Genomic DNA, 57,671 nt, shown 5'->3' with positions numbered 1-57,671 from the left:
CGAGCTTGATTGTACTGCGGTGGTGAAGCTGTTTCTTTTTTAAGTGTAAGATGCATTCGTTCATGGCGGCCATTTTCTTCAGGATGGCCTTTGCGTATACGCTCAGGAACAATGCCTAATTTGATTAACCAAACAGACAACTCCGATAATCCCGCTACAGCATGACTTGCAAACGGAACGCCATTATCACTTCTAAGAGCCAAAGGTAACCCATACTCAACGAATAAATTAGTAAGCGTTTGTTTTACTTCTGCGCCAGAAATAAAACAGTTCTCACTCATTGAATGGCCGGATATACGTATGCATATACTTCTCTTTTCACTCAATGATTACTTGCGAAAACGGATGAGTCCATATACGTTGCCTAATTGATCACTCGCCTAAATCCGCTCGCAATATACTGAAATCCTTTTAGAGGAGAAGTGTGTTTAAGATGCGAATGTCTGCTTTTAAAAACACCCAAAAAATATACTAAGTGGAAATTTATTTTACAGAATTTGCGATATATGTTAAATTATAACGCATATTTAGTGGAGATTTAATATTAATTATGCCTCACATGCACAACAATACCTTTAATAAACCATATTTTAGTCAACACGACCAGAGCATAAAAGCTTGGGCGGTAAATTTTTCGAATGTTTTTAAACAACTTGAGAAAGATAACCCTTCTGGATTTAATCGGAGTGAGTTTCTAAACGATTATTTTAAAAAACTCGCGGAACATACCCCTGGACATATCCAGAAAGATGATATGATGCAGCAGCTTGTAACAATAGCTCCAAAGCCTTCGGCTCAAGATCAAATTAAAGTGGTGGATTGCTTATTATATGCAAGTAAATTAGGCTCGCTCGCTTTAATGATGTACTACATCTATGAATTTGATGCAAAAATTGAGGAGGCAGATGACCAAGGCGATACCGTACTCCATGTTGCCGCCAATTATGGAAAGTTTAATCTTATAAAATCTCTTTTGTCACAAGCTAAATGTCCTCCAGTTAGTGCTAAAAACAAGCAACAACAAACCCCTCTCCAACTTGCGATACGCTATATAGAATCCTTGGATCACAGCTCGAAGCAAAGGCTACAAGATATATATGGCTTTGACTATAAAGCTCCTGAGCGCTTGATTAGCGAAGAATCTGCCCGAAAACTGCTGCGTGAGGCTTCTAAAGCAATGCAAAATATGATGTCTCCTGTTAGACAGCATTTACCACACGCGACCCCTGGGGTTCAGCCGATTCAACTGGTTCCGCCACATCCTCAACTTATCGCAACCAACCAGGGTTTCAATCCTCCCCATGGTGCCTTTTTTCATCCACAGATCAGATTGGATCAAATAATCGAGCCCCTGTATTCTTCTGCGTTACAGGTCGATTTCACTTTGGAGCAATGTGATTGGCTTTTCGATACTTTATTTCTGCGCGCTAATCAATCGATCCCAGCTAACCAGGGTTTCAATCCTCCCCTGGGTGGTTTTTTGCATCCACTAAATGGAGCCGATCAAACAATCGAGACCCTATTTTCTGCTGCATTCCAAGATAATTACACTGTGGAGCAATGGGGTTGGCTTATCGATGCTTTAGCTCTGCGAGCTGATCACTCGATCCAAACTAACCAGGCTTTCAATTACCACGTTCAGAATGGATTACCGCCAATAGCTTTAGTAGCGCCATTTGCAGCCCACCCTTCAGAGCCAGCACCCAACTCAAAAATGCATACTGATTCATTGTTCGACCCTACAAAAGTGAAAGGTGGCCTAGGGTATAAATATTCAGGGAAGGACAAGCCATTAAAGCAACCCATGCTTAAGTCAGCCCGGCCACGACCAGGCCAAAAACCCATTAAGTTTGAGTTAACCGCACTAAATGAGATAGCTTTGGCAGATCCCGACCAATCAGTTCAAACTACAATAAATACCGATTGGTTTAAAGGACAGTATTATTCACATAGCTCCAGTGGCTTGCCTACAAATGCAGATAAAGTCACTTTTGTGATGGCAGGTCGAGGCATGGAGGCATTAATACCTAGGAGGGTCAATCAACAACCAACTGTGCTGGTTATGGCAAGCACACAATTTCAAGAGCTAAAAGACGACTTATTAAGCAGGCTGACTGATAAAATTGCCTATTTGGTTATCGATAAACTAACCCAACCCTGGATGAATAATGCTCCAATCGAATCTGATGATTTGGGCTTAATAACCTCTCGTCGTATTGCAACCTTCTTATTCGCTTATCATTGTCAACTCGACTACTTTATGATGATTGATGACAACATCGTAACTATCAATTTTGCAGTGGATAAAAGATATAATAACTCATGGAATTCTTTATATGACAGACTAAAAACCAAATCAGACGAAACGCCAATTACCAGTGTGTCAACAGATTGGAAATCATTGAACACATTTAAAAAAGATGAATTAGGCAGTAAATGTTTTATGATCCATTTAAAACAATTAAGAGAACACCGATTGGATCCTAAGGCTATTTTTTCTCTTTTCCCAGAATCAATGCGTCACTGGGGAGAGGACTATTATTTTCAGACTGCAGTCCAGATGCTATTACAAAAAAAAGGGTTTCAAATTCTTTCACCTGAAGACATTACACTGACTCGCTCAAAATCTCAAAAAAATTTCGCAAAAAACTCGGTTGATCAAGCGTGCATCTTTGAAGTATCTGCCCATTACCAAACCTATTTGCAGCAGATGGGATATACCTGGGTAAATAAGGCCATTGTAGCTTTGAATGAAAATACTGAAAGAAACATAAAAATTCAACAAGCCGCATATGACAAAAGTCTTGCTTATGATTGCATCAATGAACATGCCAAGGCAAACAATATCGAAAGCATATCACCCATCACCCAAGACCAAGTTGGCATTCCTCAACCCCTTGATATAGAGCAGGTATCCAGACTATTAAATACCCTTATCCACTATGAACCAGAGCCACAACCAGAAGGCACGCCCCTACTCCGAGCTCATCAACAACAAGCCATTGAATTTTTTAGAGCCAATTTACCTACGCTCATGGGTGTAGAACCAGGAGTGAAACAGCTTCAATTTGACATTGCAACCGGTTGTGGGAAAACCTTGATCCAGCTTGCCTTGGCGATGGCGATTTATTCAGCGCCTGGAGCGAATAAGGTTGTTATCATAACCCCACAGCAGCCTCTGGTAGAGCAGATGTATTCTGCATTCCAAGAGGCGATAGATAAATTCCCTCAGTTCAGCGCATTAAATGTTCCATTTCGTAACATATTAAAAGTAGCTAGTATGCAAGGCTCCTTAGAAGCCCAAACGGTTGCAAAAAGCAGCTTTTTAGCTGATAAAAAAGCCATCCTTATTTGCTGTGAGCGCAGTTTTAATCGTTTAAACGAATATAACCCTAATTTTTACTCTCAAATAACCTGTGTTTTTGCTGATGAGTCTCACTGTTATAAAAAATACCCCATAGAAAAGCGCGTTGATGCACCCGTTGTGAAATTCAGTGCAACGCCCCCTGTTCAACAAAGGATTCCTACTTTTAGCTATCAAATCCAGCAAGCCATCCATGACCGAGTTTTAGCTCCTTTTGTAATTGATAAAATACAGCTGTCTGATGAGAATACACCCAACCCAGTTGAAGCATTATTACCCTATCTAGCAAGCCTCATCGAGCACCAAATACATCCCTTAGCAGCAATTGAAGGTGATACACCAGAAAGACTTTGCCAGCTAAAGGGCATTATTTTCTTTGATACACAGGAGCAGGCAAAACAAGCGCAACAACTTCTTCAAAATCGTTTTAAGGTCTATTTAGTCATGACCGACAATATCCAGTTTAAAAAAGACCTAGAGGCTTTTAAAGCCTCGGAAGAAGCTGGTATTGTGCTTGCAGTCGGTATGCTTAAGCTAGGATTCGACCTCCCGGAATTGCATTGGTTTATAAACCTCAAAACCAAGCAGTCGGCGGAAGATAAGGCGCAAATTCTTGGGCGTGTAACAAGGCCATATGGGAATAAAACAGCTTATGGGCTGGTTCTAGATTATGAAGGCTACACAAGCTTTTTTATATATCCGGGCAATCAATGGCCAATATCCCTTGATTATCTTGCGCAAGACATTGTTCATGTGAGGGAGAAGGAAATTAATGAGGTAGAAGACATCATGCCCTCCAATTACGTATGCCGTGACATACACGACTTACCTACTCCCCCCCACTCCTTCCATATTCGTGTAGTTAAAGCAGACCTTCGTGTAGTCAAAGCAGACCTACCCCAACTTGCCTATTCTCACGATTTTGAAGAAGGGGGTTTTTCTGAAGAAGAGGATTCTTTTGATGACGATATGAGTATATCCGATGAGAACCTATCTCTGCTAGCCTACTCTCAGGATTCTGAAGAAGAGGATCCTTTTGATGACGATATGAGTATATCCGATGAGAACCTATCTCTGCTAGCCTACTCTCAGGATTCTGAAGAAGAGGATCCTTTTGATGACGATATGAGTATATCCAATGAAAACCTATCTCTACTAGCCTACTCTCACGATTCTGAAGAAGAGGATTCTTTTGATGACGATATGACTATATCCGATGATGATACCGATAGAGTTGAAAGATTCGAAAGCTTTGGCGGCAGGAATGGGTTCTTTGAAAACGGAAGAAAGCGGTCTGCGGCAGAGGAAGAAGAAGCGCAATTAATCAATCCAAAACGGATGAGAAAAATTTAACTCTTATTCCTTATTCAAGCCATTTTGACTGCTATTTGATTGGGATGATCGTGTTGAGGGGATTAGGCAGATTTTGTTGGATCACGCATTTTGAATGATCACGAGTATATTACCAAACAAAGTGGGCCGAAAAAAGCGTAGCAGATTATGAGCAACGCTGGATTATGGGCCTTGTTCAACCCCAAAGCCCTATAATCCGCCGATACTTGTGGCATTTAATGAAACAGCTGAAGATTTAAACTCAATGGATTGAGGAGAAATCACCATTGAGGAAACACCACCTACAAACATTAGTTTACGACGCGCCGTAATCTTAATTCGTCCTGACTGTGCATGCCAGAATTGCGAACCCTTGGGCGTTTGTAAAATGAACTGTTGCACAGCCAAACCTGTGAGGGCTTGAGTTGATTTAAGTTTAATTTTCTCACTAGCTCGACAGATAAACTTATTAGAGTGTGCTGTTAAATCAGCATGACTTCGCAGAGTAAAGAGCGTTTCACTAATAAACAATGCCGTACCATCTTTGCTTTCAAACTGTATGGATTCATTCGCCCAAATCCTTAGATTTTCTAAGGCATAATACGTGAGATCCTGTGCTTGAATCTTGATATTATTTAACGCATTGAATTCCATGCTTCCAGTGCTTGACTGCAATAAAAATTGCGCTGAATGTCTGAATTGAGTCAAGTTAAACTCATTTAAACGATTAGCACTCCTAAGTGCTAGAATACTGTGCTCATGGGACTCATTAAACAAAAACTGGCTTCCAGAAAAAGATTGCATGAGGCTGTCGGATGAGTTTTGGTTGCTCACTAATGATGGATGTTTAAAGGTGGGTAGTGCACCTAGAATAATGGGCTGCTGTTGATTCCCGTTTTGATAGCCTATCAAGACTTCCGTATCTCCTTGGAAGGGAAAACTAAACCCGTAATAATTTCCTGAACAGTAAAGCGCGTTTCTAACCTTATTGCTCTGAAAGGATGACATCACATCGGAGGTTTGATCATGAAGAAATCGAACACAGTATTCTCCTTGGGTTAACACATTAGGATAAGCGCTTTGATGCTGTTCTATTTGTCCAGAATGAAACAGCGAATAAGGCTGATGTTTAATCGAATTGATTAAAGGAGATCCTGAGCAGACTTTTGAAAGCATCACCTCACAAGAAAGTTGTTCGCGTTTGACTAACGCATGATCCGTAAATCCAGTAAGCCTCATCTCAATGACGGTGTAAGGGAATGATGTCACCGACGTATTAATTTGTACTCTTTGCCCTGGATGTACAGTTATCGCTTGCAACGTGACCCATAAACTATCCGCGCTTTCATCGATGACTTGTTGACCATCATCAACACCAGATCGAACTTGTTTGCCTTGCGCATAAGCATGTATGGATGAATCTTGATGCGTTTTGAGTTTAAAGGCCTCTGGTTCGTACTGATATCTTTCAGTCAACTGAGTACATACCTGGTTTTGCCGCAAAAACTGACTTAATTCATCAATACCATTTAGTCCAGAGATAGGATTTAAACTAAGCTCTATGGGGTTAGGGTTCACGACGTCTGTGAGCGAATCTGTGATCAAGCATTTAACCCCTTCGTTTGTTTGATGGTAGTGGTAAACTAAGCCGTACCTTGCCAAGAGCTTATAAAAAAAATCGAGCGAATTTTCTTGAATTTGTTGTAACCAAAGTGGTTTTGAAAAAGATTTAAGCGCTATTTCATAATCTATTTTATTCTGCAACCCTGCCTCTGTCAGGATTGTATTAAGTACTTCTAATAACGTTAAATCCGAATAGATGCGCGTTCCGGTATGGTTTAAATAATAGGCTAAAGGTGAATTGACTACAATATTTATCTCATGGCGCTGATCAGAGTATATTTCTTCCACAAACAGCACAAATCCATGAAAGATAAAGTCATTAATTAAAAAACGTACCGCTTCGCCAAGTTGAATTTTGAAGGCTGGGTTAGTAACGGTTAAGTCGATTTGATATTCACGAGAAATTCCCCAACCGTTAAGAAAAAATTTAGTAACTTCTACATCACCAGAAGAAGTCCCTAAAATATAAGCTGGACTTGTGCTAACACGCATAGGATTTCCATATCATTTCCTTTATGCACGCAAGCGTAATAAAAATACGTCTGAAATACAAGGGCTCGAGACAATCCCTCTCAAGCGCTTAAAGCTCGATTAATTTTGCCTGTTTAAAACTTAAGAGATTCCTGAACAAGTCAGGCCAGGTAGGTGGGGTCAATTTTCCCAGCAATTCTCACTTTTCTGCAAGAATTACTGGGCAAGGTAGTATCAAGTCATCGGGCTCACATTAAGCTGTCGACCACATACCCACGCTTTATTCAAAACATTAAGAATGTCTTTTGTCATTCCTTTGGGTAAGCACACGGTTGAGTAATGATCATGGATCTTTAAGCCCGTTATATGACGACTTTGCAAACCCGCCTCATTCGCGATAGCTCCTACAATATTTCCAGGTTTCACCCCGTGGATACGGCCAACATCAAGACGATAAATATCTTGCTGCGCGTCGGCTTGGAAAATTCGATTGGGTCGCTCAGATCCTTTGTTCAATCGTTTTTCTTTACGGTTGTTCAGTTTATTAGATTCTCGTTCTGGCTTAACGGAGGAGGCAAATGAGAACTTCGCTTGCCAGGGTTGATCATGATTTAACTGCAAGGCTAATGCTGCCGCCAAGTCCTTAGCGCTTATATTTTCTCTAGCCATATACTCCGTAATCATATCTTTATAGGCTGGCAGATGCTCATGCTGGAGTCGCTCAGAAATTCCTGCTAGAAAGCGCTGCTTTTTGGCTGCCTGAATCATAGCATCCGTTGGAATGTTTATTTTTTCAATGCGCTGGCGAGTATGACGCTCAATTACATTGAGCATTCTTGAATCTTTAGGGGAAACGAACAAGATGGTTACGCCGCTTCGTCCGGCTCTACCAGTTCGGCCAATACGGTGAACATAAGTTTCAGAATCCTGAGCGATATCATAATTGATAACATGCGTGACTCGATCCACATCTAGCCCCCTCGCTGCGACATCTGTCGCAACCAGAATATTCAATGTGCCCTGCTTAAATTGCGAGATAATTCGTTCGCGAAGCGATTGCGTAAGATCGCCATGAATGGCCATTGCTTGATGCCCGTGAGCCTGTAGAAGCGTAGCGACTTCATCTGCGCCGCTTTTTGTTCGGGTAAAGACAATAACGCCTTGAAAATCTTCAACAGCAAGAATGCGTAACAGCGCTTCAGGCTTTTGACCTTGAGAAGCAAATAAAAACCGCTGTTCAATACTTTTAACCGTTGCAGTGGCCATCTTAATTTCAATGGATACGGGATCGGTGATATATTGTTTCGCAATTTGACGGATTCGTGGCGGCATGGTTGCTGAAAACAATGCCATTTGTTTTTGCTCGGGTAATTGAGCCAATATGGTTTCAACGTCTTCAATAAAGCCCATGCGAAGCATCTCATCGGCTTCATCTAAAACAAAGGTGCGCAGGTGATTTAGTTGTAACGATCCTCGCTCGATATGATCCAACACGCGGCCAGGTGTTCCAACCACAATCTGAGCGCCTTCACGCAGTTGCTTTAGTTGCGGCCGATAATCTTGTCCGCCACATAAAACAGTAATTCGAATATTCGAAAGATGCGTTGCTAAGGACTCAATATGTTCGGCAACCTGAATGGCTAACTCACGTGTAGGTGCAATAATCAGTGCCTGGGTATGATTGTCTTGTGTTAACCCTTGTAAAATAGGCAACGAAAACGCAGCCGTTTTACCCGTACCAGTCTGAGCAAGACCAATTAAATCCCGGCCTTTTAGTAACCAGGGAATGGTTTGCTGCTGTATATCGGAAGGTTTTTCAAATTTTAAATCGGCTAAGGCTTTTAATAATGCGTTCGACAGCCCTAATGAAGAAAACGCAAGAGATTCTTGAGACATATTATTCCTATGGGATAAAGGGGACGTATTTAATCTTGACACGGGGTTTTTCTCCTCGTGAACATTTAAAGACGTACCTTAAACAAAGAGCAAGCGTTCACTCTGCTCAATATTCACAGCCATTTAGTGGCCTAAAATAACGTTATCCCGAAACGATGACATCACGAACCAAAGCGAAGCTGTTACTTCATGCGGATGAAACAGGAAAAACTATTCAGAGTAGTTGCTTTATCTTAAGTTAAAAACAAAACACAACCAAGATGATAGCAGATTTTTCAACATTGTGCACGAAATTTATCGTAAAAAATAAAATTCGCGCCTTAAATCTGCATCTATATAAGTGCCGCTAAGCGACAGGCTTGATCAATGGCATGGCGCGCGTCTAACTCCAAGGCCTTATAAGCCCCTCCTACCAAGTGCACGGAAATACCCGCTTCTTTTAAGGGTAGAAAGAGTGACTTTAGCTCAATTTGTCCGGCACAAATAATGACTGAATCAACCTCTAACAGTTTATCGTGTCCTTTTATGCAGATATGTAACCCTTCATCATCAATGCGATTGTATGTGACGCCAGGAAGCATATGAACTTTTTTATGTTTCAAGCTTAAGCGATGAATCCAGCCTGTGGTTTTACCCAGTCGTTTACCTATTTTTTCTTCTTTGCGCTGCATCAGAAAAACTTCCCTTGGGCTAGGATTTACTTCTGGAGGTTTTAATCCCCCTCTCCTCGACACATCGATATCAATGCCCCATTCATTATAGAAAGGCGTTAAGGCATTTCCATGTCGCTGATGAGTAAGCCACTCGGAAACATCGAAGCCAATGCCACCGGCACCAATAACCGCCACTCGTTCCCCTGGTATTTTTTTTCCCTGCAAAACTTCGATATAGGTCATTGTTTTTTCATGATCAACGCCTTCGATTTCTGGAACGCGAGGGATCACACCTGTTGCAAGAATTACTTCATCAAATTCTTGCAAATCTTTTATTCCAGCCTCACTGCCAAGTCGTACATCGACGTCATAACGCTTGAGTTGATGATTAAAATAATCAATGCTGTGCTGAAAAATTTCTTTACCTGGAATCACTTTGGCTAGATTAAATTGGCCACCTAGTTCAGCCGATTTTTCAAATAGCGCAACACGGTGCCCTCTCTCAGCAGCAACAGCTGCAAACGCCATACCAGCTGGACCTCCACCGACGACGGCAATACGTTTGGGATAATGGGTTTGTTCATAAATCAATTCCGTTTCATTGCCAGCTCGGGGGTTTACAAGACATGAAGCTTCTTTGTTTTCAAAGACCCGATCTAGACAAGCTTGGTTACAAGCAATACAGACATTAATCGCTTGGCTATCTCCTAACCGTGCTTTTTCTGCAAACGCTGGGTCCGCTAAAAACGGTCGTGCCATAGAAATCATATCCGCCGTGCCATTATTAAGAATGGCATCGGCTAGCTCAGGCGTATTGATTCGATTCGATGTAATCACTGGGATTGAAATTTCAGGCTTTAATTGTTTAGTAACATTCGTAAAAGCGCCTTCTGGAACTAAGGTCGCAATAGTAGGAATTCGAGCTTCATGCCAACCAATTCCAGTATTAATAAGCGTAGCTCCCGCTTGCTCTATGGCTTGGGCAAGACGCACCACCTCTTCCCAATTGCTGCCCTCTGGAATCAAGTCCAACATAGATAAACGATAAATAATAATAAAATCCTCACCAACGGCTTCACGCACTGCTCTAACTACCGCGATGGGAAACCGGATCCGATTTTCAAAGACGCCTCCCCATTCATCATTACGATGGTTCGTATGACGAACGATAAATTGATTTAACAAGTACCCCTCGCTTCCCATAATTTCCACACCATCATACCCGGCTGCCTTTGCAAGCGTCGCACAGCGGGCAAAATGCTGAATGGTTTTTTTGATGCGATGTTTGCTCATTGCCCAAGGTTTAAAGGGACTAATCGGAGACTTGATGGCGCTAGGGGCCACAGCAAAAGGGTGATATCCATAGCGTCCTGAATGAAGAATTTGTAGCGCAATTTTTCCACCCGATTCATGAACAGTATGCGTGACGAGCTCATGGCGTTCTTGCTCGTTGCGATTGGTCAATTTCGCAGCAAAGGGAGCTAGACGTCCGGCACGGTTTGGAGCAAACCCCCCTGTGACAATCAATCCAACCCCGCCCAAAGCTCGCTCACGATAAAACTCCGCCAAGCGTTTTAAGCTAGCTTTATCTTCTTCAAGGCCTGTGTGCATTGAACCCATTAACAATCGATTTTTAATTTGCGTGAAACCCAAATCCAGTGGAGTAAAAATAGCTTTATATGGGGTATTATCGACACTTAATTCCATGTTTTTTTTCACATTATTCGGCTTTAAAAAAATCAGTATAATGCAAATGAAGTCATGAATAAATTAGGCAGTTTGAAAATGTGGCAGACCATTGCTACCATGTTTTGATTATTACTGATGAAACTTTGGGATGCGATTCAAAAAAAATCCTACGTTGATTGGCTACAGCGCGCTGATTTTCTGGGCTCTAGCCGCGCCTTTGGTTGTTCAAATTAAATCATTACCCGTCTTTGAAACGTTAAGTATTGTGTTTTCAGTTAGTTTCTTAATTTCCGCAGTCAAATTAACATTATACCGCGAATGGTCGAAGCTAAAACAACCTTGGTTTCTCTGGGTAATTGGTTTTATTGGAATCTATGGTAATGATTTGCTTTACATCGCTGCCTTTAAGCACGCACCTGCAACCCATGCGGATTTAATTAATTACCTTTGGCCAATCATCGTTATTTTGTTTGCGGGATTTCTTCCCAATGAAAAACTAAGTTTCAAACATCTTATCGCAGCGTCTATGGGATTTGCCGGCATTTACATCTTAATTAGTCAAAACGATCATGGCTTTGATAGTCGTTATTTGTTTGGATATGTATTAGCCTTACTCGATGCGGTGGTATGGTCTCTTTATACCCTAATGGCTAGACATTACGGAAAATCCCCTGTAGAAATCATTGGGATTTATTGCGGGATAGGGGCTATATCCTCGCTTCTTATTCATGTTCACATGGAGCCATTTATTCTGCCTACTGGATTAGAATGGAGCATTCTTTTTATGATGGGTATCACAACCCAATGTCTTGCTTATTTCTTTTGGGACTATGGGATTAAACGCGGTAATTTTAAATTACTCACCATTCTTTCCTATGGAAATCCAATTTTATCCGTCTTTTTTTTAATTCTGTTTGGAATGGCCAAATTCTCAATCGAGCTAGGTATTGCCTGTCTACTGGTTACACTTGGAGGAGTGATAGGGATTATCCCTTGGCGGACGCTGTCTCAACAATTAGGGCCAAAATCATTACCTTCGTCTCACGAAAAATTGACACCAATAAAGCCCCAATAAGTGCACTTAGCCTGCCAGACAAAGAAAACAATGAAATGTCGAGCATCATGTGAGCGTCTGTTATTGCAAATCGATTCCACTTATTCTATAAACTCTTAGACGACATGCTTGCTATGATAAGGACATTTTATGAAAAAATTAGCCTCTGCTTTACTGTTCACTTTATTCAGCGCCTCTTGCTTAGCTGCTGAGGTCACAACGACCGTCCATTCCACAAAAGCCGATAACAAAGTATTAGGGAAAGTAATTTTTCAAGATACTCCTTATGGCTTACTCATTACTCCAAAGCTCAACGAATTACCTTCAGGATTGCATGGTTTTCATTTACATGAATACCCTGATTGCCAAGATCAAGGGCAGGCAGCAGGAGGGCATTTTGATCCTAAGTCGACGAAAACCCATCAAGGGCCTTATGGTGAAGGCCATTTAGGAGACTTGCCTGTACTCTATGTTGATCAGCAGGGTAATGCGAACACTCCAACGCTGGCTCCCCGTTTAACAACTAGCGATCTGAATCAACTCGCAATTATTATTCATGAAGGTGGCGACACATACAGCGATACTCCAAAGTTAGGCGGAGGTGGTGCAAGAATTGCCTGTGGAGTGATTAAAGGTAGTGAGCGTGAGAACGGAAAAGCTTCTAATTGACCTTCTGAAGCTTTCTAAGGAAGAAACTTCGAACCCTAGATACTCTGGCAATGCTAAAGTATCTAGGGTTCATTATTTAGGACTTATGCCGCAAAGGGGTTTCTTAGTATAATGGTTGAATCACGCTCAGGCCCCGTAGACAGCATATCAACAGGAACTTCCAGTAATTCTTCAAGGCGCTTGATGTAGGCCAGTGCATTGGCAGGAAGTTGCGATTTAGACGTTAAGTCTGCGGTTGACTCACCCCACCCCGGGAGCTCTTCATAAATAGGCTCAAGACCTTCATAATCTTCAGCTGCTTGTGATGGACGTGTAAGGACGTTGCCGTTCGCATCGCGGTAGGCGACCGCAACCTTAATGGTTTCTAACCCATCTAAAACATCCAATTTGGTTAAGCAAAGACCTGTAAGGCTATTTAGCTCGATTGAGCGACGCAATAATACCGCATCAAACCATCCGCAGCGACGAGGACGGCCAGTTACTGCACCAAATTCATTACCGCGCTCAGCTAAACGCTTGCCAACGTCATCAAATAACTCGGTTGGAAAAGGACCACCGCCAACGCGAGTGGTATAGGCTTTTGTGATTCCTAAAATGTAATCAAGATAACGAGGACCAAAACCAGCGCCGTTAACCACGCTACCGACACATGTATTTGAAGACGTCACAAAAGGGTACGTGCCATGATCAATGTCTAGATAAACGCCTTGGGCGCCTTCAAATAAAATAGAATCGCCCTCGCGTCGATGCTCATGAAGCGCCGTCGTAATATCAGTAACCAAATCTTTCAATTCATCAGCCCAGATCTTAGCATCAGCGAGAATGGGAGCAACCTCAACGGCTGATTGTTCGTAGTAATGGGTGAGTAAGAAATTATGATACTGCAATAACTCGGTTAGCTTCTTCGAAAATTGCTCCGGCTTTAACAAATCACCAATTTTAAGCGCTCGGCGAGCAATTTTATCCTCATAAGCAGGGCCAATTCCTCTTCCTGTTGTTCCAATAGCGGCATGTCCTTTTTTAGCTTCACGAGCTTTATCAAGCGCAATGTGAGACGGCAAAATCAAAGGGCAAGCCTGACTGATGCGCAATCGAGTACGCACATCAATTCCTCGGCTTTCCAGCTCGTTAATTTCTTCCAGCAACGCGTCGGGAGAGACAACAACTCCATTACCGATATAGCATTGGACATGTGGTCGCAATACCCCAGATGGTATCAGACGAAGCACCGTTTTTACGCCATTAATTTTTAATGTATGGCCGGCATTATGGCCACCTTGGTAGCGAACAACCACGGCTGCCTCTTGGGTCAATAAGTCCACTATTTTACCTTTACCCTCATCACCCCATTGTGTGCCGACAACAACTACATTCTTACCCATGATAAAAACTCTTACTCTGCAAATTGATGGATAATAGTAAGCAATATCACACCTACCATCATGCTAAAAAAACCTGAAATGCGTACCAACCGATTTTCAGTTGTGACGACTTTGACAATTAATTTCTTCCACGTTGAAGGCGATGCAAACGGCATAATCCCTTCAAGGACAAGCACCAAAGCTAAGGCTGAAAGAAAATTAACTAGCACAAACATCATCTCCAATAAAAAAGGGTTAAGACCGCTTAACCCTTAAAAACTACTATATTGTTAACCTTAAAGAGGGGTCTATTATAATTAATTCCCAGCGGCAATTCCATTCTCTTTTGCTAAACCTAGGATAAAAATCATAACTTGAACAAAATAATGCGCCTGTGTCATTACTGGACGAGTGAAAACCTATTTCAAATCGCGTCTCAGTGTTTTACCTAAAATAGATTCCCGCTGGCGCGGGAATGACAAAAATTGAACCGTTATTTACACTATTAATTCTGCTTAGCGTTACGATCTTGTCCTGTTGCTAAACCGTGCTTGAAATAGTCGAAAAACGAGCTACTTTGATCAAGAACTAGAATATCCTGCTTGCTATCAAAACTATTTTCATAGGCTTTTAAACTGCGATAGAACGCAAAAAAATCTTTATTCTTCGCAAAAGCCTGCTCGTAAATAGAAGCAGCTTCGGCTTGACCTTTAGCTTTAATGATACGCCCCTCATTTAAAGCTTCGGCAAGAATCACCGTCACTTTTGCATCTGAATTGGCTCGTATTGCCTCAGCGGCTGCATTTCCATCGGCACGATGGCGATTAGCGATTTTTTGCATATCAGCGCGCATCCGTTGATAGATTGCATTACTAGTACTGGGTGGAAGCTCTATCCCTTTAATGCGTACATCAACCACATACATCCCAAGTTGACTCGCCTGTTCTTCGGCCTTTTGCTGTAACACATCCATCACATCATCGCGTCCAGAAACCAGATCGGGAATAGTACGTTTACCAAACTGAGCCCGCAAAGAAGTATTCAGTTGTTGCTCAAGTAATGTTTCAGCTTTAAGTTTATTACCACCCGTTGCCTTGAAGTAATGGGCCAAGTCATTAATTCGCCATTTAACATAATAGTCGACCAGAACATCTTTCTTCTCTTTAGTCACAATCCGAGAAGATTTAATATCAAGCGTTTGAATCCTCGTATCAAAGATGCGAACACTTTCAATAAAAGGAATTTTAGCATGCAAACCTGGATTAAGAATTTTTGCTTGATCTCCTTGTCCAGTTGTTACTAACTTACCAAGGCGCAATAAGATGCCATGGTGCCCTTGCATTATGGTAAAGAGGCTAGTCAAGACTAACAATATTATAACAAAGACTAAAACCCCTAAAAACGTTTTAGTTGCGTTCATTAGCTTATCCTCCCCGGGCGTTCGGTAGAGCGAAGCAACGGACGTCCATCAAATACGGACGCTGCTGCGGCTTGAGGGTCTGTTCCTTCCTCCAAATCCACTTTTGGTACTACACTTGTTTTCGGGCCATTATTATTGCCAATTAATTTTTCAAGTGGCAAATAAAGCAGGTTTCCTGACTTGCCATCCACGATTATTTTACTGCTCTGACTCAATACTTTTTGCATCGCGTCTAAATACATCCGCTCAGCAGTAACATAGGGAGATTGTAAATAAACCGGCAATAATTTTAGAAATTCAGCGGTCTCCCCTTTTGCATTCAATACGACTTGCTGAGCATAAGCCTGAGCTTCAGATAAAATACGTTTTGCGTTCCCATGAGCAATTGGAACGACACGAGCCTCATAGGCTCGAGCTTGCTCAATAAAACGCTTCTCATCTTCTTGGGCTTTGATTGCGTCATCAAACGCATCTTGCACCATTTCAGGCGCGCGCGCCGGTTGTGGTGAAACATTAACCACTAAAATTCCAGTTTTATAGCGCTTTAAAATCTCAATTAGGTTTTCTTGAACCTTGCCCCCCCACACATCACGTCCTTCGGTGATGATTGCATCTAATGAGGTGTGACCTATCACTTGCCGCAGAGCGCTAGAAGTGGCTTGTTGTAAGCTTTCAATAGGATCCGCTACATTGAATAAATAATCTTCCAAATCGCCGATGCGATATTGAACGACTACCGACACAGAGACTAGATTTTCATCTTGCGTCAGCATGTTCGCTGAATAGGAGTAATCGGAAACTCGCTCAACATTGACCAGAATTTTTGAGGAAATTAAGCGAGGGATCCAGTGAGGTCCTGGACCAACCGTTTCAACGTATTTTCCAAAGCGCAGTATTGCAGCCTGCTCTGCTGGATCAACAATAAAAATTCCTGATAATACCCAGAGTATAAAAGCGACTAAAAAGATGATGCCAGCCAAGATTCCAGCACCACCAGCGCCAGAATCGGGACGTCCGCCATCCGACTTGCCCCCTCCTTTCATGAATGTTCGTTTCAATCGCTCTTGGAGTCGCTTTAATGCTTCATCTAAATCCGGTGGCTGATTATTACCCCCACTCCATGGATCTTTGTCCTTACCCTTGTCCTTATCTTTATCCGGCTCATTCCACCCCATGCACTATTACTCCAGGCGTTACAAAGAAAATAGAATTTTATGGGGTATATTGTCATTAAGCAAGTCTATTTCTGATTGCTTTAGATGATTTTGGTAGCAGGCGCTATGGACTGGAAGGCTCCAGAGTACTAGCGGGGATATGAGGACTAGGATTCTCAGGCTCGGAATGGCCAGTTCGTGGCGCTGCTGAAAATAAACCATAACGCGACCCCATTTGAGCAAGACTTGGTCTTTCTTGAGTTGCATTCTTTAAATTTTTAAAGCGATGTTGATAACTTGGTGTGTAAAGTCCTAATAATTTAAGCAAATTAGCGACCAACTGTTTGAGTCCTTCATACGTAAAAGCGTTAAAATTATGATACTTGAGCATAGTCGTCTGAAAGGTAGGAATTTTGACAAACTCTTTAATTTTCGCAAGGCGGTCTTTGACTGATAATTTAAGTTCGAAGGCGAGGTCTTTTTCATCTTGCTGATTGCATGCAATATCTTTTAATTGATGAAGCAAGGCATTTTTATCATCAAGTGTGCGTTTGCTTTCAAATAAAGGAGTGAGAGACCATTTCTTACTTTTTATCGCTTCATTAGCTTCACCAATATAACTCCTGAACTGTTCTATGGCTGCTTTAATATTGTTAAGTTGCTTATAGTCTTCATAATGCTCCTGCTCAAATTGCCTTATTTTTTCAGACAATAATGCGACAAGATTTTTTCGAATATCAAGGCTGTCGCGCTCTTCAATAATTCGGGAGACAATTTCACTCTCAAAGGATTTTAAGTATTTATACAATTCTTCCCGATATTCGACTTCACTGTGAATAAGACCAAAATGTTTTGAGCTTAACAATTTGGCCTGTTCGTTAAAAAGCTTAGTCGCGTAATCAGTAATATATTGCTTATCTTGAGTTTCTTTGCATTTTTTCACATCCTGTAAAAAATGAATTTTTTCGTCGATCGTATCAATAGCCAATTGATGAGATGCATGCAGTTCATGATAATGACTCACACAGGCGGATAATATTTCTTCAACAGAAGCCAGAAGTTTATCTTGAGTGACAACATCACTTACAGGCAGCTCATGAAAGGACAACTCCTCTAAGGTGAACGGCAAACACACTTTTTGTGCTACCGGAACAATGAAGTGATTAAAATCATCGACTAATGCTTCAGCAAGGTTTAGGCAGGTAGCTTCTTTTTCGCCAGGATCATGTATAGTGTCTTTAAACACTTGGACTTGTTTTGAAAAGCGTTGTAAAACGACTTCTTTATCTTTTACAAGCTTCAGTTCACGTCCAATGGAGGTTTTATGATTTGATGCATCCTTCATTTCCAACTCTATGGGGATCATGCTTTGCACTAGACTCAAGTGCTGCTGTGTTGGAAGTTCTAAGGATTCAATCATTCCGATGAAAAAGGCATCAAGAATATCACGCAAGGGTTGTGAAACGGTACCCGGCAATAGAGCAAACTTATCTTCCCAATGATTCGCTTCCAACAGTATTTGTAGCATCAATTCATTTCTAATGCTCTTCAGATTATCCATAACTGCATCATGGGTAGATGTGGTTACTATCTCAAGTTTCACACGCAAATCCTTGAACAACTTATACATTGTTGAAGTTTCAAAGAATAATTTCAAGTAACTGCTTGAGTGTTTAATAATTCGTTGAATATCTTGCGCAATTTTATAAGCGTTTTCATGAGATGACTGAATGTCCGAGCGTTCTAAAACTTCGCCCTGCCTACCCGCTTTAATATGTTCTGGCAACACCATCATAGCATTCAATACATGCAAAATTGTCTGATTAACTTCGGGGGCGGGAGTCGATTCAGAAGATGAATTCATCGTGGAACGATCTGCTTCTTCTTGATCAGTCATACCAGGTAAATAAGGCCGCAGCAATGACTTCATATTATTCTGAGCAAATTTAAGCTTCTGCACAATATCCCCGGCCATCTGAACGGTATAAGGATCAGAACAGAGCGCATTTGTTAATAATACTAAGTTGTATACATGAACACTGGCGCGGCCGATTCTCATCACGTATACCGATTTTATGCTTTTATCATGCAGCGTTTCTAAGTGTATAAACAATTGCTCCAGATGATAAGCTGCGTTAATTAAACGCTTTAGCATTAACACTTGGCTACTTTGAGAGTAAATACCGGTACTGACTCCCAATTCAGGAAAAGGAATGCCTTCTTTCGCAGGTTTTAATTCTCTTCGTACCGCAGCATTAAAAATACTAGTGAATTTTTCTAAGCTCTCTTTAAATGCTCTAAATGCCTTGGAATATTCAGTATGGCTAATCACATGATTGGCTCGCTCATCGCGTTTGATAGCATCTAAAGGTTTTGTAGCTTGTTCTATAACTAATGCCTCTCTATTTAGTCGCGAACATTGGATTTTCTTTTCATTCGCAAGATCAATGAATCCTCTAATTTTACGAATAAATTCTGGCTTATAAGAAAAAAAGTCTTGTGCTGTGATGTCTGAGTGTTGACTGTTAGAATTTATGGATAACGCCATCACCATAGAGTCATCAAGAGGAAAACTATTATGCTCTTGTGCAAACAAATGAACCCAGTAAGGCTGAAAAATGGCATATAAATTACGAAGTTCTTGTTTTGGCTGAACGGGTAAATCGTTAATGATTTGTGTCGCTGGATACCGTTCTAATACCTTAGAAAATGCCTCATAGGCATTCATTGCATCGGCAAGTTTGGCTTGGTACAGGCTGTAAAAACGATACAATGCCAAAGTTTGTTTTGAACTCAGTTCTTCTAGATTCTGAACCAAATTATGGCCATCTTGTAATTCAAAGTGCAAGGCTTCATCGGTTTCATCGGCTTTAATCCCCAATACTGTTGCTTCATCAATTAAATTAAAGCCATCTTGAATTTCACATGGCAAAAGCGTCAAAGAAGCATTGGTTTGGATTGCTTGAATCAGCTCTTGATTTAAGGTGAATTGGAAAAGATTGGTACTGACTTCTTTTCCAACCAAAGCCAATAAATGTTGCTCACTCCTAAGGATGAAGCTAATACTGTCATTGTATTCGACTACCCAAGAAATTAAGCGACGAGGATTAAATGAGTAAGAAGCCTGAGAGGTCAAGCTGGCCACTAGATCAGAATCGACTAGATTTGTTTGATGAATATAAGGCTGAATGAGGTGATAATGGCTGGCTAGTTCTTGTTTAACCAACTCAGGTAAATCTTTAAGCCGCATCCCTCTAACATGAGGCTGCTTTAACAAAGAAAAAAATTTGTTTAAGGAGAATTTAATTTGTTCTAAACACAACAATTCCACTTTAATCTTGCTCATTCGCTGATGCGCTCGTTCAAGCCGAGCTGCGTGGAATATTGTATCCTCCAAAGTTAAAAGATGAGGCTGCCTTTTTGAAAAATCAACGTATTTATTCGTGTAATGAACTATAGTATCGTAAAAATTTTGAAGATGCTGTTTTAAATGACTGGATAAAAACCCTGGCCTTAACATCGTCGCTTCTTCAAGTTTATCCATAGCAGCCAGAAGATCGGTGGATAGTAAATATTTTAAGGCCTCCATCTTAGAACATACCGAAGCCTGAGCCGTTTCGTTAAGATGATTAGCTTCCTCGATGATGCTTAAGGAAAGAGTAAAGAGCTGATGAAAGATTCTGAGGTAATTAAATACTTTTACAGAAAAGAAAAAGCTTCCATCTTGCAAGTTCTCAATGGCATGCAATAAGAGCAAAGCATGATTACGAAGGGTTTCAAGCTGATGGGGATCAAGATGAGAACGCTCGCCTGCGGAAGCTAATTCTGAGTAAGCTTGTATTTTCTTAGACCATTCATCTAAGTATCGTGGAATCTCTGCTGTAAATTGCGTCAAAAACTGATAATCAGCGCCTTCCTTCGGATTTAATTGTTCAATTCCAAATCCTGAGTAAACACCCATTAGATAAGCGACTTGCTTTTGATCATAGCTCTTAAGTTTTGTATGTCCGCGATGCGATGTAAGTTCGAGTATTTTGGAGAAACATAAATTGAGTTGTTCAAACGTTACTGGATGACTAAAATCTGGGTTCAATTCAGATAGCGTTAGCTCATCCGTAATAATGGTTCCAAGTGGGCTAATCACTCGGTAAAGCATACACTCGCCTTGAACTTTGACTTGTATATTACCAGGTTCTATTCGAGTGGTATTTTCAATCCAGGGGGATAAAGAGTACCCATAAGCGTACCCCATCGCGTTTTGAGTCTTGGTCCTGACAAACTGATCCACTAACTGGAACAAAGGGGAAAGCAGCGACAATTCATGACTAAACACCCCACGAAGTTCAACATCAACGTGAGTGATTAAATAAGCGGCATAATACGCCTTCTCCATTGTTTGGTTATACAAGGTATTTACATCACTTGCCTGGCTAAACACATGAGAAAAAGAAAGATCCCCATCTAATGCTAAACCCTCAATATCCAATAGGATCATTTCACCAAAGTAAAGTGCATTAAGTATTTTTTTTACTTGTGATACTTGGGCAGGTTCTAAGTCAAACTCAGCAAAAGGTAGCCGTTGTGATCTGAGAACATTAAGATGCCTAGTTCGCTCATCAAGGGGAAGATCGGCGCGCATTAGCTCAACATAGAGCGGTTTTAATGTCTCAAGCTTCTCTACCTGCAAATCAAGTGTTGGAAAAAAATCTTTTAATTTAGGGCTAAAATAATCTTGCTGTAGCGCCTTTAAAATTCTATAACGAACAATGTTGACTATTCGAGAAAACTTTTTATTTTTTAACGATTGTAAGAGTGAGTAATGATCGTACATGGTTCACACAACTAGGATCAGTTTCCTGAGAATCAAAATCATATTACAAATCCAATGATAAGTCAATTTTTGAACAAATTGTTGGTTAACAAATGGATATTTACAAGGGTAGTTCTTGTTGCAGGTTCTGTTGGTGTGTTTCCAAACCTAAAGCATCGAAAAATTGAACCAAGGTTGCTGTACCCAAGGTCAAGGATGGCGAGATTCTGGCCTTGATGTTCTTAATTGAACCATAATTACTTTCAAGGAATGGTTACAAAATACGTTGATCTATTTCTTTAAAAAAATTAAATCCCAAACGCCATGTCCTAATCGTTGCCCACGCCGCTCAAATTTCGTAAGTGGTCGCGACTCAGGTCTAAGTGAATAACCACCTTCTAATTGGGCATTGCTAAGTTGTGGTTCCGTGCTAAGTACCGCTAGCATTTGTTCAGCATAATCTTGCCAGTCTGTGGCGCAATGAATAAATCCGCCAGATTTCAATTTTGTGATCAGCAAGGCAATGAAATCAGGCTGTATTAATCGACGTTTATGATGACGTTTTTTAGGCCACGGATCTGGAAAAAAGATCTGAACCCCATGCAGGGCATGGTCTGGCAAATTATTGTTAATGACCTCCACAGCATCAAACGAGGCAATTCGAACATTATTTATGCCATGCTCATATAAATCAGCCACCAAACTTCCTACGCCAGCACGATGCACTTCAATACCAATAAAATTGGTTTGCGGTTGCGCCTTAGCCATAGCGAATAAGGAAGACCCCATTCCAAATCCAATTTCAACAATGGTATTGGCTTCACGACCAAATAGTTCATTGAAATTCCAAACACCTGGTTGAGGTGGCAATTCATAAGACTGAGCCCAGGAATCTAAGGCGAGTTGCTGACGGTTACTGACACGCCCAGCTCGAAGAACATAACTTTTGATTTTACGTTGCATAACTTTGCTCAGATAAAAGTATCTTATTATACGCTACTTGTGCATTTTTCAACACTATTTTCAACCCTCCCAGCAGCCTAAAATCACAGAAGCAAATTGTTATTTTTAGACCAGGGTCATCCTTTAAATAAATTATAAGGTCCCATAAGATACCGTTATGGATTCTTCCCTACAACTATGAATAAAGGATAAAGTGTTTTCATCCGCACAATGAATAGGACTTTGACTCCGGCTATCAAGAATATCGATAGAGGCCCCTGCGTCAAGTAACAATTGAACTCCTTTCCTATCTTTTTTTATCACTGCATGATGCAAAGGCGTTCTATCATCTTTATCCTGAAGATCCAATAAAGCACCTGCTTTGATGAGTATCTGAACGCAGTCATATTGACCATAGTGAATGGCCCAATGCAAAGCTCCGCGCTTATAGGTCGGATCGAATGCATTGAGTTCCTCTGGAGCCATTGAACGAACTAGTATTTTTAGTTCAAACAAACGTCCCCATGAAGCAGCCCGTCTTAAACCTTGACCTTGCGTAATCGTCGTCTCTGCTTGTTTTCGCAATGAACGCAAGGCATAGGCCGCCTGATCCTCTAGACGACTAGCCTTAGGGGCACCAATAAAGCTTAATAATCTTGGCGCTAACGTTCCATTGGCTTTCGTAATAAGCGTTTGATTCGCATCGGCTAATCGTTCTCTGACCGGTGTCATTTCTAACAATGTTCGCGCCCTATCTAAGTCGGCTGGCTTCAAAGGTTTAGACTCAAAGAGAAGAGCCGATAATTCAACCATGAACTTCGGCATTAGGCCAACTAGGGAGGTGTCGCTATACACAAGAGATTTCAATGCCATCAGGTATGAGATAACAAAACTAACGTTGTTGGATATATCTTGATAATACGTTAATTTTCTATCTTGCATTGCCTCTAATGTACTCATAACGCCCGTTGCTAACACCAAATGGGTTGAGTTCATCATCATATGACGCATTACGCCATACTCTAATGACTGGTGAAACTTAACATTGCAAGAGGTTGTGCGGGAATAAGGAAATCTCCTACTCGCTGTTAAGACTTGATTTACATCAGTAAAATTCCCAACCAAAATATACTCTTCCACGGGATCAGTTAAATTCATATACTGTGCAATTAGGGCTGGATCTCTAGAGTCAATATTTGCACTTAAATACATAAACCCATAATTTACAGTTGGAACGAGCGTGCGTTGTCCAGCAGTTAATTCAGATAATTCACTCGTTTGGGCAATGTGTGGCAATCCCAGAGCCTCTGGGGCTAGCCCAGAAGCATTTATCAATACATCAGCTGGTTCAAAAAACTCATAAAGACTAGGTTGCGTAGAACTATAAAGGATTTTCTGCATTATTTTTTGGATATCATTGTTAACCGTCTCACCATTAGGTGCCATAATGGTTAACAGTTTACTATCAGCCGAAAGTACACGTTTAATAACCTCCGCTGGAGCATATTTACAGCGATTTGCTTCTATAAAGGCAATCACATTCTGCGTTAGCGAATCAAACCGCTCTAAAGAGCACAGCCCAACTTCAACGCCTTCGATATCAACGCGATCTCTACCTACAGATTTATATAGGCTTTCAAAGCGGCTCATGCCATCTAAGGTACTGGTCAATATGACATCAATATCTTGACCTGAACGTTTAATTTCACGCATTAGATCACGGGCCATGGTACCGGCTAAAACGAAATCACCGCGTGCCGTAGAATTGTGACAGTTCGCATACACTAGAATTATATTTGACATAAAGAATCACTCGTACGATAGACTAGAGGCTACGCGCGATTCTACGTTAAAAAAATTAAGAAAATATTAACAACAAGGGCTTATTGGGAGCAAAATCATTAATAATTTGCCATTTTCTGGGCGGCTAATGTACAATTAGATAACAGATGTTTTTGCCATTTATAGAGAAAACGAACCAGACACATTGCATCTTGGACCAAATTTTGCTATAAAACGCCACCTGTTAATAATTTCCGTTCTTGATTAAGACAAAATAAGACACTTTGGAGCAAGCTATGTCAAGAGTATGCCAAGTAACTGGCAAGCGACCCATCACTGGAAACAACGTATCGCATGCCAATAACAAAACCAGAAGACGTTTTCTGCCTAACATTAAAACACACCGTTTTTGGGTAGAAGAAGAAAATCGCTATGTAACCTTGAAAGTAAGCACCAAAGGCATGCGAATTATTGATAAATTGGGCATTAAAAAAGTTCTCGACCAGATGAGAGAAAAAGGCGAGAAAATCTAATTTTAAAGGGGAAAAACTGTGGCAGCCGTTACAACTAAAGTTAAATTGGAATCCACTGCGGGAACTGGTTACTTCGTAACCACCACCAAGAATCCACGCAACCATCCTGAAAAGATGGAGCTGATGAAATACGATCCTGTTGTTCGTAAACACGTGCTCTTTAAAGAGAAAAAATTAAAATAATTGTAACTATTCACCTACCTCACTTCGTCCGACTTCCTGCGGCTTGACCGCGGGATCCAGGAATCTTTCTACATCGCTGGATCCTGCGGCCAAGCCGCAGGAAGTAGGCAATGGTAAGATCAATTACAAATAATATTGATTATTCTAAAAAAAACCTCTGATTCTATAGTGAGCACGTTATGCGTGCGGCGTAGTGATGCTTAACTGCTTTTTCTAGGATTATAAGCTTGTTTTGAACCTGATCAGCATTTATTAACAAGCGATTCAGGTTTAAACAAGCTTTTTTATTTCTTTCATTTTTCCTCTTCATTGCCCTACAATTATTCTAAATCGCTTAACCCATTGATTTAATTAACTCAGGCCTCTTCTTCCTAGGCTTATCTCCATTGCGCTGTTCTTGAAAACTGGATAAACGCTCCAAATTGATTAAACTGATAGTAAGAGAAGTTTAGTTTTGAAGGATTGTTATGAAGCCATCATTACAGCTGAATTTATCAAACCAGCTTACGCTTACCCCGCAATTACAACATGCTATTCGTTTACTCCAACTATCAACCATCGACTTACGCCAAGAAATTCAGCAAGTAATGGAGTCAAATCCACTACTCGAAACTAATGTTACTGAGTCTTATGAAGCGGCTATTGAAGACGAGAGGTTGGAGAAAGAAGACGAGTTTAGCGATGTAGAATGGTCCACTCTGTACACCATTTCAAAGGCCAGTAATCAGCGTTTTAATGAAAGTGAATACATTTTCGAAAATCTTCATTGCACCAAAGAAAGTTTACATGAGCACCTATTATGGCAAATTAATTTAACATCAATGAGCGATGTGGATCGAGCTATTGCCACCACTTTGATAGATGCCATTGATGACAACGGCTTCTTAACCTTAGACCTTAAAGACATTCATAAAAGCTTAAATTCTGAAACGCTACCCATCGATCTTAAAGAAATTGAAGCGGTATTGCATTTGATTCAGCAGCTTGATCCCATAGGTTGCGGCGCCCAAAGCTTAGCAGAAACATTAATTCTTCAACTGCGGCAGATGCAAGGCCCTATTACCCATCGAGAATTAACCGAGAAAATAATTCTTGAACACCTAGATCTCTTAGGTCAACACAATTATCAAAAAATTAAAAAAATCTTTAACATTGACGATGCTACTCTAGAACAAGTGCTTCATACTATCATGCATTTGAACCCCAGGCCGGGCAGTTTGATCGCTCAAATAGAAACAGGCTATGTTATTCCTGATTTGATTGTTAAAAAGAATGGAACCCACTGGCAGGTTACTTTAAATCCTGATACCCTGCCTCAATTAAGCATTAATAAAACCTATGCCTCTATGATTAAACGGGCGAATAATAGCGTTGAAAATCAGTTTTTAAAAACTAATTTGCAAGAAGCTCGCTGGCTTCTCAAAGGAATTCAAAATCGTCAAGAGACTTTACTAAACGTCGCGCAATTTATCGTTGAAGTTCAGAAAGATTTTTTTGAGTTAGGTGATGAGGCAATGAAGCCTTTAATATTAAATGATGTAGCGCACGCTTTAGATATGCACGAGTCAACCATTTCTCGAGTTACGACTCAAAAATACATGCATACTCCTCGCGGCGTTTTTGAGTTGAAATTCTTTTTTTCGAGTCATGTGTCCTCCTGTAACGGCGGCGAATGTTCCTCAACCGCAATCCGCGCTTTGATTAAAAAAATAATTGCTGCTGAAAATCCACAAAAACCGCTGAGTGATAGCAAGCTGGTTAAATTCCTTGCGGAGCAAGGTGTGGATATTGCTCGCCGCACCGTTACAAAATATCGCGAAGAACTAGGGATCCCTTCTTCTTTCGAACGCAAACAAATTCGTAGTTCGTTTTAACCTTCAGTAAAGGAGAGCGTTATGCAAATCAATTTAACCGGTCATCGAATGGAAGTTACGCCAGCGCTTAGGAATTTCACAGAAGAAAAACTTGATAAATTAGAAAAGCATTTTGACAAAATTATGGCCATTAACGTCGTGTTTGATGTTGAAAAATTAAGACAAATTGCTGAAGCAACCGTTTTGGTGGCGAAAGGCGAATTGCATGCCAGTTCCGAATCTACGGACATGTATACAGCAATTGATAACTTGGTTGAAAAATTAGATAGGCAATTAATCAAACATAAAGAAAAATTACGCAATCATCGCGAATAATCTTTTAATGTATTCCCTAAAACGCCAAGAATATCTTGGCGTTTTTTCTGCTTGTTAACTCATTGAAAAGGTAACCAAAATTTCATGGGCGGTCACTTTTTGCCCACCCTAGCCTAGCTTAGCTTAGCTTAGTTTTCTCTTGTTTTTCATATACATAAAATCGAAACACAGGTACAATCAAATATTAGAATAACCAAGTTCTCTATCAATTAAACAGGAGGTTGCCGTGTTAAATAAAGTCATCGCTTCAAGTTCTCTTCTCATACTTTTTTTTGGTTCAGTACTGCACGCCAAAGATAGCAATACTGTATTGCAGAACTCAGCGTTAGATATTGGCCTGACTGCCTTATATTTAAAGACATACTCTGAGTCTTTGCCCACGAATTCTGTTAATTCCCATTCAAGCGAGTTTGAACGGGTTAATACATCGTTTGAAGGCCCTTGGGATTGGGCGGGGATTTTAGAAGGGAGCTATCATTTTATGGATAGAGCGGATCTAATTTTAAACTGGATGTATTATTCTGTTGATTACAATGGAACAGATCTAATAAATCATATTGGGGGGGATAATCCGCGACAGGATATTTCAAGAAACTCAGGAAAACTTAAGATTAATTCTGTTAATGCCGAAGCAGGCCAATCGTTTGATGTATCAGCAAAAGGAACCGCTCGACTTTCTGGTGGTGTTCAATATTTGAACATAAAAGATAAACTAAGCAACTCAGAGGTTAACAGCGTTGGGGAGTTGCCTACTCTCATTAACGACTCATATCAAGGACTGGGTCCCCGTGTTGGGCTTGATGCAAATTATAAACTTAAGGGAAATTTTGCCGTTTTTGCCAATAGTGCGGCTACTATTTTATTAGCTAGACATAAACAGAGCACATCTTCACGTCAATCTTCATCGCCTTCAAGTCCTAGCACTTTTCGCTCTTCACATAGAGATATAACAATACCAGAGCTAGAAGTAAAGCTAGGTATATCGGTTAACAAACCAATACAGCATGGCGTTGTTTCACTGGCTGCCGGGTGGACGGCAATCAATTATTTCAATCTACTAGCTCAACAACTAAATACCAGTGATAAAAATAACCTCACCTTAAGCGGTCCTTTCTTACAGGGTAAATGGGTAGGTTAACTGATAATTAATTTTTATAGAAAGCCACCACCTGGTGGCTTTGATACTTATGGTTAGACAAAATTTCTTCTCTTTTATCGTTTATTTGTTTTACGCATTATTTGTACTTTCTTTTTTTCATTCTGATTTCGAAGACTTGCGAATTCTATTGCTTAGTTATTCGATAATGGTGTTTTCTCTTTTAACACTGAGTTTAAAATTTCTCTATGAAAAAAAACCGTTATCTATCAATATAATCAAAATTTTGCTTTTACTTTGGTTAACTAACGCCACCCTCCCTGTCGTATTTAATATTGTTCAGCCTACGGCGCAATTTGGATTGTTTCAATGTTGTGTATGGGTTTTCTCTTTTTTTATTATTGCTAGCAGCGAAAATAGCGCAAAAAATTGGAATCAGTTTAAAAAATTGATTTTTGTTTTAGGAGTTATATTTTCATCCTGGGCACTAGCGCAACACTATATTTATCATCACATGGCTTCAGGCCCTTTTGGTACTCGTAACAGCAACGGTGCTTTTCTGATGCTAACCGCGCTAATTATATGTTCTGAACTTTTGCGATACAGCACTGGCCAAGAAAAGATAAATATAATATTTTTTTCACGTCGAAGAATCTTATATACCGTTGCATTTTTTATTGTTAATTTGGGTTTGCTACTAAGTTTTAGTCGCGGCATCTATTTAAGTTATGGATTTTCATTATTATTTCTGTTTATTATTAACGCCAATCGTTCGACACTCAAAATTATCTTAGGGTTAAGCACGATCCTCCTGCTTTCGCTCATTTTTCTTTATTTAACTGCTTCAGAATCTATCCAGCACCGGTTTGATATGCTGGAACATGAAAAATCACGAATGATCATTTGGAAAGGCGCATGGCATTTGTGGCGAGAATCTGCCTGGTACGGTATAGGAATTGAAAATTTCAAATATTTTTATCAGGCATTTAGTCTTCCTGGTGACGGCTCTTCCCTAGAAAATGCCCACAATGACTATTTACAGCTTCTTATTGAAACAGGTATTCCTGGAATCACTATAATAGCTGCTTTAATTCTTATATTTTTTTATTATTTCATACGATACTTAAGAAGCTCAAACCCTGTTTCATCGAGTCGTGCGACAATTACAACTCAATTTGCTATGGTATCCTCCTTAGCAATGTATAGTGTTGTAGATTTTGTTTTTTATATCTTTTCGTTTAATATTCTCTTGGGTGTACTCTTGGGATTTTTTTACCAACATCTTAAGGATCAAGGCTGTGTTCACCCCATCATCAATATAACATTTAGTTATAAAAAAAACTTTATTGTCCTTTTGGCAGGAGTATTTTTATTTATAACCAATTTATTTACGCATTTGTTTCTTTATAGTTTTTATACCGCTCAGGCTAATGATTATATCAAACATGAAAGATTGCCTGAGGCCACGAAGTCGTATCATCAGGCCAAGCAACACTTTAATACTCCTTATGCATATAATAATTTAGTCTCGCTCTATTTAGAACAAGCAAAAATGGCATCAGATCCATCTGGAAAACTTAACTTAATAGATAAGGCTGAGCGTATCATAGCAGAAACAATAGCGCTTCATCCGTATAACGCTGAGCCGTATTTCCAACAAGGTATCATATACGCTCTATACTATAATGAGATTGTAAAAGCCCAAACTGCTTTTGAAACCTTTTTACAATTGAAACCACATGCTAATTTCGAACGCCTAACTTTTTGCTACTTTTTATTGGAACAAGATCAGACCCATTATGCTCAATCTATCTTAGAAAAAGGATTACTGTATCCAATCGATCGCTATTATGCGCCAAAGTATCTTGAATTACTTGCCAACCTGCGCTTAGAAAACGGTGATATCGTTGGTTCGCAGAAAATTGTCGAAGCACTATCGGATTTAGATAACTATCGATTAGACTACAGTGCTTTTGCTAATTAATTAATAAGTTCATGAATTCAGTACCTAAGACGCATTACGAAATTTCAATGAAACCGCTGGTCAAATTTTATGTGATTTTATTGATATTGCTGGGTATATCACTCACGCTGTACGTCGCTAACTAAAGATATTTGCGATTGCCCGATTCCCAACCCGTCTCACCTTGTTTCTTTGTCTTCACATCAAGTAAAATAAACTCACTTTTATTGATATTTATTATTATGCAATTTCGAAAATTTCTTGATCCGAATCGGATTTGTATCGATTCTACAGCGCAAAGCAAAACTGCGGTATTATTGAAAATAAGCCAACTATTAAATCAAAATCACCCTGAATTGGAAGTCGAATCATTGTTTGATGCGTTCTGGCGGCGAGATAGTCTAGGAAGTACCGCTATAGGGCATGGCATAATACTTCCTCATATCAGAAGCACTCTGATTAATCACACATTGGGATGCTTTATCAAACTAAAGCACCCTGTTGATTTTGGCGCAGAAGATAAACAACCCATAGATTTGGTCGTTGGATTGATTGGGCCGCAGGAAAATCCTGAAGAACATTTGCAAATCCTTAGAAGTCTTATCACGCAATTTAGTAAGCCCGAGTTCCGTAAAGCTTGTCGTTTAGCTGAAGACCATGAAACCTTGCACCGTATTATTTACAAATCATCCGAACAAATGACCATTAGAGAGCTAGAATCTTTAGAATTTTAGTAAATTCATTAAAATCCACTAAGATATGCACGGCTGTCCCATCATAAATTTATGTGCACTTATAAGCATTGTTGACTCTTTCTAACTCTAAACTCGTCGTTGCGAGCCATGGCAAAGCAATCCAGCTCGATGTGTTTAATGCACGTCGATCTGGATCGCTTCACTTCGTTCGCAAAGACGTCATTTTAATGGAACAGCCCAGCTAAGAAATGCTAATTCAATTGCAGCGGTTATAAGACCATGCTACATTGTAGCCGCTATGATTAAAACTACGATTCCAATTATTAACAAACTCGGACTGCACGCAAGAGCTTCTGCAAAGTTCGTAGCGACTGCTGCACGATACCAAAGCCATATTGAGGTCAGTAAAGACTCCCAAACCGTAAACGGCAAAAGTATTATGGGAGTGATGATGCTCGCCGCAAATAAAGGCAGCGAGTTAACATTGCAAATTGATGGCCCCGATGAAGCTGAAATGACTAAAGCTCTGGTTGACTTAATCAATGATCGTTTTGGAGAGCCTGAGTAACGCTTAGGAATCAGACTCTTCTTTTTGCTTCCCATTCCCACCGAAGCGCCGCTGTTTACGCATCCGCTGTAAAACAATTAACGTCTGCGTTGGGCCGGATAAGGCATAAATCAGAGAACCGATAAACAGAACTAATGCGGGATATGCAGCAATTGCCACGAATAAAATAACAGTAAGAAGAATGTATAAAAATGGAACTTTACCTTTAAAATCGATTTGTTTAAAGCTGTAATAGCGAATATTACTCACCATAAGGATTGCCGTTAACACAGAAAGAAGAACAGCAATCAACGCGATTACCACATGCCGCCATTCATTCTGATAGCATAACCACACAAAGGAAGATACTATTGCCGCTCCTGGAGGACAAGCCAATCCTTGGAAGTGTGTTTTATCTTCAGAGCTTAGCTGAGTATTGAATCTCGCAAGCCTTAAGGCCACAGCAGCAGTATACAAAAAGGCAACCAACCACCCAAATTTTCCAAGCGATTGCAGGCTCCAGCTATAAAGCAACAGTGCTGGCGCAACCCCAAAGGTCACCATATCCGATAAACTATCGTACTCTGCGCCAAACGCAGATTGGGTATTGGTTAAGCGAGCAATTCTCCCATCTAATCCATCTGCAATCATACCCACAAAAATTGCGATAACGGCCGACTCAAAATGTCCTTTCATCGAGGCCACGATGGAATAAAAAGCAGCAAATAAACTTGAAGTGGTCAATAGATTTGGTAAAAGATAAATCCCAGAATGATGCTCTTTGCCCAAATGACTTTTATTTTTCGCCACAATAAACCTCTTATTTCAAAAAAACTTAGTTCTTCCCGATGCAAAGCAATACCCTGGTTTGAATGCTAGCATATCGTCGCCATGCCTGCTATTGAAACAGTACAGGACCTACGTTAAACCTCAGTCGCTTCGCAAAAAATGATTTTAATAAAATCATTTAGTACATACCATCAACATTACTAAAATCATTTTTTGCCCCCACCCTGGCGTTTTGCGTAAGTCCTGCATAAATTAAAAAATACATTATCGAAACTCAACAGATATACCCATGATCTTTCAAAATGCTTTTTTTAGGCGCTTTTTTTCCTGTCGCATGTTAAACAGCGAGTAATGGCTCCATTCCCTTGGGAGTTTTTAAAAATGCGGCAGGGCGAAAAAGAAATAGCATAAATCACGCATTTTGAAAGATCATGGGTAGATATATTTAAGAACCACCAGGTATGGTGCTATACTAAACATACTGTGTTTATTATGCATTAGCAATGACGAAATCGAAAGATAAAAAAATTGTAATCGAAGGGGTTACCCCTCAAGGTAAAGCATTTCGTCCAAGCGATTGGGCAGAGCGAATGAGTGGGAATATGGCTACGTTTAAAAATAGCCGCATCCATTATTCTCCGCTCCTTCAACCTAGCGTTAATCACGAGGGTTACAAATGCGTTTTATTAGATCCAAAACTGAAAGAATCTAGCCCGGACGTTTATCAAGCCATTTTAGATTTCGCCAGAGCCAATGATCTAAAAATATGCGGCGAAGAAGACTGACGTAGTTTATTGCTCTAAGGAAAGATACACATCATATTGCCCTTGCTCGCCATACAATTCAAATTTTTGAATATCCCCTTTTTTTCCGGCTATCGTAACCGGACCCGTGGTGCGATTTGGGATAGTCCAATGAACTTGTAATTGACCTTTATTATTTTTTAATGTCACTCGAATCAATCCAATCAAATCATCGGGATTAAGCGGTTCTGGGTCTTGGTCCATAAGACCAAGTAGCAAAATCACGGTCTGATTCGGTTTAAGAGGGTCCGACCACAAGGTGACTTGTTTAATTTTAGAACTCAATGACGATGGCCAGTGGATGGGGAACTTGGGTATCCGAAAAAATTCTCTGGGTTGATTGGCGTTGATCACAGTCACATCAAAATAAAGCTCATCGCCTAGCTCTTCTTGAGCGCGAACGGTATCAATGTGATTAAGCATAATCTTTGGTGTGATTACATCCACATTATCGGCGTAGATGATCGGGGTAAAGAATATAGCCAATAATAATCCCCACGCGTTCCATTTCATAATTACTCCTTAAATTCCCGTTTCTCTAAATTAATTCATTAGCTGCCTATGGATTTACTTAAGCTAAATAGTCTATCCGTCACATAATTTAACACTTCAATCGAGCCTTCAAAATTAACCGCCATAACACCAGCACATAAGAACACAAGCCCCTTAGGACCATGCTGCACCCCCGGCTCACTGGCATGAACCAACAACACACAGCCACGGACAAACCAGATAAGACCAGCGGTTTTAATTAAAATTCTCACTGAATTATAGATATCATAAGGATTATAACTGGTATATTGCAAAATATTTCCCGTACCAAAAGCAGTGTTGCTTAAGACTGTTACCGCGGATGGTAAAAAAATAAGCGCCGAGCCGCCTAAGAAATATGCAAGCGGGACGAAAGCCTTTTCGTGCGAACCCCCACTGGCGCGAGCGTCAGCAATTTGACGAAGCTTAGAGATTGCCGTCATCATCATTAGAATACCAATTAAATATCCAAGGCCAGTGATTAACTCTTGAACCGGTAGGAGTGATTGGCTTAGATTCGCAATCATTTTGGCAATATCAGCATTCATATATTTATTATATACTGTGTTTGTAGCGCAAGCCTGCGTCTGGATGATGCAAACATATCAATTAATGCTTGCAATGTTTAAATTTTTCTCTATATTAGAGAGCTTTTACAAATATAACGTATTGCTTATGCCGGTCAAAACTTTTCCAATCGTTTTGGAAGAAGCGTTAATGCTCACTCCTAACGTTAAACATTTTATTTTTCGAAGCGCTTTAACCCCTGCCTTCGATTTCATCCCAGGACAATTTATAACCCTTCATTTTGAACGCGATGGCAAAATCCTGAGAAGAAGCTATAGTATCGCTAATGTGCCTGAACAAAACAATATAATTGAATTTGCAGCAGGCTTTGTTGAAGGCGGCCCTGGAAGCGATTTATTATTCAATTTAAAGCCAGGAGATTCCATCGATATAAATGGACCTTTTGGTCGCTTAATTTTAAAAGATGAGTTGCCTAGCCGCTATGTTTTTGTTGCTACCAGCACGGGAATTACACCCTATAGAGCCATGTTACCTGAACTCAAAAAGCGGCTAGAAGAAAACAAACATTTAGAAATTGTTATATTACAAGGCGTGCAAAAACGCGAAGACATCTTATATGGCGATGAGTTTATAGCGTTTGCTAACGCACATCCTAGAGTAACGTTTTTTGCTCATTTAAGTCGCGAAAAGAAAGAAGATTTATTCAACCATGAGCGAGCTGGATATGTGCAGACTGCTTTTCCAACGCTTGCTTTAAACCCAGAACAAGATATCGTATATCTTTGTGGTAATCCAGGTATGATTGACGAATCCTTTGCTTATCTGAAGGATCAAGGCTTTGACATGCAACGCATCGTGCGGGAGAAATATATTTCTTCAAAATAAACAATAGCAAATAACCGATTCCACACCACGGTTTTTTTAGAAAAAAGATGCCGGTGCGATGATTTAATATAACAATAACAGGAGAAAATCAGGCCATGCAATTTGAAGAACTGAGCAACACCATTGAGCTAATGTTACAGGAAGGGAAAGGAATATTAGCCGCAGATGAAAGCACGGGGACTATCGGTAAGCGATTTGCTTCCATTGAACTCGAAAACAACGAAACAAACCGGCGTGATTATCGTCTCCTGTTAGCGACTACCCCGAATCTAGAAGACTACATTTATGGCGTTATTTTATACGAAGAAACACTCACCCAAAAAGATGAGTCAGGGACACTCATTCCGCAACTCTTTAGCCAGAAAGGTATTGTACCTGGAATTAAAGTGGATAAAGGTTTAGTTGAATTGGCTAATACAGAAGAAAAGGTCACTCAGGGGCTAGATGGGTTATCAGAACGCTTACAACAGTATAAAAAGCTAGGCGTACGTTTTGCAAAATGGCGAAATGTCTACTCTATATCAGACTTTACTCCAAGCCTTACTGCGATAAAAGCGGGCGCGGAAAATCTGGCACGTTATGCAGCCTGTTGCCAAGCTCAGGGTATTGTTCCAATTGTAGAGCCTGAAGTGTTAATGGATGGAGATCATTCCATTGAACATTGCGCTGAAGCTTCCGAACTGGTATTGCATGAATTATTCCATGCCTTGTTTATCCATCAAGTTTCACTTGAGCACATTATTTTAAAACCAAGTATGATTACAAGTGGTAAAAAAGCAAATCCATTCAGCCCGCCTGAAGAAGTTGCTGACTTTACCTTAAGCGTATTCCGCAATCATGTACCGGCTGCAGTACCAAGCATTAACTTTTTATCAGGTGGACAAAGTCCAGTTCAAGCAACAGAAAATCTAAATGCCATCAACAGCTTTGAAGAGCAACCTTGGTTGTTAAGCTTCTCTTATGGAAGAGCATTGCAAGAAGATTGTTTGAACGCTTGGAAAGGAAAGAAAGAAAACGTTTCAGCCGCACAAGATGCTCTTTTAAAACGAGCGAAGTTAAATAGCTTAGCGAGCATTGGTGAGTATACGTCCGAAATGGAAGAAGCTTAAACTCAACGAATATACCCGTGATCTTTCTAAATGCGTGTTTTTAGGCGCGTTTATTTTTTGTCCTGCCGCGTTTTAAAAAGCGAGTAATGGCTCATTCCCTTGCGAGTTTTTTAAAATGCGGTAGGCCGATCAAGAAAAAGCACAAATCAAGTATTTTGAACGATCACGGGTATAGCGCTTGTGGATAGCCATAAGCTCTTCTCTTTCAACAATTCGACTTCAATGAAAATTTCGCAAACAACGGGACATGATCAGATAACATACGCCAAGGCTTTCCTTGTAAGCATCGAACTTCATCAACTACCATCCCTCTAAAATAAACACGATCAATGCATAACGATGGCCGAATAGCTGGAAAAGAGCGCGCATGCTGTCCTTCAACAGAGTAAAACGCTTCCTCAATCTGCAATTCATGTTCCAAAGGTTTTGATAAATGCATTCGCCAATCATTAAAGTCGCCAGCCATTAACAGCGGTTCATGTTCTGGAACGGCTTCACTGATTCGCTCCATTAGGGCTTTGCATTGCTCTGTTCGCTCTGCTTTAAACAACCCTAAATGCACACACAGCAGATGTATTTTGGTTTTGCATTCGTCTTGCAAATGAAGTTGGCAGTGTAAAATGCCACGGGAAGCACGGTTAATCGTTGAAAGATTGATGTTTTCAAACGCATCAAAAGGTAATTTACTCAAAATAGCATTGCCGTGATGACCGGATTGATAGACTGCGTTTTTAGCATAGACATAATGAGGCCATATTTTTTCGGCGAGATATTCAAACTGTGGTGTCTCAGGCCAGGCATCAATTCGTTTTTCACGGCGACGATGCTCACCTTGAACTTCCTGTAAGAAAACAAAGTCAGGATTTAACTCTTTAATGGCATCTCGCATTTCTGGAAGTAAAAAGCGTACTTTACCTACTCCAAATCCTTTATGAATGTTGTAAGTAATTAATGAAACCGTACGCTTGGAAGAATGCATGTTTAAATTACCTAAAAATTTTATATTTCATTAATTATTGTAAACCGCAATACAAGAAACACCAGAATTTAAATCGTTATACTTAAAAAATATGATAGCCTAAACAAAGGCTATCATATCAAAAAATCATGTAGGTTCTTATCGATTGAGCTTAGGTTACTTTAAAGGAAACAACTCGGCAATCTTGATAACTAATCGCAACCTCATCCAGTGATTGTTTAATATCATCAGGAGAATATCCCAAGTCATATGCGGCATTAATCACGCCACAACCACCTTGCTCGAAATTGGTGTAGGGAGTCCAATAATCCATATTTGCTTTAACCATCACATGGAAGGCCTTGTGTGGGTTCCAACCACGAGTAGTTGCAATTAAATAAAATAACCGATTATAAACGCCGCTAGAATAATGCACATCTAAACCATCGCGATATTGGTCGGCGCGATCAATGGATCGCCCATCCTGGCTTGGGAGATCCATATAACGAAGAGCAGGAATGCCACTTTCGGTTTTCATGATTTCCCCACCGATCTCCCAGCTGCTTTTTCGAACGGAATAATACTCTGCAGCTTGGGCCGCCATATCCGAGAATGATTCATTCATTCCCCCAGATTGACCGTAATACATCAATCCAGAGTGTTGTTCAGTAAACCCATGGCTAATTTCATGCGCACCAACCCCCAAGGAGACCAATGGATACATCATACTGCGACCATCGCCAAACGTCATTTGTTTTCCATCCCAAAATGCATTTTCATATCCCTCGCCATAATGCACACGCATGACAATTTGCATAGGCTCATTGTCTTTGGTTAAGGCATTTAATCCAAACCACCGCTGGTACATATTATTGATTACTTGTCCAGCATACATAGCATCATTGATTGGGGAAAATGCTCCGTTTTCCATGTCGTATCCATCGCCATGGTATCCTGTCCAGTAAGCATTACGTCGGACTGGATCAGCATTTTGACAATCAAATTTCATAGGAGCATTATTAAAACTACCATGAGCATGTTTTAAATCCACAACTTTAACTCCGTCATTTTCCATAAAGCACACGCCAAGATCACGATCACGAGTGATGTGAAGCAATGGTTTTCCATTTCCAAACTCATATTTAGAGGTCTTATGATTACCACCGAACCCTAAGCCATAAGCTTTTGACAGGGTTTTGATATCGTTCCATTCGATGAAAGGCGTAAAGTCATTCGCTCTAAGAATAGCCGTGGGACGCGAAGGAATTTTATCTTTGTAATTGACCAAGAAGCTGACTTGATAAGCCCAATGAGCATTATGATCTTTATCGATATAAACTAAGGGGATAACTTCTTCTTCACGGATATCCTGATCAACATAAGCTTGCTTAAAGTGTTGTAGTGCTTTTTGAGCATTTGCTGAAAATTCAAGTGAAGGTTTACCTAATTCATTTTCTAGGCCTTTAAAGAGCGTGCCAGTCATCTTAGAATTTCCTTGATTTAAAGCTGTCGCAATCCCCTGCAGTGAATTTGGATTATGGATAATCCCATAACCCCCAAAAACGGGATAACCTTTATATTTTTGTTGTATTCGCACATGTTTTATCTGATTCTCATCGATGCGCTCCTTCATGACCTGAATCGTGTTGATGTCCGTTGTGACGAATTTTTTCATATTAGGAACAACCAACTGGAAATCTTTTTGTAAGGATTGGGGCGACTCATTACCAAGCAGAATGGGTTGTGCAGAAAATGCTGAAGACGATAAGCTAATACTACAAATGCTGACAAAGTTTACTAATTTCGTGCTCATATACTTACCCTCCTTTCATAACGCATAGGTTCATTCCTACTTAGTTACGGATAACCGCTCCTAATGCGCTCGTTACAAGTCCATTTATAACGACAAGCCCGCATGCGTTGATAACACGTTTTTTTGTGGCAAACTTCAGGACAACAAGAAAAGCATAGCATCTCGTTGTGATTTAGCGAGAAAAATGTATTAAAAAATAAATCATGCGGCTCTAATTTAATACACAATGAGATTAAGCCTACACTTAATCATGCGAACTCACCGGTTGTTCATAACATTCAGGATGTATTTTTTACGGATCGTCGGAACGAAAAACCCTACCCTATATAATTTTGATGCTAACTTGTCGACATCATGCCGATATCATCGAGCATATAGACAAAATGATAAAATTAAGGCAAAATTCACTTAATTTAAAAAAAAATGTGGTTTAATGAGAAAAATACTCGTTCTGCATGGACCAAATTTAAATTTACTAGGCTTACGTGAGCCTTCTATATATGGCTCCGCCTCGCTAGAGAAAGTCAATTCAGCATTAGAAACACTCGCCTCTGAGGCCGGGGTATCTCTAACCATTTTGCAAAGCAATCATGAAGCCGAATTAATCGAAGCCGTTCATGAAGCCATGCATAATAAGGTAGATTACCTTATACTGAATCCTGCGGCATTCACTCACACAAGCATTGCGCTTCGTGACGCATTATCGGCTGTGGCAATTCCTTTTATTGAAGTTCACATTAGCAATATTTATGCACGCGAGTCCTTTCGTCATCAGTCTTATTTTTCTGATATTGCAGTGGGCGTTATTAGCGGCCTCGGAACTCAAGGCTATCTATTGGCCTTAAAAGCCATCCTTTCTAAATTAATTAAAGCATAGAGAGTTATTACCCATGGATATTCGTAAAATTAAAAAATTAATCGAATTACTAGAAGAAACCGGTATATCAGAAATTGAAATTAAAGAAGGTGAAGAGTCGGTTCGATTAAGCCGCCATCATTATGCCACTGAAGCTCATGCTGTTCGTCAAATTCATGTTGCTCCTGCCCCACATACCACTGTACCTGCTGCCTCATCGCCCGCGTCCTCCCCCGACAGCAAGCCAGTTGAAGAGCCCTCTAAAGGCCATAAAATACGTTCACCTATGGTTGGCACGATGTATTCATCCCCTTCGCCAGATGCAGCTCCTTTTGTGACGCTTGGTCAGTCTGTCAAACCTGGAGATACACTCTGTATTATTGAAGCTATGAAAATGTTCAATGAAATTGAAGCGGATCGGGCTGGGGTGATAACTGCCATTCATGTTGCCAATGGTGAGCCAGTAGAATTTGACCAGCCGCTATTTACCGTTGAATAAGGGGCGGTGTCATGTTAAGTAAAATTGTTATTGCAAACCGCGGTGAAATTGCACTTCGAATCTTGCGTGCTTGTAAAGAATTAGGTATTCAAACCGTTGCCGTGCATTCTGACGTCGATAAAGATTTGTTGCACGTTCGACTTGCGGATGAAACCGTATGCATTGGTCCTGCCAGTTCTCAAAAAAGTTATTTAAATATTCCGGCTATCATCTCTGCAGCTGAAATTACGGACGCGGTTGCCATTCACCCAGGCTATGGGTTTCTTGCTGAAAATGCAGATTTTGCGGATATCGTTGAACAAAGCGGCTTTCGCTTTATTGGACCTCGTGCAGAGACCATTCGCTTAATGGGCGATAAGGTCTCAGCCATCCAAGCGATGAAAAATGCCGGCGTACCTTGCGTACCAGGTTCAGATGGCCCTTTAGGGGACAATGATGAAGTGAACCTTTCTCTGGCTAAAAAAATTGGCTACCCTGTAATCATAAAAGCAGCCGGTGGTGGTGGCGGCCGTGGCATGCGCGTTGTCCACTCCGAGTCCAATCTTCTAAACGCCATCGCGTTAACGCGCAGCGAAGCAAAAGCTGCTTTTGATAATCCCATGGTGTACATGGAAAAATTTCTGGAAAATCCTCGTCATATTGAATTTCAAGTCTTGGGCGATGGCAACGGAAATGCCGTTCATTTAGGAGAGCGCGATTGCTCCATGCAGCGCAGACACCAAAAGGTCATTGAAGAGGCACCAGCACCTGGTATTTCAGAAGAGCTTCGCCAGGAAATAGGCGAGCGGGTGGTAAACGCATGCCAAGAACTCCGTTATCGTGGCGCTGGTACCTTTGAGTTTTTATATCAAGATGGTTGTTTTTACTTCATTGAAATGAACACTAGGATACAGGTTGAACACCCTGTTACCGAACTGATTACAGGCATTGACTTGATCAAAGAACAAATAAAAATCGCTAGCGATGCCCCATTTACCTTGAAGCAGGAAAACATCAAGCTACATGGTCATGCGGTTGAATGCCGAATTAATGCTGAAGACCCCAAAACCTTTATGCCATCGCCAGGAAAAATTCGTCTTTTACATCAACCTGGAGGGCCTGGCATTCGCTTTGACTCCCATATTTATAGCAGTTATACCGTACCTCCTAATTACGACTCCATGATTGGTAAACTCATCAGCTATGGTGAAACTCGTGCTGAAGCGTTTGCAAGAATGCGAAACGCATTGGATGAAATTATCATCGAGGGGATTAAAACCAACATCGAGCTGCATCAACGTTTGCTTAATGATAAAGGATTTAAACAGGGCGGAACCAACATTCACTATTTAGAAAAGTTATTGAAGGAATAAGGTGTGCTGCAACTGCAAATTGAATGTCACCGCGATGATGTTGACGAGTTAAGTGAGTTTTTAGAAGAAACTGGCGCTGTTTCCATCACCTTTACAGATAAGTATGACGATCCAATTCTCGAACCAGAGTTAGGAACCACACCATTATGGTCGAATGTAATCATTCTAGCCTTATACGTGGAACAAGAAGATGCAGACCATGCATCTTCTGTCTTCAAAGCGAGCTACCCTAAATTTGAGACCCTTCTTATCCCGGTACCTGAAAAGGATTGGGAGCGAGCTTGGATGACCCAGTTTACCCCGTTGCAATTTGGCCACCGCTTATGGATTGTCCCCTCTTGGATATCCGCCCCGGATCCAAACGCGTGTAATTTGATTCTTGATCCAGGACTAGCATTTGGTACTGGAACGCACCCCACGACATCCCTTTGCTTAACTTGGCTTGATAATGCTGATTTAATCGACAAACGCGTCGTGGATTATGGATGCGGCTCAGGGATCTTGGCCCTTGCAGCAATTAAGCTTGGGGCAAAACACGTTTATGCTGTAGACATCGATGAACAAGCATTAACAGCGACTCGAAATAACGCTGAATTAAATCAAATTCGCTCAGAGCAAATAAGTCTTGGGTTCCCAGAGGAATTGCAGCTTAAATCGGATTTAATCGTGGCAAATATTTTATTAACCCCCCTGTTAACTTTAAAAGCCCGTTTTCATCAATTGCTTGAAAAAGGAGGCACGTTAGTGGTATCAGGGATTTTGGAAGATCAATTACAGGAATTAATCACAGCCTATCAAGATTGCTTTGAATATCATTCTACCGTTACTCGTGAAGAGTGGGCATTGGTGACCTTCAAAGCAAGTTAATATACCCGTGTTCATTCAAAATGAGTGATCTATGCTTTTTCTTTTTCGCCCGGCCGCATTTTAAAAAGCTCGCAAAGGACTGAGCCATTACTCGCTTTTTAAAATGCGACAGAACAAAAAATAAAGGCGCTTAAAACATGCATTTTGAACGATCACGAGTATATTGATTATTGCCAACTCAACAGCAATAACCAAATGCTTTTATCGTTAATCCAATAATCCTTTTGATTTGACAATATCCCGTTCTGTACGAAGTTCATTTAAGGTTTCATTGAATTTAGCCTGGCTATATTCGTTAAAGGTCAAACCTTCAACCACTTCTACCACTCCATGCTCCAAACCAATAGATCGCACAAAACCATGTTGACGTCGGCAAGGAAAAGAAAAAATCAACCCTTCATCCACGCCATATTGGCCTTGTGAGCTCAACGCCACCGAAAAGGACTCATGCCCTGGCGTATCGGTGACTAAATGATTCACGCCGACCACAATCGCATTGGCTGCTGAAGCCGCTGAGGATGACCCGCGGGCTTTAATCACTTCCGCGCCGCGTTGTTGTACTTTAGGCACAAACGTTTCTTTTAACCACGATTCATCATTAATCACTTTAGCAGCAGAAATACCATCAATTTTGGCATTGTAGAAATCAGGGAACTGAGTTGAGGAATGATTCCCCCAAATTGTCATTTGACTGACTTCCGTCACATCGACATTCGCTTTAATAGCCAACTGCGCGCGCGCCCTTAGCTCATCTAAGGTAGTCATAGCGTAGAAGCGATCATCAGGAACGTCTTTCGCGTGATGTTTAGCAATTAAACAGTTGGTGTTGCAAGGATTCCCCACTACGAAAACGCGAACGTCATCACTCGCATAATCATTAATGGCGCGACCCTGATTGATGAAAATACCACCATTCATTTCAAGTAGATCAGAACGCTCCATTCCTTGCTTTCTAGGCACCGAACCGACCAGCAAAGCCCAATTTACACCAGCCATCCCCACGTTTAAATCTGCCGTGCACTCAATGCGCTTCAGCAAAGGAAAAGCACAATCTACGAGCTCCATCGCCACACCCTCTAGGGAGGGAAGCGCTGATTCTAATTCAATCAGATTAAGCTCAACTTCCGTATCAGGGCCAAACATTTGACCTGATGCAATGCGGAACAATAAAGCATAACCTATTTGTCCTGCAGCTCCGGTGACTGCGACTCTGACTCTGTTTTTCATTCTGTTTATCCTCTTTGAAAAAGACTGTTCAGTACAATGCCGCCGAAATCGTATAAATATGCGGCATCTTGGGTATATACCCAAGATACTTCAAAATGCGATATTGTCGGTGATATGATTTTTTTGGCCAAGCACTGATGAAAAAGCGAGGAATAGCCAGCCCTTTTGCGAACTTTATCTGCAATGTTTGACGGAAAAAAGCATCCACATAAAAGTCGCATTTTGAAGTATTTTGGGTATGTACTGCGACTTATGATACTATTGCCTGTCTCAACAAGCCAGCCAATTTTTATTGATAAATGATCCCCTTAGCGTTATACATTCATATTCCTTGGTGTATCCGTAAGTGCCCTTACTGCGATTTTAATTCACATAAGAGCCCTGATACTCTTCCTGAAGACCATTACATTCAGGCGTTAATTGCCGATTTTCAATCGGATATTGATCTGATTCAGAACAGAAAAATTAGCAGCATTTTTATTGGCGGCGGGACTCCCAGCCTCTTTTCTGCTAACGCCTATGAACGACTGTTTAAAGCCCTTCATGCCATAATACCCTTTGGAGACCAGATTGAGATCACTCTTGAAGCCAATCCTGGCACAGTAGAACAACAACGCTTCAAAGATTATCGATCGCTTGGGATAAACCGTTTATCGTTAGGGATTCAAAGCTTTAATCCCCGACACTTAACCGCATTAGGACGCATTCATGATGATGCTCAAGCCAAACAAGCGATTCATACGGCGCGTCTTGCTGGCTTTGATAATATTAATCTCGATATTATGCACAGTCTCCCGAATCAATCTGTACAACAGGGAATAGAAGACTTACAAACGGCAATTCATTTTGAACCCGAACATCTTTCCTGGTATCAGTTGACGATTGAACCAAATACAGTTTTTTATAAAAAGCCACCGCCTCTTCCCAACGAAGATACTTCCTCACTTCTGGAAGAAACTGGATTAGAACTTCTCAATCAAAACGGGTATACCCGATATGAAATTTCGGCTTTTTGTAAACCCGATAAACCCTCCTACCATAATCTCAATTACTGGCTTTTTGGAGATTATTTGGGAATTGGTGCCGGTGCGCACGGGAAGTTAACCACTCAGGATTATGTGGTATGGCGTACTCGAAAACATCGTCAACCCAAAGATTTTCTTGCGCTTGAAAAGTCATTTTATGCAGATAAACAATCCGTCACACCCGATGACTTAATCTTTGAATTTATGCTGAATACGTCTCGTTTGCAGCAACCCATTTCTTTAAATTTATTTTCCCAGCGAACAGGGCTTTCCCTTAAGTGGCTAATGCCTAAATTAAAACACGCGGAATCGATGGGATTTATTAAAGTTAATGGAAAAACATGGCAAGTTACCCCGCTAGGACGTCGTTTTACCAATGATTTGCAGGGACTATTTTTATCAGGTTAGCGTATTTTACTGTTATACTTATTAATAAAATGCAATTTTTCGAGGATAATAGGACTTAATCATTTTATAACCTGGAGAAGGTATGCTTACTTCATTGTTTTTTCTTATCTCTGTGATTGCCGCTTATTGCATTGGCTCAGTATGCTCGGCTGTTATCGTATCTAAAATTTTTAGTTTACCTGATCCCAGAGTTAATGGTTCAGAAAATCCTGGTGCAACCAATGTTTTACGACTAGCTGGTAAAAAATACGCGGCAATTGTATTACTTGCTGATTTGCTTAAGGGTTATATTCCAGTCATGCTATGCATTGCGGTAGGTGGTGGTGCAATAACTGCAAGCTTTACGGCACTAGCTGCGGTGTTGGGCCATGTATATCCAGTTTTCTTTAAGTTTAAAGGGGGAAAGGGCGTTGCAACGGCTTTAGGCGCACTGTTAGCATTAAATTTAATCCTTGGAACCATGGTTGCTGGAATCTGGCTTCTGGTTGCAAACTTAACCCGCTACTCTTCTCTCGCATCCATCATTGCAATGTCTTCTGCGCCATTTTTTTCAATATTTGCTTTAAGAAGCGTTGACGCATTTATTCCTTTAATTGTCATTACCTTTATTATTCTCTATAAACATCGCAAAAACATTAACCGCCTAATGGATGGCACTGAGCCAAAAATTGTATTAAGACGACGCATTGTGACGGCCAACAATGAAGATATTGATCTTGTAAATCCTGAACCCATTGAAACAATAACAGATATTGCAACCGAAGACACTTCCGTAGAAGAGAAATCTTAAGCGCTTGCTAAAGGCCAGCGCGCTTTAACTTGAATTTCTTGAGTAGAATCGCGCTGACCTTCTAGTAAATGCAAGCATCCCGCATAAGCCACCATGGCGCCATTATCGGTACAATATTGAATGGACGGATAATGCACAACCCCATTTAGCTCATCCATTAAGGTCGCTAATGAGGCACGAAGTTTTCGATTAGCGCCAACCCCTCCTGCAACCACGAGCCGTTTACAGTGAGTTTGCAACACCGCGCGTTTACATTTTATAAGTAATGTACCGACAACGGCCTCTTGAAATGCAGCTGCGATTTCGCTGCGCGCGGCATCGTCTTGTAAACTATTATTCCAAGCATTAAGCGCATGAGTTTTTAAACCACTAAAGCTAAAATCTAGCCCTGGTCTATCCGTCATGGGCCGTGGAAAGCGCTGGAAATTAGACTCATGGGTGCATTGATCGGCTAATGCTGCGAGCTTCGCGCCACCTGGATACGGAATACCCATTAATTTGGCTGTTTTATCAAAGGCTTCTCCGACAGCATCATCCAAAGTATCACCAAGAAGCTGATATTGCCCTAATCCTTCAGCGAAAATGAGCTGGGTATGGCCGCCCGAAACCAGCAGTACTAAAAAGGGAAACTCAAGCGAAGCGTTTTCCATTTTGGCTGCCAATAAATGCGCTTCGAGGTGGTGAACCGCCAGTGCAGGAATTTGCAGTCCAAAGGCCAAGCTTTTAGCAAAACACGCACCAGTCAATAATGCACCGATTAAACCGGGGCCAGCCGTATAGGCAATCGCATCGAGTTCAGAAAGCCCCAAGCCCGCTTCCTCTAAAGCCTGATTGACTAGCGGGATTAGATGTTTCACATGATCTCTAGATGCCAACTCTGGAACCACGCCACCAAATTGTTTATGAAGAACAATTTGAGAATACAGCGCATTCGCCATTAAACCGTGTTGCTCATCATAAATAGCGACACCCGTTTCGTCACAAGACGTTTCAATACCTAAAACTCGCATGGAACAACCACTCTTAAAAACGTATACACACATTTTACCTGAAGATACTTTTTCGCGAAAAACAAAAGATAAAATCTCGTACCTTTGGGTATAGTATACTTATTTGAGGCAGTGTTCGCCAAATAAACTTGACGGCAGAGGCTAGTGCGACTAAAATTGCCAACCTGATTTGTAATCAATTAAATGAGGAATATTGAATGCCTACCGTTCGCGTAAAAGAAGGCGAAAATCCTGAATACGCTTTACGTCGTTTTAAGCGTGCCTGTGAAAAAGCTGGTATTTTAACTGAATTACGTCGTCGTGAATTTTACGAAAAGCCTACTGCCGAGCGCAAACGTAAACAAGCCGCTGCTGTTAAGCGCCATCTGAAAAAAATATCTCGCGAAGTTTCTACAAACCCAGCTGGCAAGCGTAAACGTAAAAAATAATGAGCATTAAAGAACAAATCACAAGCGACCTTAAAGATGCCATGCGCGCGAAGGATAAACCTACGCTTGACGCGCTGCGTCTTATAACTGCGGCCATTAAACAGATCGAAGTTGACGAGCGAATTGAAGTTGATGATGAACGAATGCTGGTCATTTTAGATAAGCTAGCCAAGCAACGTAAAGAATCCATCAGTCAATTCGAAGCAGCCGGACGTGATGACCTGGTCAAAACGGAGCAGTATGAGCTAACCGTTATCTCACGATACTTGCCTGAACCTCTTTCTGATGAAACCATAAACCAACTCATTGATGAAGCCATTAAAGAAACTAAGGCTGAAAAAATGAGTGATATGGGGAAAGTCATGGCGCTGCTCAAACCCAAAATTCAAGGTCGAGCAGACATGAGCCAAGTCAGTGGGATCATAAAAGCCAGATTAAACGCTTCTTAATTAGCCTTCAGCTATCGGTATTTTTTAAGGGCTTACACGATCAAACGTAAGCCCTTTTGCTTTGTCTTAACGGAGAAGGTAACCCATGACCGGCCTGATACCCCGCCCTTTCATCGATGACTTACTTATACGCACAGACATTGTTGAGTTCATTGACGGTTATATCTCTTTGAAAAAAAGGGGCCAGAGTTATCTCGCCTGTTGCCCATTTCACAACGAAAAAACTCCCTCCTTTAATGTCGTTCCTAAAAAGCAGTTTTATCACTGCTTTGGCTGTGGCGCGAGTGGAAACGCCATTAGTTTTGCGATGAATTATTTAAACCTTGAGTTTGTTGAAGCCGTTGAAACGCTGGCCACTCGCCTAGGGCTTGAAGTGCCACGGGAAAAAGGAAGCGGTGAAACAACAAAAGCTTCTCCAAATCTCTATCAATTGCTCAACAAAGTATCCAGTTTTTATCAGCAAACATTGAAAAACACAGGTCTTGAGGCGGTTAACTATCTAAAAAATCGCGGATTAAGTGGCGAGATTGCTCGCGAATATCAACTGGGTTATGCCCCTCCAGGGTGGCACACGCTTGAATCGATGTTTAAACAAAATCGTAAAGAGCTTATTAGTACTGGGATGTTAATCCAAAAAGACGATGGGAGCACTTATGACCGCTATCGCCAGCGCGTAATCTTCCCAATTCACGACCGCCACGGAAAAATCATTGGCTTTGGAGGACGAGCCATTAAGGACGATCAGAAGCCCAAGTACTTAAACTCCCCAGAAACTATTTTGTTTCAGAAAAATCGTGAATTGTATGGATTGCATCAGGCACTGCAACATGGCGCCCAGCTACCCTTTATCATTGTTGTTGAAGGCTACATTGATGTGATCGCACTAGCGCAATTTGGTATTCCGCAAGTTGTGGCGACTTTAGGTACCGCCACAAGCGCTTATCACGTTCAACTTCTAAGTAAATACACCAAAAAAATTATTTTTTGCTTCGATGGCGATAAAGCTGGCCGCCAAGCCGCTTGGAGAGCATTGGAAAGCGCCTTACCGCATCTAAACGCGGGGCTTGAAGCCCATTTTAGCTTTTTACCTGAAGGACAAGATCCAGACAGCTTAATTCGAAACGAAGGAAAAGAAGGGTTTCTTAATCATTTGAATAAAGCTTCTTCATTCAATCAATTTTTCTTTGCCACCTTAACTAAAGAGCTAGACAGCACCACATTAGCCGGAAAAAGCCAACTGGTGAATGCAGCTAAGCCTTATTTACAAAAAATGAATGAAGGGCCTTACCGTCAGTTAATTATCGATGAATTAGCACTTTTAACCCGAATTGATGCACATCGCATCCACCAACTGGTTGCCGAAAAAACGGATGAAAAAATACCAGAAGCGATCGTCAATATTACCCGCTCACCCTTAAGAATTGCCCTGGCACTTTTGATTCAAAATCCTGAATTATACACCCGATGTGAAGATAAATTAAAAGAAATTGTACTCGATGATCCAAAGCAAGCAATCCTAGAACGCTTAATGCGGTTTATTGCCCAACAACCGAATGTTCAAACCGCTTCTTTAGTGGAGCATTGGCGTGACACCCCCCTATTTGAACCACTAAATAAGCTAGCGGCCTGGGAGCATCAAGTTTCAGAACAAGCTTTAGAAAAGGAGTTGGTTGACAACGTAGTGTTTCTTGCGAAACAATCACATGAAAAAAAAATTGCCCATTTACTTGAAAAATCTCGAAATGAGGGCTTAACTGATACAGATCGCCTAGTGCTTCAGAAACTATTAAAACAAAAGCACCAGAGCGCTGAAGATGAAAATGCAAACTTGGAATAGCTGGTATGTTAAGGCAAGCCGGTTTATAATTAAACTAATTAATTTTTTAAAGCTTTTAGAATGTCCATAAACATGAATGATCAAGAACAGCAACGCTCACAAATCACCAAAGTAATCAGCCTTGGAAAAGAACAAAATTATCTGACGTATGCTCAGATCAATGATTTGTTGCCCAATATCGTTGATACTGAACATTTTGATGTCATTATTAGCATGCTTGAAGGCATGAACATCAAAGTCTTTGAACAACCACCCAGTGAAGATGAGCTTGCCCTGCTCGGCAATACGGAAGAAGCGCCAGAGGACGTAGAAGAAGCCGCTGCCGTTCTAGCCTCCGTTGATAAAGAAACCGGGCGAACTACCGATCCAGTTCGCATGTATATGCGCGAAATGGGCACCGTGGAACTCCTAACTCGCGAAGGTGAAATTAGCATTGCCAAACGCATTGAAGAAGGCATTTATCAAGTTTTAAAGTCACTCGCCCATTATCCTGAAACCGTTGAATTGGTGCTTAAAGATTATAAACGTGTGCTTGCTGAAGAAATGCGCTTAAGCGAAATCATCAGTGGATTTTCTGATGCCGAAGAAGAGGCCCCTCCTTCTAATATTGGCTCCATGTTAGAGGACACCGAGGAAGGCGCAGCTGCGGAAGATCTCGACGACGAAAGCGATGATGACGATGGCGATGGAAGCATCAGTGATGACGATGATGGCCCAAGCCTCGAAATTGCCCAAACTTATTTTGACGAGTTGGAAATCAACTTCAAATCTGCAATGGTCGCTTTAAAAGAACATGGCCGAACTTCTAAGAAAACGATCGAACTTCTCGAAGTGATGTCCGACTCATTTTTAAAATTAAAATTAACATCTCGCCAAGTCGATAAGCTAACTCGCCATTTCCGTAATCTGCGAAATCACATTCGTGAATTTGAGCGTTCTATTATGAAGCTTTGCATTGAGCGCGCAAGAATTCCTCGAAAGCTTTTTATAGACACCTTTCCAGGGCAAGAAACCGATATCAGCTGGGTTGAGACCTTAGTCAGCAAGCACAGTAAAAAGTTGGATCTTGATAAACTTGCTGAATATACTGATGAAATCAAACAAATTCAGTCCAAGCTAGCAGACTTTGAGAAAGAATATGGCTTAACCATCAGTGAAATTAAAGACATCAACCGCAAGATGTCGATTGGTGAGGCTAAAGCACGGCGCGCCAAAAAAGAAATGGTTGAAGCTAACCTCCGCCTCGTGATTTCTATTGCTAAGAAATACACAAACCGTGGTTTGCAATTCCTTGATTTAATTCAAGAAGGCAACATCGGCCTTATGAAAGCCGTTGATAAATTTGAATATCGCCGTGGCTATAAGTTTTCAACCTACGCCACGTGGTGGATCCGACAAGCCATTACCCGCTCAATCGCGGATCAGGCTCGCACCATTCGTATTCCTGTGCACATGATTGAGACCATTAACAAATTAAACCGCATCTCAAGACAAATCCTACAGGAAACCGGCCGCGAAGCGACACCTGAAGAATTAGCCGAAAAAATGGATTTAAGCGAAGATAAAATTCGAAAAGTCCTAAAAATTGCTAAAGAACCGATTTCAATGGAAACCCCTGTGGGTGATGATGAAGATTCTCACCTTGGCGACTTCATTGAAGACAGCAATATCGATTCACCCATTGATTCTGCCGAATCCGAAGGGTTACGCGAAGCCACTCTAGAAATTCTCGAAACCTTAACCCCAAGAGAAGCGAAGGTATTACGCATGCGATTCGGAATTGAAATGAACACGGATCACACCTTGGAAGAAGTCGGAAAACAATTTGACGTAACGCGTGAGCGAATCCGCCAAATTGAAGCTAAAGCTCTAAGAAAACTGCGCCACCCCTCACGCTCTGAAAAACTCCGCAGTTTCTTAGAAGGTGACGAATCATAAAAAAAATTACCCTTTCTTTCTGAGAGAGAAAGGGTAAAAATAACCAATATTAAGACTTCAAACGCAAAAAATTACATAAAATTTCTGGCCTTATCCACCAGATCCGATTAAAATACCCTCCTCCGGGCCCATAGCTCAGTTGGTTAGAGCAGCGGACTCATAATCCGTTGGTCCTAGGTTCAAGTCCTAGTGGGCCCACCAATAAAATCAAGTAGTTACGAGTAGTTTTAGAAAAATTGAAACGTTCTGAGGGACACTGATGGGGCACTCAGAAATAACAAATGACAACAATCCATCTATTAGTACAACCAACCACATGGAAGATTATCTGAAGTAACAACCTGTAGTGATGTAAAAATGGATGTAAAGAAGGAACTAAATAATGAAAAAGAATTTAGCAGTATTAGGTATCACTCTGACCCTTGCGACTATCCCTTGTTCACCAATCTACGCCAAGAAAATTTACCCTGCTGAAATCATGGGAAGAGATTTGCTTATCCCGGGGCTTGGTTGGGCGGGACATGTTGGTATTGCTACAACTTATATGATGTCTCCTGCAGGAATGGGAAACAACGCAGATCAAGTGATAGAAGTACTTAATGAAAATCCAGTGGGTCAAGTCAACTCAATTAGCAATTTTAAATCTCGTTCAAAATATTGGGGTAGTAAATATGGTGTGGCTGATAGAGGTGTAGTTGGCTACAACATACTTGTTGAAGCTAATCATCAGCGGTGGTGGTGTCCTAAATATACCAACGACACTAACTATCATATTGGCTCTGGAATTCCCACAACAGGTCAGGTTATTGAGTGTGGAACTTGGCGTTGTGATACCTATGCTTGGTGGGCTTTTTACAGTCAAGGTTTAGATACAATGCCTGGACGTGTATGGCTACCAAGGAACTTATTTAATTTTTTCCCTTATTATAATGATGAAAGATTCGCTCTAGAGTCATCTGAACAACCGTCAGAAATTTTAGCGCATAAATCTTTAGAAAATGTGACCGCTGAAGAGCTTAATGAAATGCCATATGAGGAGTTTCAAATGATAATGGACACTCCACCTGTTCACTATGTAACATCACCATCCACTGTACAAATGCAATTTGCTTATAATTCAAATTTAAACGATGTTAAACGCGGAATTATGATTGATAGGCTCATTGCGGATGATACTGAAACCGATTTAGTCAAAAAATTATTAAACCTATATAATGAAACGGACAACATAGAAGTAAAAAATAAAATTGTTCAAGGCTTGATGCTTTATAATCAAAGGCATAGAAATGTTAAGTATTACATTAAAAATGACCAGCCCTTACTAAAAGGTTTCTTTACTGAGTTACTTGATTCCAAATCCTTAAACCCAAAAATGGCTGATGACGCGATCAGGGGTTTCATTGATACACATTCTTCTGAAGAAATAATGATTAGCCGAGATAAAATTGATAAATGGTTACCAACAACAGGCCATTATTCATCCATCATGTTGAAGTACACATTAGTTCACAAATCAAAAGACCTTCAACCTATCTATATAAAATCCATAGTTGATGAACTTCGTAAGGCTAACAATTCTGATCTGGATAGTTATTTGTTTGGTCCATTATCTATCGGTTATCAAGGCACAGGGAAAAATTTACTGGAACCAGAGTCTAAACAAATAGTTGCGGATTATTTAAAAGAAGTACGCTATAAATACACTCCTCAAGGGATTAAAGCTAATCCTAAAGACACACATCGAAATACTACTGCGCCCTATTATTTTGAATTAATTAAACATATGGGCATGTAAACTTCTCCATGCGCCAGAAAATATCTGGCGCAGCAATACCTGTCAATATTCCCATTGCTATTTAAAAATACTATTAGCCCACTGAACAAATTCAGTCATATTCATTAAATCGATTCTACGACCTGAGATAGACGATTCCCTTATATTAAATTGATCACACGCATCACGCAGCCAATCAACTGCTCCAGGCTTTGCCCCGCCACCATCAAGGTTAAATCTGGATTCAGCTTTGTTAGTTATTTTGTTCGCCTTCTGTATCGTTGTATTATCAGCGATATGCCTTTTCCCAATGCTTGATAATTTAAAACTGATAACCTGGTGCTTTATTGTTTCCGGCAGTTCTATCCTATTTCTGCTAATTTCTCTAGGAGCCACAACAAATCTCAGCACAAAGATTATACACTCGTGCAAACTGGGAGATATTCAAAATGCCAGTTTAAGTATTGACTATACTGGGTGCGAGATTTTTAAAGCATATGGAATAAAATTAACATGCAGTGCGAAACAACCTGTTTATCATGTTAATAATATAAATATCCTTTGGCGCATAGGAGAGTATTATTTACAAGACAACAATAATTTGGATACAAAATTCATTATGCCTACAGAGCATATTCTGTCTATAGGCATCAGGCAAGCCAGTGAGACATAGTTTTTTCTAATAATGAAACAGCGCTGTCTCGCTTTTCATCTGGCATTTTCTTGATATTTAAAAGCTTCCATTGCACTGCTGGTAATTTTTCCAATGTATCACTAAAGCTAAGAGACCAATCAGGCTCGCCTTTTTTAAATGACAACAAGAAGTCATAATCTTCTTTTGTAAAATGTTTTTTTAATTCCTTTACCATTAACGATGGTGTCTGATTGAGTTCTTCTAGCGATACAAATTGAACTGTCATCCCCTTAAACTCACTGTGATACATATTAGTAATATCTTTCCAACGAGGATTCATTATTTCAGCCAAAGGCCTCTTATGGCTTAATAGATAAGTTAGAAACCCCTCAAATATAGCCCTATCAATCGACTGATTTTCCAATAAATTTTTTACGTCATACAAATCTCTGGGATGTTGCCTATCCATTGCTGCACAGAGCTTCCCGCCATATAAATCAGGCAATGAAACAACCTGAATAGAAGCATAGCCAAATTCATTTTCAACCACCTCAACTACATCTAGCTCTGTCGGTGGCAATAAAGTACCTCGGGCAACCGGCGAGACTTCAATTTTCACCTGAATACCTCGATTATCAATAACAATAATCCTCATCTCATCTGGATTATTATCTTGCAATGTTGCCGATAACTCTGGTATATCATTTATGCTTTCAGCAACTTTGCTTAAAAGTGCACGAATATTTCCCAGTGCAACTGATCTTGGTTCAAATGGGAGATAAGCTAAATCAATATCTACTGATAATCTAGGAAGGTTCTGAACAAATAAATTGATTGCTGTTCCTCCCTTTAATGCAAAATCCTTTTCATGCTCAATTAATGGAATTAAGCGCATTAACAGCGCTACCTGCTTATAATATATGGAATCTCTATTCATTCTCATTCACTACTTATAAATTCTTCTGGTACGGTTATGAAGTACTGTTTATCTAATTTCCCATTGCTTACAACATGACGCTTCCCTGAGCCAAGATTAATTTTTGAAACATCAATTTTTTTCATCCACTGATGTTTAAAGTAATTCCCAAGAAAAAGAAATATACGGTTAGTTTGTACTGCATTACTTCTTTCTAATAGGCTTTGAACTTTTCTAGGGCTTAAATTGACTAATCCCTGAAAGATTTGGGCTGCATGAGTGAATGAAATATGTGTTGGCACCTCTTCCAGTAACTCATAAACCGCCAGCTCCACTGAGCTTACTTTCAATTGAACCCCGTCGACTTTTAAATCAGTTAAATCTGCATCTTTCACAACACTTAATTTTGAAGTCCTGAGAATATGCCAGTTGACCAAAGTCTCAGCCTCCCACATTGTAGGGAAACTCATAAACCACTTTGGTAGTACAGAGTTTGTTCTAATATTCAGCCAAATACTATTTTCTCCCATTTGTATATAATGTGCTTTTCCTTGCAATGCTAAACTACTTAAACCTGCAACATGTATATTTTCATTCTGTTGATATTGTAAGCAGTGAACAGCTTGTTGCCACTGTGGTTGTTTTCCAGCTCTATAATATGCGCCGACACCCAGTCTAACCAGCCAGTTGCTTTCACAGTATTTTCTTGCGAGCTGTGGTGAAATACCTTGGCTGGATAACCAAGACTGGATCACAATATCACCGGGCACTATGGTATTTAATAATTGGTTTATTTTTTCCGACATAGATACACTTTTAGTTTAACTATATATGTAAAAATAAACCAAAGAACAAAACTAGTCAATCTTATCACCCTCTTTTAGTTTATTTTTTTCAATATAGATAAACTAAAAGTTTAACTAAGCTGGTATTTTTAAACTATCTCCATAGCTTCAATAGGTATCTCTTCTTTTTGCAACATATGCTTCAAAAGAAAATTACTAATCTGCTGCATCGGCTTACGCAATCGCTCGACATCTTTCATAATGTATCCTGCGGTTACATCATTATTCATTTTATGATTAAGCAATCGTTTAAGGGCATAGGCCGGTAAATCAATACTGTCCGCAATAGTGGCAAATGTTCTTCGGAGATCATGCAGAGTGAAAGAGACGCCTGATAATTCCACTACCCTTTTAACCGCCTTTTTGGGGTCATAGATATAGCCTGTTTTGCTATTGGCTGGAAAGACATATTTACTTGTTTTATCTCGACTTCGCCTTTCCATTAATTCATAAATAAAATCAGGCATAGGTAAAGTATGGATCTCATGATTTTTAGTATCTTGCAAGGTAATGGTACGTAACTTTAGATCAACATCTTCCCAGCGTAGTGATGCCGCTTCCATTTTTCTCATACCAGTAAAAAGCAACAATAGAAAATAATCATGCCATAACAGTGCATTTCGGTAGTTATCCTGCTCAACCAGTCTAATCACTCCTTGATACCAGTCAGCCAATTGATGAGATTTAATAACAGTTTGTTTCCTATCAACTCTATACCAAGCCTTAGTATGACCAAGGTATTTTATTGGATTCATGGTAATGATGGGCTGTCCATCACTCGTGTAGTATTGATTCATGGCAAAATTAAACAATGCTCGTAATACTCTCATAGCATTGTTTGCACGCGCTTTACTATTACTGGCGCCATGCTGTAAATGACGTTTAGAAATCATCTCTCTGGTGATGCTAACCAACGGTTTATCCAGCCAATCGGATACCACTTCACCCAATACTTTTTCATAATCATATCTGGTGCGAGGCTTCAAATCTTTTCGAATCTTTAAATAATCTTTGAAAACATCCCTCAATGTCATGGCTTCAACTTTTCGAGCCTTCTTTTCTGCCACAGGATCTTCCCCTCTGGCAACACTGCCCAGCATACTTCTTGCTTGCTTTCTCGCTTCTTCAACGGTAAGTACGCCATATTTACCTAAGGTCATCCGTTTTACCTTGCCATTAATACGAGTTTCAACAATAAAACTTTTGACCCCATTAGCGGTAATTCTAAGAGCAAACCCTTTTAAACTTTCATCTCGAAAAAATGACTGAGGTTTGCCAGGAATCGCTTCTAATTTATCAACAATGGTTTTGGTTAATTTTATTCCGTTAATGGGTGCAGCCATATCTGTCTCCGAAAAATTCGTGTAGACGCCATGTAGACGAAATGTAGACAGTTTATTTCAAATAAAAAATTTGTCAATAAAAGTTATTACGGCCTATATCCATTGATTTTTAAAGGCTTTTTGAAAGAAGATAAAAAATATTAAAAGGTGCTAAAAGCGGTATTACTCAGACTCATAATCCGTTGGTCCTAGGTTCAAATCCTAGTGGGCCCGCCATTTTTTTATATAAAAATCAATAGATTATGTTTAACATTAATAATGTGCAAAAATAGGCTTCGGGATTATTTCGTATTTAATTATGATGTAAACTCACGAAAAATTTAAATTATCATTATATTTTTAGGTTAATTTTTAACTCGTATGATCATACTACGATATATATGAGTTTATTTTGACTTTTTATTTATTGAAGTAAAAAAGTCATTGTCCGTTGGTTCTTAAAATAAGACTTTACTATAGATAAAGTAGCTCCTAAATGGAGAAGAGATCATTGTTGTTAATAACGGTTGGTGTCATAAAAATGATGGCTAAGTGCGTATTTCGGCTGATTCGAACGGTGATTACGGTTTTGATCCGAACGGCGATTTCACTGCATTCGAACGCTCGAGTCATAATCAAGAAAGATGATTAT

At 40.4% G+C, this 57,671-nt stretch carries 47 protein-coding genes and 1 tRNA gene (1 of these 48 running past the window's edge); 26 read left to right on the top strand and 22 right to left on the bottom strand.

Annotation, left to right across the window (positions count from 1 at the left end):
• Window positions 1-281, bottom strand: partial view of an integrase core domain-containing protein gene (locus E1O47_RS04050; protein ID WP_133129991.1) — the 5' portion only. The gene continues 190 nt to the left of window position 1, outside the view; only the first 281 of its 471 coding nucleotides appear in the window; the start codon lies at window positions 279-281; its stop codon lies off the left edge, out of view.
• A gap of 269 nt (window positions 282-550) precedes the next feature.
• Between E1O47_RS04050 and E1O47_RS04045 the strand changes: the two genes are divergently transcribed.
• The gene (locus E1O47_RS04045; RefSeq protein ID WP_133129990.1) at window positions 551-4,717 is read left to right on the top strand and encodes a DEAD/DEAH box helicase family protein; all 4,167 of its coding nucleotides are present in this window, start codon (window positions 551-553) and stop codon (window positions 4,715-4,717) included.
• A gap of 189 nt (window positions 4,718-4,906) precedes the next feature.
• Here the strand turns inward: E1O47_RS04045 and E1O47_RS04040 are convergent, their stop codons facing one another.
• From E1O47_RS04040 to E1O47_RS04030, 3 genes are all read right to left on the bottom strand, one after another.
• Window positions 4,907-6,811: a contractile injection system protein, VgrG/Pvc8 family gene (locus E1O47_RS04040; RefSeq protein ID WP_133129989.1), complete on the bottom strand. Its 1,905-nt coding sequence runs from the start codon at window positions 6,809-6,811 to the stop codon at window positions 4,907-4,909.
• A 213-nt stretch (window positions 6,812-7,024) separates the two neighbouring features.
• Window positions 7,025-8,686, bottom strand: a complete 1,662-nt coding sequence (locus E1O47_RS04035) for a DEAD/DEAH box helicase (RefSeq protein WP_133129988.1) — start codon at window positions 8,684-8,686, stop codon at window positions 7,025-7,027.
• 332 nt (window positions 8,687-9,018) lie between these two features.
• On the bottom strand, window positions 9,019-11,046 hold the full coding sequence (locus E1O47_RS04030) for an NADPH-dependent 2,4-dienoyl-CoA reductase (protein ID WP_133130032.1): 2,028 nt from the start codon (window positions 11,044-11,046) through the stop codon (window positions 9,019-9,021).
• A 130-nt stretch (window positions 11,047-11,176) separates the two neighbouring features.
• Here E1O47_RS04030 and E1O47_RS04025 point away from each other — a divergent pair, with 130 nt between their 5' ends.
• Both E1O47_RS04025 and E1O47_RS04020 read left to right on the top strand, forming a co-directional pair.
• Window positions 11,177-12,103, top strand: a complete 927-nt coding sequence (locus E1O47_RS04025) for a DMT family transporter (RefSeq protein ID WP_133129987.1) — start codon at window positions 11,177-11,179, stop codon at window positions 12,101-12,103.
• Window positions 12,104-12,232: 129 nt separating this feature from the next.
• On the top strand, window positions 12,233-12,751 hold the full coding sequence (locus tag E1O47_RS04020) for a superoxide dismutase family protein (protein WP_133129986.1): 519 nt from the start codon (window positions 12,233-12,235) through the stop codon (window positions 12,749-12,751).
• An 83-nt stretch (window positions 12,752-12,834) separates the two neighbouring features.
• Here the strand turns inward: E1O47_RS04020 and E1O47_RS04015 are convergent, their stop codons facing one another.
• From E1O47_RS04015 to ankY, 7 genes are all read right to left on the bottom strand, one after another.
• Window positions 12,835-14,133: an adenylosuccinate synthase gene (locus E1O47_RS04015; protein WP_133129985.1), complete on the bottom strand. Its 1,299-nt coding sequence runs from the start codon at window positions 14,131-14,133 to the stop codon at window positions 12,835-12,837.
• 11 nt (window positions 14,134-14,144) lie between these two features.
• Window positions 14,145-14,348 carry a DUF2065 domain-containing protein gene (locus tag E1O47_RS04010; RefSeq protein ID WP_242602000.1) on the bottom strand — a complete coding sequence of 68 codons (204 nt, stop codon included), beginning with the start codon at window positions 14,346-14,348 and terminating at the stop codon, window positions 14,145-14,147.
• A gap of 269 nt (window positions 14,349-14,617) precedes the next feature.
• Entirely contained in the window at window positions 14,618-15,532 is a 915-nt protein-coding gene (gene hflC / locus E1O47_RS04005; protein WP_133129983.1) for a protease modulator HflC, read from the bottom strand.
• Window positions 15,532-16,707, bottom strand: coding sequence for an FtsH protease activity modulator HflK (gene hflK, locus E1O47_RS04000; RefSeq protein ID WP_133129982.1), 1,176 nt, complete (start codon window positions 16,705-16,707; stop codon window positions 15,532-15,534). Before hflK ends, hflC begins: the two co-directional genes overlap by 1 nt.
• Window positions 16,708-16,810: 103 nt before the next feature.
• The gene (locus E1O47_RS03995) at window positions 16,811-21,517 is read right to left on the bottom strand and encodes a hypothetical protein (protein ID WP_133129981.1); all 4,707 of its coding nucleotides are present in this window, start codon (window positions 21,515-21,517) and stop codon (window positions 16,811-16,813) included.
• 270 nt (window positions 21,518-21,787) lie between these two features.
• A complete protein-coding gene (trmB, locus tag E1O47_RS03990) occupies window positions 21,788-22,459 on the bottom strand; it encodes a tRNA (guanosine(46)-N7)-methyltransferase TrmB (protein ID WP_133129980.1) in 672 nt (223 codons plus the stop codon).
• Window positions 22,460-22,591: 132 nt separating this feature from the next.
• On the bottom strand, window positions 22,592-24,241 hold the full coding sequence (gene ankY, locus E1O47_RS03985; protein WP_133129979.1) for a Dot/Icm T4SS effector AnkY/LegA9: 1,650 nt from the start codon (window positions 24,239-24,241) through the stop codon (window positions 22,592-22,594).
• A 275-nt stretch (window positions 24,242-24,516) separates the two neighbouring features.
• Between ankY and rpmB the strand changes: the two genes are divergently transcribed.
• The 8 genes from rpmB (at window position 24,517) to E1O47_RS03945 (ending at window position 31,447) form a co-directional block, all read left to right on the top strand.
• A complete protein-coding gene (rpmB, locus tag E1O47_RS03980; protein WP_133129978.1) occupies window positions 24,517-24,753 on the top strand; it encodes a 50S ribosomal protein L28 in 237 nt (78 codons plus the stop codon).
• Between the two features lie 18 nt (window positions 24,754-24,771).
• Complete coding sequence (rpmG, locus tag E1O47_RS03975; protein ID WP_133129977.1) at window positions 24,772-24,936, top strand: 50S ribosomal protein L33; 165 nt, start codon at window positions 24,772-24,774, stop codon at window positions 24,934-24,936.
• Between the two features lie 467 nt (window positions 24,937-25,403).
• Window positions 25,404-26,810, top strand: coding sequence for an RNA polymerase factor sigma-54 (locus E1O47_RS03970; protein ID WP_133129976.1), 1,407 nt, complete (start codon window positions 25,404-25,406; stop codon window positions 26,808-26,810).
• A gap of 21 nt (window positions 26,811-26,831) precedes the next feature.
• Window positions 26,832-27,125 (top strand): ribosome hibernation-promoting factor, HPF/YfiA family, encoded by a 294-nt coding sequence (hpf, locus tag E1O47_RS03965; protein WP_133129975.1) that lies wholly within the window; start codon window positions 26,832-26,834, stop codon window positions 27,123-27,125.
• 226 nt (window positions 27,126-27,351) lie between these two features.
• A complete protein-coding gene (locus E1O47_RS03960) occupies window positions 27,352-28,263 on the top strand; it encodes an Lpg1974 family pore-forming outer membrane protein (protein WP_165475034.1) in 912 nt (303 codons plus the stop codon).
• Between the two features lie 49 nt (window positions 28,264-28,312).
• Entirely contained in the window at window positions 28,313-30,205 is a 1,893-nt protein-coding gene (locus E1O47_RS03955; protein WP_133129973.1) for an O-antigen ligase family protein, read from the top strand.
• 221 nt (window positions 30,206-30,426) lie between these two features.
• Window positions 30,427-30,918 carry a PTS sugar transporter subunit IIA gene (locus tag E1O47_RS03950; RefSeq protein ID WP_133129972.1) on the top strand — a complete coding sequence of 164 codons (492 nt, stop codon included), beginning with the start codon at window positions 30,427-30,429 and terminating at the stop codon, window positions 30,916-30,918.
• Window positions 30,919-31,177: 259 nt separating this feature from the next.
• Window positions 31,178-31,447 carry an HPr family phosphocarrier protein gene (locus E1O47_RS03945; RefSeq protein ID WP_133129971.1) on the top strand — a complete coding sequence of 90 codons (270 nt, stop codon included), beginning with the start codon at window positions 31,178-31,180 and terminating at the stop codon, window positions 31,445-31,447.
• A gap of 3 nt (window positions 31,448-31,450) precedes the next feature.
• Here E1O47_RS03945 and pssA read toward each other — a convergent pair whose 3' ends face one another.
• The gene (gene pssA / locus E1O47_RS03940; RefSeq protein ID WP_133130031.1) at window positions 31,451-32,215 is read right to left on the bottom strand and encodes a CDP-diacylglycerol--serine O-phosphatidyltransferase; all 765 of its coding nucleotides are present in this window, start codon (window positions 32,213-32,215) and stop codon (window positions 31,451-31,453) included.
• 503 nt (window positions 32,216-32,718) lie between these two features.
• Here pssA and E1O47_RS03935 point away from each other — a divergent pair.
• Window positions 32,719-33,000: a DUF3579 domain-containing protein gene (locus E1O47_RS03935; protein ID WP_133129970.1), complete on the top strand. Its 282-nt coding sequence runs from the start codon at window positions 32,719-32,721 to the stop codon at window positions 32,998-33,000.
• Window positions 33,001-33,006: 6 nt separating this feature from the next.
• Here E1O47_RS03935 and E1O47_RS03930 read toward each other — a convergent pair whose 3' ends face one another.
• Together E1O47_RS03930 and E1O47_RS03925 are read right to left on the bottom strand one after the other, a co-directional pair.
• Complete coding sequence (locus tag E1O47_RS03930) at window positions 33,007-33,531, bottom strand: hypothetical protein (RefSeq protein WP_133129969.1); 525 nt, start codon at window positions 33,529-33,531, stop codon at window positions 33,007-33,009.
• Window positions 33,532-33,569: 38 nt separating this feature from the next.
• Window positions 33,570-34,097 (bottom strand): type IV secretion protein IcmC, encoded by a 528-nt coding sequence (locus E1O47_RS03925; RefSeq protein WP_133129968.1) that lies wholly within the window; start codon window positions 34,095-34,097, stop codon window positions 33,570-33,572.
• Between the two features lie 127 nt (window positions 34,098-34,224).
• Between E1O47_RS03925 and E1O47_RS03920 the strand changes: the two genes are divergently transcribed.
• Both E1O47_RS03920 and E1O47_RS03915 read left to right on the top strand, forming a co-directional pair.
• The gene (locus E1O47_RS03920; protein ID WP_133129967.1) at window positions 34,225-34,962 is read left to right on the top strand and encodes a ferredoxin--NADP reductase; all 738 of its coding nucleotides are present in this window, start codon (window positions 34,225-34,227) and stop codon (window positions 34,960-34,962) included.
• Window positions 34,963-35,057: 95 nt separating this feature from the next.
• Window positions 35,058-36,071 (top strand): class I fructose-bisphosphate aldolase, encoded by a 1,014-nt coding sequence (locus tag E1O47_RS03915; protein ID WP_133129966.1) that lies wholly within the window; start codon window positions 35,058-35,060, stop codon window positions 36,069-36,071.
• Between the two features lie 205 nt (window positions 36,072-36,276).
• On the opposite strand, the gene E1O47_RS03910 is transcribed toward E1O47_RS03915, so the two are convergent.
• Window positions 36,277-37,050, bottom strand: coding sequence for an endonuclease/exonuclease/phosphatase family protein (locus tag E1O47_RS03910; protein ID WP_133129965.1), 774 nt, complete (start codon window positions 37,048-37,050; stop codon window positions 36,277-36,279).
• Window positions 37,051-37,201: 151 nt separating this feature from the next.
• The gene (gene proA / locus E1O47_RS03905) at window positions 37,202-38,842 is read right to left on the bottom strand and encodes a zinc metalloprotease ProA (RefSeq protein WP_133129964.1); all 1,641 of its coding nucleotides are present in this window, start codon (window positions 38,840-38,842) and stop codon (window positions 37,202-37,204) included.
• 433 nt (window positions 38,843-39,275) lie between these two features.
• Between proA and aroQ the strand changes: the two genes are divergently transcribed.
• From aroQ to prmA, 4 genes are read left to right on the top strand one after another with little or no spacing between them, the layout of a single operon-like run.
• Window positions 39,276-39,719, top strand: coding sequence for a type II 3-dehydroquinate dehydratase (aroQ, locus tag E1O47_RS03900; protein ID WP_133129963.1), 444 nt, complete (start codon window positions 39,276-39,278; stop codon window positions 39,717-39,719).
• A 13-nt stretch (window positions 39,720-39,732) separates the two neighbouring features.
• On the top strand, window positions 39,733-40,197 hold the full coding sequence (gene accB / locus E1O47_RS03895; RefSeq protein WP_133129962.1) for an acetyl-CoA carboxylase biotin carboxyl carrier protein: 465 nt from the start codon (window positions 39,733-39,735) through the stop codon (window positions 40,195-40,197).
• Window positions 40,198-40,208: 11 nt separating this feature from the next.
• Window positions 40,209-41,549: an acetyl-CoA carboxylase biotin carboxylase subunit gene (gene accC, locus E1O47_RS03890; protein WP_133129961.1), complete on the top strand. Its 1,341-nt coding sequence runs from the start codon at window positions 40,209-40,211 to the stop codon at window positions 41,547-41,549.
• 3 nt (window positions 41,550-41,552) lie between these two features.
• Window positions 41,553-42,416, top strand: coding sequence for a 50S ribosomal protein L11 methyltransferase (prmA, locus tag E1O47_RS03885; RefSeq protein WP_133129960.1), 864 nt, complete (start codon window positions 41,553-41,555; stop codon window positions 42,414-42,416).
• 207 nt (window positions 42,417-42,623) lie between these two features.
• Here prmA and E1O47_RS03880 read toward each other — a convergent pair whose 3' ends face one another.
• Complete coding sequence (locus tag E1O47_RS03880; RefSeq protein WP_133129959.1) at window positions 42,624-43,643, bottom strand: malate dehydrogenase; 1,020 nt, start codon at window positions 43,641-43,643, stop codon at window positions 42,624-42,626.
• A gap of 299 nt (window positions 43,644-43,942) precedes the next feature.
• Here E1O47_RS03880 and hemW point away from each other — a divergent pair, with 299 nt between their 5' ends.
• Both hemW and plsY read left to right on the top strand, forming a co-directional pair.
• Window positions 43,943-45,076, top strand: coding sequence for a radical SAM family heme chaperone HemW (hemW, locus tag E1O47_RS03875; RefSeq protein WP_133129958.1), 1,134 nt, complete (start codon window positions 43,943-43,945; stop codon window positions 45,074-45,076).
• Window positions 45,077-45,158: 82 nt separating this feature from the next.
• The gene (plsY, locus tag E1O47_RS03870; protein ID WP_133129957.1) at window positions 45,159-45,866 is read left to right on the top strand and encodes a glycerol-3-phosphate 1-O-acyltransferase PlsY; all 708 of its coding nucleotides are present in this window, start codon (window positions 45,159-45,161) and stop codon (window positions 45,864-45,866) included.
• Here the strand turns inward: plsY and tsaD are convergent.
• Window positions 45,863-46,876, bottom strand: coding sequence for a tRNA (adenosine(37)-N6)-threonylcarbamoyltransferase complex transferase subunit TsaD (gene tsaD, locus E1O47_RS03865; RefSeq protein ID WP_133129956.1), 1,014 nt, complete (start codon window positions 46,874-46,876; stop codon window positions 45,863-45,865). The genes plsY and tsaD overlap by 4 nt on opposite strands.
• A 197-nt stretch (window positions 46,877-47,073) precedes the next feature.
• Between tsaD and rpsU the strand changes: the two genes are divergently transcribed.
• The 6 genes from rpsU to E1O47_RS03835 all read left to right on the top strand — a co-directional run bounded on the left by rpsU (window position 47,074) and on the right by E1O47_RS03835 (window position 53,323).
• Window positions 47,074-47,304, top strand: coding sequence for a 30S ribosomal protein S21 (gene rpsU / locus E1O47_RS03860; protein ID WP_131776804.1), 231 nt, complete (start codon window positions 47,074-47,076; stop codon window positions 47,302-47,304).
• Entirely contained in the window at window positions 47,304-47,753 is a 450-nt protein-coding gene (locus E1O47_RS03855; RefSeq protein ID WP_133129955.1) for a GatB/YqeY domain-containing protein, read from the top strand. Before rpsU ends, E1O47_RS03855 begins: the two co-directional genes overlap by 1 nt.
• Before the next feature lie 85 nt (window positions 47,754-47,838).
• Window positions 47,839-49,590 (top strand): DNA primase, encoded by a 1,752-nt coding sequence (gene dnaG, locus E1O47_RS03850; RefSeq protein ID WP_133129954.1) that lies wholly within the window; start codon window positions 47,839-47,841, stop codon window positions 49,588-49,590.
• A gap of 66 nt (window positions 49,591-49,656) precedes the next feature.
• The gene (gene rpoD / locus E1O47_RS03845; protein ID WP_165475036.1) at window positions 49,657-51,528 is read left to right on the top strand and encodes an RNA polymerase sigma factor RpoD; all 1,872 of its coding nucleotides are present in this window, start codon (window positions 49,657-49,659) and stop codon (window positions 51,526-51,528) included.
• A gap of 124 nt (window positions 51,529-51,652) precedes the next feature.
• Window positions 51,653-51,729, top strand: a tRNA-Ile gene (locus tag E1O47_RS03840).
• A 181-nt stretch (window positions 51,730-51,910) separates the two neighbouring features.
• Complete coding sequence (locus tag E1O47_RS03835; protein WP_242601997.1) at window positions 51,911-53,323, top strand: hypothetical protein; 1,413 nt, start codon at window positions 51,911-51,913, stop codon at window positions 53,321-53,323.
• Window positions 53,324-53,380: 57 nt separating this feature from the next.
• Here E1O47_RS03835 and E1O47_RS12480 read toward each other — a convergent pair whose 3' ends face one another.
• From E1O47_RS12480 to E1O47_RS03815, 4 genes are all read right to left on the bottom strand, one after another.
• Window positions 53,381-53,698 (bottom strand): PD-(D/E)XK nuclease superfamily protein, encoded by a 318-nt coding sequence (locus E1O47_RS12480; RefSeq protein WP_242601996.1) that lies wholly within the window; start codon window positions 53,696-53,698, stop codon window positions 53,381-53,383.
• A 254-nt stretch (window positions 53,699-53,952) separates the two neighbouring features.
• Window positions 53,953-54,873 carry a nucleotidyl transferase AbiEii/AbiGii toxin family protein gene (locus E1O47_RS03825; protein WP_133129951.1) on the bottom strand — a complete coding sequence of 307 codons (921 nt, stop codon included), beginning with the start codon at window positions 54,871-54,873 and terminating at the stop codon, window positions 53,953-53,955.
• A gap of 2 nt (window positions 54,874-54,875) precedes the next feature.
• Window positions 54,876-55,658, bottom strand: coding sequence for a type IV toxin-antitoxin system AbiEi family antitoxin (locus E1O47_RS03820; RefSeq protein WP_133129950.1), 783 nt, complete (start codon window positions 55,656-55,658; stop codon window positions 54,876-54,878).
• Between the two features lie 128 nt (window positions 55,659-55,786).
• Entirely contained in the window at window positions 55,787-57,040 is a 1,254-nt protein-coding gene (locus E1O47_RS03815) for a tyrosine-type recombinase/integrase (RefSeq protein ID WP_133129949.1), read from the bottom strand.
• Between the last annotated feature and the right edge of the window lie 631 nt (window positions 57,041-57,671).

The organism is Legionella yabuuchiae, from assembly GCF_900640115.1.
Taxonomy (GTDB): domain Bacteria; phylum Pseudomonadota; class Gammaproteobacteria; order Legionellales; family Legionellaceae; genus Legionella_A; species Legionella_A yabuuchiae.
The sequence above is the reverse complement of the archived record's forward strand: the minus strand, read 5'-3'. Positions and strand labels throughout refer to the sequence as shown.

Excerpts from the sequence above, each read along its gene's own strand:
- E1O47_RS04045 (WP_133129990.1), top strand. The coding sequence starts at position 551 with ATGCCTCACATGCACAACAATACCTTTAATAAACCATATTTTAGTCAA.
- E1O47_RS04040 (WP_133129989.1), bottom strand. The coding sequence starts at position 6,811 with ATGCGTGTTAGCACAAGTCCAGCTTATATTTTAGGGACTTCTTCTGGT.
- E1O47_RS04035 (WP_133129988.1), bottom strand. The coding sequence starts at position 8,686 with ATGTCTCAAGAATCTCTTGCGTTTTCTTCATTAGGGCTGTCGAACGCA.
- E1O47_RS04030 (WP_133130032.1), bottom strand. The coding sequence starts at position 11,046 with ATGGAATTAAGTGTCGATAATACCCCATATAAAGCTATTTTTACTCCA.
- E1O47_RS04025 (WP_133129987.1), top strand. The coding sequence starts at position 11,177 with ATGCGATTCAAAAAAAATCCTACGTTGATTGGCTACAGCGCGCTGATT.
- E1O47_RS04020 (WP_133129986.1), top strand. The coding sequence starts at position 12,233 with ATGAAAAAATTAGCCTCTGCTTTACTGTTCACTTTATTCAGCGCCTCT.
- E1O47_RS04015 (WP_133129985.1), bottom strand. The coding sequence starts at position 14,133 with ATGGGTAAGAATGTAGTTGTTGTCGGCACACAATGGGGTGATGAGGGT.
- E1O47_RS04010 (WP_242602000.1), bottom strand. The coding sequence starts at position 14,348 with ATGTTTGTGCTAGTTAATTTTCTTTCAGCCTTAGCTTTGGTGCTTGTC.
- hflC (WP_133129983.1), bottom strand. The coding sequence starts at position 15,532 with ATGAACGCAACTAAAACGTTTTTAGGGGTTTTAGTCTTTGTTATAATA.
- hflK (WP_133129982.1), bottom strand. The coding sequence starts at position 16,707 with ATGGGGTGGAATGAGCCGGATAAAGATAAGGACAAGGGTAAGGACAAA.
- E1O47_RS03995 (WP_133129981.1), bottom strand. The coding sequence starts at position 21,517 with ATGTACGATCATTACTCACTCTTACAATCGTTAAAAAATAAAAAGTTT.
- trmB (WP_133129980.1), bottom strand. The coding sequence starts at position 22,459 with ATGCAACGTAAAATCAAAAGTTATGTTCTTCGAGCTGGGCGTGTCAGT.
- ankY (WP_133129979.1), bottom strand. The coding sequence starts at position 24,241 with ATGTCAAATATAATTCTAGTGTATGCGAACTGTCACAATTCTACGGCA.
- rpmB (WP_133129978.1), top strand. The coding sequence starts at position 24,517 with ATGTCAAGAGTATGCCAAGTAACTGGCAAGCGACCCATCACTGGAAAC.
- E1O47_RS03970 (WP_133129976.1), top strand. The coding sequence starts at position 25,404 with ATGAAGCCATCATTACAGCTGAATTTATCAAACCAGCTTACGCTTACC.
- hpf (WP_133129975.1), top strand. The coding sequence starts at position 26,832 with ATGCAAATCAATTTAACCGGTCATCGAATGGAAGTTACGCCAGCGCTT.
- E1O47_RS03955 (WP_133129973.1), top strand. The coding sequence starts at position 28,313 with ATGGTTAGACAAAATTTCTTCTCTTTTATCGTTTATTTGTTTTACGCA.
- E1O47_RS03950 (WP_133129972.1), top strand. The coding sequence starts at position 30,427 with ATGCAATTTCGAAAATTTCTTGATCCGAATCGGATTTGTATCGATTCT.
- E1O47_RS03945 (WP_133129971.1), top strand. The coding sequence starts at position 31,178 with ATGATTAAAACTACGATTCCAATTATTAACAAACTCGGACTGCACGCA.
- E1O47_RS03935 (WP_133129970.1), top strand. The coding sequence starts at position 32,719 with ATGACGAAATCGAAAGATAAAAAAATTGTAATCGAAGGGGTTACCCCT.
- E1O47_RS03930 (WP_133129969.1), bottom strand. The coding sequence starts at position 33,531 with ATGAAATGGAACGCGTGGGGATTATTATTGGCTATATTCTTTACCCCG.
- E1O47_RS03925 (WP_133129968.1), bottom strand. The coding sequence starts at position 34,097 with ATGAATGCTGATATTGCCAAAATGATTGCGAATCTAAGCCAATCACTC.
- E1O47_RS03920 (WP_133129967.1), top strand. The coding sequence starts at position 34,225 with ATGCCGGTCAAAACTTTTCCAATCGTTTTGGAAGAAGCGTTAATGCTC.
- E1O47_RS03915 (WP_133129966.1), top strand. The coding sequence starts at position 35,058 with ATGCAATTTGAAGAACTGAGCAACACCATTGAGCTAATGTTACAGGAA.
- E1O47_RS03910 (WP_133129965.1), bottom strand. The coding sequence starts at position 37,050 with ATGCATTCTTCCAAGCGTACGGTTTCATTAATTACTTACAACATTCAT.
- proA (WP_133129964.1), bottom strand. The coding sequence starts at position 38,842 with ATGAGCACGAAATTAGTAAACTTTGTCAGCATTTGTAGTATTAGCTTA.
- aroQ (WP_133129963.1), top strand. The coding sequence starts at position 39,276 with ATGAGAAAAATACTCGTTCTGCATGGACCAAATTTAAATTTACTAGGC.
- accB (WP_133129962.1), top strand. The coding sequence starts at position 39,733 with ATGGATATTCGTAAAATTAAAAAATTAATCGAATTACTAGAAGAAACC.
- accC (WP_133129961.1), top strand. The coding sequence starts at position 40,209 with ATGTTAAGTAAAATTGTTATTGCAAACCGCGGTGAAATTGCACTTCGA.
- E1O47_RS03880 (WP_133129959.1), bottom strand. The coding sequence starts at position 43,643 with ATGAAAAACAGAGTCAGAGTCGCAGTCACCGGAGCTGCAGGACAAATA.
- hemW (WP_133129958.1), top strand. The coding sequence starts at position 43,943 with ATGATCCCCTTAGCGTTATACATTCATATTCCTTGGTGTATCCGTAAG.
- plsY (WP_133129957.1), top strand. The coding sequence starts at position 45,159 with ATGCTTACTTCATTGTTTTTTCTTATCTCTGTGATTGCCGCTTATTGC.
- tsaD (WP_133129956.1), bottom strand. The coding sequence starts at position 46,876 with ATGCGAGTTTTAGGTATTGAAACGTCTTGTGACGAAACGGGTGTCGCT.
- rpsU (WP_131776804.1), top strand. The coding sequence starts at position 47,074 with ATGCCTACCGTTCGCGTAAAAGAAGGCGAAAATCCTGAATACGCTTTA.
- E1O47_RS03855 (WP_133129955.1), top strand. The coding sequence starts at position 47,304 with ATGAGCATTAAAGAACAAATCACAAGCGACCTTAAAGATGCCATGCGC.
- dnaG (WP_133129954.1), top strand. The coding sequence starts at position 47,839 with ATGACCGGCCTGATACCCCGCCCTTTCATCGATGACTTACTTATACGC.
- E1O47_RS03835 (WP_242601997.1), top strand. The coding sequence starts at position 51,911 with ATGAAAAAGAATTTAGCAGTATTAGGTATCACTCTGACCCTTGCGACT.
- E1O47_RS03825 (WP_133129951.1), bottom strand. The coding sequence starts at position 54,873 with ATGAATAGAGATTCCATATATTATAAGCAGGTAGCGCTGTTAATGCGC.
- E1O47_RS03820 (WP_133129950.1), bottom strand. The coding sequence starts at position 55,658 with ATGTCGGAAAAAATAAACCAATTATTAAATACCATAGTGCCCGGTGAT.
- E1O47_RS03815 (WP_133129949.1), bottom strand. The coding sequence starts at position 57,040 with ATGGCTGCACCCATTAACGGAATAAAATTAACCAAAACCATTGTTGAT.